Source organism: Streptomyces sp. NPDC004542, from assembly GCF_040610035.1.
Taxonomy (GTDB): domain Bacteria; phylum Actinomycetota; class Actinomycetes; order Streptomycetales; family Streptomycetaceae; genus Streptomyces.
In genome coordinates this window covers 1-51,949 of record NZ_JBEXLP010000051.1, presented here as the reverse complement: position 1 = coordinate 51,949, position 51,949 = coordinate 1, and the positions used below count along the sequence as shown (strand labels likewise).

General features: G+C 71.3%; 43 protein-coding genes. 14 read left to right on the top strand and 29 right to left on the bottom strand.

What is annotated here, in order from left to right:
- Nucleotides 1–119: 119 nt before the first annotated feature.
- The 5 genes from ABZX30_RS25130 to ABZX30_RS25110 form a co-directional block, all read right to left on the bottom strand.
- The gene (locus ABZX30_RS25130) at nucleotides 120–2,531 is read right to left on the bottom strand and encodes a hypothetical protein (RefSeq protein WP_355937183.1); all 2,412 of its coding nucleotides are present in this window, start codon (nucleotides 2,529–2,531) and stop codon (nucleotides 120–122) included.
- A 158-nt stretch (nucleotides 2,532–2,689) separates the two neighbouring features.
- Entirely contained in the window at nucleotides 2,690–3,106 is a 417-nt protein-coding gene (locus ABZX30_RS25125) for a DUF6113 family protein (RefSeq protein ID WP_355937181.1), read from the bottom strand.
- Entirely contained in the window at nucleotides 3,103–4,014 is a 912-nt protein-coding gene (gene mshB, locus ABZX30_RS25120; RefSeq protein WP_355937179.1) for an N-acetyl-1-D-myo-inositol-2-amino-2-deoxy-alpha-D-glucopyranoside deacetylase, read from the bottom strand. The genes ABZX30_RS25125 and mshB overlap by 4 nt, the downstream gene beginning before the upstream one ends.
- Nucleotides 4,015–4,067: 53 nt before the next feature.
- Nucleotides 4,068–4,730, bottom strand: coding sequence for a hypothetical protein (locus ABZX30_RS25115; RefSeq protein ID WP_355937177.1), 663 nt, complete (start codon nucleotides 4,728–4,730; stop codon nucleotides 4,068–4,070).
- Between the two features lie 223 nt (nucleotides 4,731–4,953).
- Nucleotides 4,954–5,496, bottom strand: a complete 543-nt coding sequence (locus ABZX30_RS25110; RefSeq protein ID WP_355937186.1) for an ATP-binding protein — start codon at nucleotides 5,494–5,496, stop codon at nucleotides 4,954–4,956.
- Between the two features lie 190 nt (nucleotides 5,497–5,686).
- On the opposite strand from ABZX30_RS25110, the gene ABZX30_RS25105 reads away from it, so the two are divergent.
- Nucleotides 5,687–5,986, top strand: a complete 300-nt coding sequence (locus tag ABZX30_RS25105; RefSeq protein WP_355937176.1) for an NIPSNAP family protein — start codon at nucleotides 5,687–5,689, stop codon at nucleotides 5,984–5,986.
- A gap of 8 nt (nucleotides 5,987–5,994) precedes the next feature.
- Here ABZX30_RS25105 and ABZX30_RS25100 read toward each other — a convergent pair whose 3' ends face one another.
- A complete protein-coding gene (locus ABZX30_RS25100) occupies nucleotides 5,995–9,537 on the bottom strand; it encodes an AAA family ATPase (protein WP_355937174.1) in 3,543 nt (1,180 codons plus the stop codon).
- Nucleotides 9,538–9,912: 375 nt separating this feature from the next.
- On the opposite strand from ABZX30_RS25100, the gene ABZX30_RS25095 reads away from it, so the two are divergent.
- Both ABZX30_RS25095 and ABZX30_RS25090 read left to right on the top strand, forming a co-directional pair.
- Nucleotides 9,913–10,791, top strand: coding sequence for a helix-turn-helix transcriptional regulator (locus tag ABZX30_RS25095; RefSeq protein WP_355937172.1), 879 nt, complete (start codon nucleotides 9,913–9,915; stop codon nucleotides 10,789–10,791).
- Nucleotides 10,788–10,997, top strand: coding sequence for a DUF397 domain-containing protein (locus tag ABZX30_RS25090; RefSeq protein ID WP_355937170.1), 210 nt, complete (start codon nucleotides 10,788–10,790; stop codon nucleotides 10,995–10,997). The genes ABZX30_RS25095 and ABZX30_RS25090 overlap by 4 nt, the downstream gene beginning before the upstream one ends.
- Nucleotides 10,998–11,069: 72 nt before the next feature.
- Here ABZX30_RS25090 and ABZX30_RS25085 read toward each other — a convergent pair whose 3' ends face one another.
- On the bottom strand, nucleotides 11,070–11,249 hold the full coding sequence (locus ABZX30_RS25085; protein WP_355937168.1) for a hypothetical protein: 180 nt from the start codon (nucleotides 11,247–11,249) through the stop codon (nucleotides 11,070–11,072).
- Between the two features lie 154 nt (nucleotides 11,250–11,403).
- The gene (locus ABZX30_RS25080; protein WP_046733847.1) at nucleotides 11,404–11,598 is read right to left on the bottom strand and encodes a hypothetical protein; all 195 of its coding nucleotides are present in this window, start codon (nucleotides 11,596–11,598) and stop codon (nucleotides 11,404–11,406) included.
- A gap of 203 nt (nucleotides 11,599–11,801) precedes the next feature.
- On the opposite strand from ABZX30_RS25080, the gene ABZX30_RS25075 reads away from it, so the two are divergent.
- Complete coding sequence (locus ABZX30_RS25075; RefSeq protein ID WP_355937166.1) at nucleotides 11,802–13,937, top strand: prolyl oligopeptidase family serine peptidase; 2,136 nt, start codon at nucleotides 11,802–11,804, stop codon at nucleotides 13,935–13,937.
- A gap of 150 nt (nucleotides 13,938–14,087) precedes the next feature.
- On the opposite strand, the gene ABZX30_RS25070 is transcribed toward ABZX30_RS25075, so the two are convergent.
- Genes ABZX30_RS25070 through ABZX30_RS25045 form a run of 6 tightly spaced genes read right to left on the bottom strand, consistent with a single transcriptional unit; the run spans nucleotide 14,088 to nucleotide 19,969 of the window.
- Nucleotides 14,088–15,152: a dipeptide ABC transporter ATP-binding protein gene (locus ABZX30_RS25070; RefSeq protein WP_355937164.1), complete on the bottom strand. Its 1,065-nt coding sequence runs from the start codon at nucleotides 15,150–15,152 to the stop codon at nucleotides 14,088–14,090.
- The gene (locus ABZX30_RS25065) at nucleotides 15,133–16,119 is read right to left on the bottom strand and encodes an ABC transporter ATP-binding protein (RefSeq protein ID WP_355937163.1); all 987 of its coding nucleotides are present in this window, start codon (nucleotides 16,117–16,119) and stop codon (nucleotides 15,133–15,135) included. The genes ABZX30_RS25070 and ABZX30_RS25065 overlap by 20 nt, the downstream gene beginning before the upstream one ends.
- Before the next feature lie 6 nt (nucleotides 16,120–16,125).
- On the bottom strand, nucleotides 16,126–16,431 hold the full coding sequence (locus tag ABZX30_RS25060; RefSeq protein WP_355937161.1) for a hypothetical protein: 306 nt from the start codon (nucleotides 16,429–16,431) through the stop codon (nucleotides 16,126–16,128).
- Nucleotides 16,432–16,437: 6 nt separating this feature from the next.
- A complete protein-coding gene (locus ABZX30_RS25055; protein WP_355937158.1) occupies nucleotides 16,438–17,418 on the bottom strand; it encodes an ABC transporter permease in 981 nt (326 codons plus the stop codon).
- Nucleotides 17,411–18,334 carry an ABC transporter permease gene (locus tag ABZX30_RS25050; protein WP_355937155.1) on the bottom strand — a complete coding sequence of 308 codons (924 nt, stop codon included), beginning with the start codon at nucleotides 18,332–18,334 and terminating at the stop codon, nucleotides 17,411–17,413. Before ABZX30_RS25050 ends, ABZX30_RS25055 begins: the two co-directional genes overlap by 8 nt.
- Before the next feature lie 6 nt (nucleotides 18,335–18,340).
- Complete coding sequence (locus tag ABZX30_RS25045; RefSeq protein WP_355937153.1) at nucleotides 18,341–19,969, bottom strand: ABC transporter substrate-binding protein; 1,629 nt, start codon at nucleotides 19,967–19,969, stop codon at nucleotides 18,341–18,343.
- A gap of 658 nt (nucleotides 19,970–20,627) precedes the next feature.
- Here ABZX30_RS25045 and ABZX30_RS25040 point away from each other — a divergent pair.
- The 5 genes from ABZX30_RS25040 to ABZX30_RS25020 are packed head-to-tail and all read left to right on the top strand — an operon-like array spanning nucleotide 20,628 to nucleotide 26,432.
- Nucleotides 20,628–22,505 (top strand): peptide ABC transporter substrate-binding protein, encoded by a 1,878-nt coding sequence (locus tag ABZX30_RS25040; RefSeq protein ID WP_355937150.1) that lies wholly within the window; start codon nucleotides 20,628–20,630, stop codon nucleotides 22,503–22,505.
- A gap of 3 nt (nucleotides 22,506–22,508) precedes the next feature.
- Nucleotides 22,509–23,510: an ABC transporter permease gene (locus ABZX30_RS25035; protein ID WP_355937148.1), complete on the top strand. Its 1,002-nt coding sequence runs from the start codon at nucleotides 22,509–22,511 to the stop codon at nucleotides 23,508–23,510.
- Nucleotides 23,507–24,430: an ABC transporter permease gene (locus tag ABZX30_RS25030; RefSeq protein ID WP_355937147.1), complete on the top strand. Its 924-nt coding sequence runs from the start codon at nucleotides 23,507–23,509 to the stop codon at nucleotides 24,428–24,430. Before ABZX30_RS25035 ends, ABZX30_RS25030 begins: the two co-directional genes overlap by 4 nt.
- Entirely contained in the window at nucleotides 24,427–25,440 is a 1,014-nt protein-coding gene (locus ABZX30_RS25025; RefSeq protein ID WP_355937144.1) for an ABC transporter ATP-binding protein, read from the top strand. The genes ABZX30_RS25030 and ABZX30_RS25025 overlap by 4 nt, the downstream gene beginning before the upstream one ends.
- Nucleotides 25,437–26,432 carry an ABC transporter ATP-binding protein gene (locus tag ABZX30_RS25020; RefSeq protein ID WP_355937142.1) on the top strand — a complete coding sequence of 332 codons (996 nt, stop codon included), beginning with the start codon at nucleotides 25,437–25,439 and terminating at the stop codon, nucleotides 26,430–26,432. The genes ABZX30_RS25025 and ABZX30_RS25020 overlap by 4 nt, the downstream gene beginning before the upstream one ends.
- Nucleotides 26,433–26,697: 265 nt before the next feature.
- Here ABZX30_RS25020 and ABZX30_RS25015 read toward each other — a convergent pair whose 3' ends face one another.
- The 8 genes from ABZX30_RS25015 to ABZX30_RS24980 form a co-directional block, all read right to left on the bottom strand.
- Entirely contained in the window at nucleotides 26,698–27,102 is a 405-nt protein-coding gene (locus ABZX30_RS25015) for a VOC family protein (RefSeq protein WP_355937139.1), read from the bottom strand.
- Nucleotides 27,103–27,185: 83 nt separating this feature from the next.
- Nucleotides 27,186–28,331, bottom strand: coding sequence for a dipeptide ABC transporter ATP-binding protein (locus tag ABZX30_RS25010; protein ID WP_355937136.1), 1,146 nt, complete (start codon nucleotides 28,329–28,331; stop codon nucleotides 27,186–27,188).
- Nucleotides 28,324–29,370, bottom strand: a complete 1,047-nt coding sequence (locus tag ABZX30_RS25005) for an ABC transporter ATP-binding protein (RefSeq protein ID WP_355937133.1) — start codon at nucleotides 29,368–29,370, stop codon at nucleotides 28,324–28,326. The genes ABZX30_RS25010 and ABZX30_RS25005 overlap by 8 nt, the downstream gene beginning before the upstream one ends.
- Before the next feature lie 48 nt (nucleotides 29,371–29,418).
- The gene (locus ABZX30_RS25000; RefSeq protein ID WP_355937130.1) at nucleotides 29,419–30,342 is read right to left on the bottom strand and encodes an ABC transporter permease; all 924 of its coding nucleotides are present in this window, start codon (nucleotides 30,340–30,342) and stop codon (nucleotides 29,419–29,421) included.
- 33 nt (nucleotides 30,343–30,375) lie between these two features.
- Nucleotides 30,376–31,302 carry an ABC transporter permease gene (locus ABZX30_RS24995; protein WP_355937128.1) on the bottom strand — a complete coding sequence of 309 codons (927 nt, stop codon included), beginning with the start codon at nucleotides 31,300–31,302 and terminating at the stop codon, nucleotides 30,376–30,378.
- A gap of 188 nt (nucleotides 31,303–31,490) precedes the next feature.
- Nucleotides 31,491–33,149 (bottom strand): ABC transporter substrate-binding protein, encoded by a 1,659-nt coding sequence (locus ABZX30_RS24990; protein WP_355937126.1) that lies wholly within the window; start codon nucleotides 33,147–33,149, stop codon nucleotides 31,491–31,493.
- Between the two features lie 581 nt (nucleotides 33,150–33,730).
- Complete coding sequence (gene typA, locus ABZX30_RS24985; RefSeq protein ID WP_355937123.1) at nucleotides 33,731–35,638, bottom strand: translational GTPase TypA; 1,908 nt, start codon at nucleotides 35,636–35,638, stop codon at nucleotides 33,731–33,733.
- Nucleotides 35,639–35,859: 221 nt separating this feature from the next.
- Nucleotides 35,860–38,028, bottom strand: coding sequence for an ABC transporter family substrate-binding protein (locus ABZX30_RS24980; RefSeq protein ID WP_355937121.1), 2,169 nt, complete (start codon nucleotides 38,026–38,028; stop codon nucleotides 35,860–35,862).
- A 289-nt stretch (nucleotides 38,029–38,317) separates the two neighbouring features.
- On the opposite strand from ABZX30_RS24980, the gene ABZX30_RS24975 reads away from it, so the two are divergent.
- From ABZX30_RS24975 to ABZX30_RS24960, 4 genes are read left to right on the top strand one after another with little or no spacing between them, the layout of a single operon-like run.
- On the top strand, nucleotides 38,318–38,608 hold the full coding sequence (locus ABZX30_RS24975) for a hypothetical protein (RefSeq protein WP_355937119.1): 291 nt from the start codon (nucleotides 38,318–38,320) through the stop codon (nucleotides 38,606–38,608).
- A gap of 41 nt (nucleotides 38,609–38,649) precedes the next feature.
- Nucleotides 38,650–39,471 carry a hypothetical protein gene (locus ABZX30_RS24970; RefSeq protein ID WP_355937117.1) on the top strand — a complete coding sequence of 274 codons (822 nt, stop codon included), beginning with the start codon at nucleotides 38,650–38,652 and terminating at the stop codon, nucleotides 39,469–39,471.
- 17 nt (nucleotides 39,472–39,488) lie between these two features.
- Nucleotides 39,489–41,429 (top strand): fumarate reductase/succinate dehydrogenase flavoprotein subunit, encoded by a 1,941-nt coding sequence (locus ABZX30_RS24965; protein ID WP_355937114.1) that lies wholly within the window; start codon nucleotides 39,489–39,491, stop codon nucleotides 41,427–41,429.
- Nucleotides 41,426–42,196 (top strand): succinate dehydrogenase/fumarate reductase iron-sulfur subunit, encoded by a 771-nt coding sequence (locus tag ABZX30_RS24960; protein ID WP_355937112.1) that lies wholly within the window; start codon nucleotides 41,426–41,428, stop codon nucleotides 42,194–42,196. The genes ABZX30_RS24965 and ABZX30_RS24960 overlap by 4 nt, the downstream gene beginning before the upstream one ends.
- A gap of 43 nt (nucleotides 42,197–42,239) precedes the next feature.
- On the opposite strand, the gene ABZX30_RS24955 is transcribed toward ABZX30_RS24960, so the two are convergent.
- The gene (locus ABZX30_RS24955) at nucleotides 42,240–43,337 is read right to left on the bottom strand and encodes a hypothetical protein (RefSeq protein WP_355937109.1); all 1,098 of its coding nucleotides are present in this window, start codon (nucleotides 43,335–43,337) and stop codon (nucleotides 42,240–42,242) included.
- A gap of 95 nt (nucleotides 43,338–43,432) precedes the next feature.
- On the opposite strand from ABZX30_RS24955, the gene ABZX30_RS24950 reads away from it, so the two are divergent.
- Nucleotides 43,433–44,998 (top strand): hypothetical protein, encoded by a 1,566-nt coding sequence (locus ABZX30_RS24950; RefSeq protein ID WP_355937107.1) that lies wholly within the window; start codon nucleotides 43,433–43,435, stop codon nucleotides 44,996–44,998.
- 362 nt (nucleotides 44,999–45,360) lie between these two features.
- Here ABZX30_RS24950 and ABZX30_RS24945 read toward each other — a convergent pair whose 3' ends face one another.
- From ABZX30_RS24945 to ABZX30_RS24920, 6 genes are all read right to left on the bottom strand, one after another.
- A complete protein-coding gene (locus ABZX30_RS24945) occupies nucleotides 45,361–47,946 on the bottom strand; it encodes a SpoIIE family protein phosphatase (protein ID WP_355937105.1) in 2,586 nt (861 codons plus the stop codon).
- A 263-nt stretch (nucleotides 47,947–48,209) separates the two neighbouring features.
- On the bottom strand, nucleotides 48,210–48,638 hold the full coding sequence (locus tag ABZX30_RS24940) for an ATP-binding protein (RefSeq protein WP_355937102.1): 429 nt from the start codon (nucleotides 48,636–48,638) through the stop codon (nucleotides 48,210–48,212).
- Nucleotides 48,639–48,734: 96 nt separating this feature from the next.
- Nucleotides 48,735–49,130 carry a (deoxy)nucleoside triphosphate pyrophosphohydrolase gene (locus ABZX30_RS24935; RefSeq protein ID WP_355937100.1) on the bottom strand — a complete coding sequence of 132 codons (396 nt, stop codon included), beginning with the start codon at nucleotides 49,128–49,130 and terminating at the stop codon, nucleotides 48,735–48,737.
- Nucleotides 49,131–49,160: 30 nt separating this feature from the next.
- A complete protein-coding gene (locus ABZX30_RS24930) occupies nucleotides 49,161–49,358 on the bottom strand; it encodes an SPOR domain-containing protein (RefSeq protein ID WP_355937098.1) in 198 nt (65 codons plus the stop codon).
- Between the two features lie 331 nt (nucleotides 49,359–49,689).
- Nucleotides 49,690–50,442, bottom strand: coding sequence for a GntR family transcriptional regulator (locus tag ABZX30_RS24925; RefSeq protein WP_355937095.1), 753 nt, complete (start codon nucleotides 50,440–50,442; stop codon nucleotides 49,690–49,692).
- Between the two features lie 147 nt (nucleotides 50,443–50,589).
- Entirely contained in the window at nucleotides 50,590–51,789 is a 1,200-nt protein-coding gene (locus tag ABZX30_RS24920; protein WP_355937093.1) for a DUF4190 domain-containing protein, read from the bottom strand.
- Between the last annotated feature and the right edge of the window lie 160 nt (nucleotides 51,790–51,949).

Here is a 51,949-nt window from a genome sequence, read left to right as displayed (position 1 = left end):
CCCGCGGCGGCCTCATCCCCCTTGACGCTGTCGTGGTGGTGGTGGTGGGGGGGGGCGTTCTTACTCCCGCCGGGGGCGCCCGCGGCGGAGCCCCCCCCCCCCCCTCTTCGTCGGCCCGCTCAGCTCGGGTTCGTGTTGATGACCGCGATCCGGTTGGTCCTGCTCATCAGGGCGGTGCGCAGGTTGAGGTACACGTCGTCGACCGTGACGGGGGTCTTCTTGCCGGTGCCCCGAGTGATCAGCACGTTGTCGAAGGCGTGGCCGTACAGCTCCTTCAGGGCGGCCCGGTCCGGGGCGTCCACCAACTGGCCGTTGACGGCCTTCACCCGGAGGAACTTCCACAGCGAGTTCTGCGGGCTGAACACGACCGAGTGCGCGGCGTCCGTCTGCACGGTCACGTTCGCCGACATGGCCGGCTCCGCGAACTTCTTCATCTCGCGGTCGACCTCGGCGTTGGAGACCGCCGGCTGCTTGGTGGTCGTCGGCACCGTCACCGCAGCCGCGGCGCCCGTCTCCACCTCGGCCCGGTAGGCCTCCTTGACCGCCTCGGTGGCCCGGCCCGCGTCGATGGCCTTGCCGGCCTTGCCGTAGACCGCGACGGCCTTGCCGGACACGAAGTTGATCGTGCCCTCCTTGACCGAGCCGGCGCCGGAGCCGCCGCCGACGTCCTGGAGGGCCGCCTGGAGCTTCTCGTCGTCGACCGGCATGACGGGCTCGACGACCCGCTTCTGGCCGAAGAGGGAGCCGATCACGGAGACGGGGTTGTAGTCGCTCTTCGCCGCCGCGCCGACCGTGGACGGGAAGTCGAACTGCAGCCCCGCCTTGTCCGGCGCGAGGGAGACCGTCCTGCCGTCCACCGACAGCTTCAGCGGCTTGTTCACCCGCTGGCCGAAGGCGTCGTCGAGTTTCCTGACCGCCTCGTCGCGGGTGCCGCCGCCGATGTCGACGCCGAGGACTGTGGTGCCCTTGGGCACGTCGGAGTGGTTCATCAGCAGCCCGGCGCCGTAGGCGACACCGGCGACCATGACCACACCGCCACCCAGCAGCGCCAGCTTGCTGCGGCCCTTTTTCTTCTTCTTGGACTTGGTCTCCGGCACGTTCTGCGTGACCGGTTCGGGCAGCTTGGGGGGCGTGTGCGGCAGCGGACCGTCGGCCGACGTGCCCGACCCGAAGGGGAACGCCGCGCCCGGCGTGACCACCGGCATGCCGCTGGTCACGGTGTGGGAGGAGACGTTGTCCGCCGCCGGGGAGCGGTAGCCGGGGGTGCCCGGCTCCGGGGCGGGCACCTGCGGGGTGAGGACCGCGGTGTCGTCGCTCAGGCCTCCGCCGGGACCGTGGCCCGGGACCGGGCCGGGGTGCGTACGGGGAGCGCCGGGACCACCGGGGCCGCTGGGGCCGCTGGGGCCGCCGTAATGGTCCGGGGCGTCGAACGCCATGGCGGGGTCTGCGTCCACGCCGCCCCGACCGCCCGGTGCGCCGCCGACGGACGGGGCCAGCATGCCGTGCCCGGTGACCGGACCGCCGGTGGGACCCGCGGGGCCCTGCGGTCCGCCGGTACCGCCGCGGGCGCCCGGTCCGTTGAAGTTGCTGGGCCCACCGGGACCGGCCGGACCGCCCTGGCCGTTCGGACCGCCCTGGCCGTTCGGACCGCTCTGGCCGTTCGGACCGCTCTGGCCGTTCGGACCACCGAGGCCGTTCGGACCGCTCTGACCGTTCTCCGCGAAGTAGGGCAGGTCGTCGCGGCGCGGCTCGCCGCTGCCACCGGGACGGGGACCGTTGCCCTTGCCGCCCGCGTGGCCGCCGCCCAGCGGCCCCGCGGCCAGCGCCTCGGTCACGTCGAAGGAGCCGGTACCGCCGCCGTGCCCGGGAGCCACGGGACCGCCGGTGGCGCCGGTGAGCCCCGCGCCGTTCGTCCCGCCGGGCCGGGACGCGCCCGGCACGCTCATCGAGCCGACCACGCCACCGGGCCGCCCCGTGCCCGGACGCGTACCGCCCGGAGCCCCGGAACCGCCCGGAGCCCCGGAACCGTTCGGACGCGCACCGCCCGCGGGACCCGCGCCCGGCGCCGGTGCGGCACCCGCGGCGGAACCGCCCGGCAGCCCGGCGCCGTTCGTGCCGCCGCCCTGACCGCCCTTGCCCGGGCCGGACTTGCGGGGCGCGAACCAGTCGCTGCGCTTCTCCCCGGCCGGGGCCGCGGGGTCGGCGGGCCGCTCCACGGTGCCCGTGGACATCGTGGTGGGGGCCGTGGGGTGCGGGTCCGTGCCCGCGTCGTCGGCCGCGCTGTCGGTGTCCGCCGCGACGGGCGTGCGCATCACGACCGGCGGGATGGGCCGCGATCCGGGGATGTTGATCCGGATGCGGGTCGTCAGCGTGGTCTCGGTCTTGCGTTCCTCCGGCTGCGCGGCCGAACGGCCCGCGTCCGCGCCGCCGTCGGAAACCATGGGGGTTCCGTACGGCGGCGTGCCCGAGGGGTATGCGGCTCCGCCGCGCCCGTTGGGCCCGGAGGACGGAGTGTCAGTTTCACGACTCAAGGCAGGTTCTCCCGGTTGGCTCCGCCGCCCGCGTTACGACCTCTCTCGGGCGACTCGGCGGCGCGCACCACCATACTGGCCACTTCTGGCGCTTATCCCATGACCGCTGGGGAAACCCACACCGGACTCGCACGCGCGCCGCACGGCGAAGTGGTACGTCACTTGCCAAGTCGGGCGGCAGCGCTCCCAGGTTGCCGTCCCGGCCCAAGGGTGGCGCAGATCACAGCGAGGGCCATGCCGCCGAGCAGGAACAGGTAGGAGCCGCCGCCCGCACCGAACAGGAAGTCCCCTTCGGGACGGCTGGCGGTGAGGAAGAGGACGGTGACGATCCAGCCGGCCACCGGCGCGACCGCCCCGGCGCGACCGCGCATCGCGTACGCCCCGCCGAGGAACAGCCCGGCCGCGCCCGCCAGCGCGAGCAGCAGCCCGCCCGGGAACCAGCCGGCCTGCACCAGGGCCCCGGCGACGGCGACCACCACGCCGAGCACGAACAGCCCCAGAAGAGCGGCGATCCGCCCGCCCGAGGGACGTTGCAGCGGCTGGGCGAGCAGCGAGCCCCGGTCCGCCCCGCTCATGACGCCTCCCCGAGCCCGCCCCCGAGCCCGTCCTCGAACCCGTCCCCGAGCCCGTCCCCGAGCCCGGCGAACAGGTCGGTCTCCCGAGCGGCCGGGCGCTCACCGCTCACCAACTCGTAGTACTCGGTGGTGAACAGGGGCTGCGCCAGTTCGTTGGAGAGCGCGAAGTAAGGCGCGTCCGGGGCGACCTCGATCTGGGTGACGTGGGCGCGCATCGCGGCGGCCTTGGCGGCGGCGTGGGCGCCGCCGTCGACGGCGGTGGTGATCCGCTCGTCGTCGACCACTCCCGGTACGTCCTCCACGGCGGCGGCCTTGGCGAAGGGCAGGCCGGGCAGGTCGTCGGCCAGCCGGGCGAAGGCGGCCTCGGCGACGGGGCGCGGCACCCGGTTCCAGTAGACCTTGGGGATCCGCCAGCCCGCTCGGGCAGCCAGCTCCACGGCCCTCATGGCGACGCGGTGGGCCTGGATGTGGTCGGGGTGTCCATACCCCCCGTTCTCGTCGTAGGTGACGAGGACCTGGGGGCGGACCTCGAGAATCACCTCGACGAGGTGTCCGGCGGCCTCGTCGACGTCGGCCTGCCAGAAGCAGGCGGGGTCACCGTTGTCCGCGATGCCCATCATGCCGGAGTCCGCGTAGCGTCCCGCGCCGCCGAGCAGCCGGAAGTCCGCGACGCCCAGCTCGCCCATCGCGGCGGCCAGCTCGCGCAGCCGGTACTCGCCCAGGGCGGCACCGGTCAGGTGCCGCAGCCCGGGCGGTATGACCTCACCGCGCTCCCCGAGGGTGCAGGTGACCAGCGTCACCCGGGCACCCCGGGCCGCGTACGCGGCCATGGTCGCGCCGTTGTTGATCGACTCGTCGTCCGGGTGCGCGTGCACCAGCAGCAGACGCCGCGCGGGCAGTTCCGTCATAGCCCCAGCCTACGAGGCCCCGGCCCGCCGCCCGGCCACCTCCTCGCCGCTTGTCACCCTTCGCTGTCGAGCACGTGAGCGATGGTGAGGGCGATCCGCTCGATCCAGTCGATCGCGTCGGTCACCTCGGCCTCGTCGATGGGCCGGCGCTGCCTGAGATCGCCGTCGATCAGGTCGGCGTCGTGCGCGATCTTGTTGCGCCGCTTGGTGATCTCCAGGTAGCGGCTGCGGAGCTTCTTCTCGTTGAGTGAGGTGCGCCCCTGGAAGAATTCCTTGTTGACGCAGCCCGCCGCCTCGTACCAGACCTTTTTCTCGGTCACGAGCTTGAGCACTTCGGAGATCTTTCCAGGATGCTGGAGCGCCTGCCCCGAAAGTTTCTCCCGCAGGTGCGCGACCACGGCGTCGGGCAAGGCCACGTCGCCGCGCCGCACGGCCTCGACCGTGTGTAACGGCAGCTCGTACACCCGGAGCTGGTACGGCATATCAGGGCTGTCCTTGGCTGCCAGTTCGGCGACCCGGCGCAGGACCTCCTCGTGGAACCAGTGGTCGATGGCCGCGACCGCCTGGACCCAGGCCGCTCGGTAGAAGTCGTCGATGTCGATCGTGGGCGAGCGGAAGGGCGTGAGCATCGCGCCCGCTTTGACCATGCGCCGGGCGTAGGACAGGTTCGTCATGAACGCCTCGAACTGCCGCGTTCGTGGTCTGGAAATGGCCATGCGCTCCCCCGAGAAAACTACCCGTGACGATCTCTACGAGAACGATTCCCGAGACGCAGGGGGGCCAGTCAAGCCACCCGGTGACACCTTGGATCAAGGTGACCGAAAGCGGCCCGTCCCTATCCGGAAGACGCCCTTCGGCATCAGGACAAGGGCCTGCCCTCGGCGCCCTCGTCAGTAACCCCGATGCGGGCGCGTGCACCCCCGGACGAGCCGGAGGTGTTCACCCGCTCGGGTGAGCGCGGTCCGCGGGCGGAACGAATGGGGCTCGGTGGGGTCCTTTCGCCTCGTGGCCCTGGGAAAGACCGCCCCCTCGCACCGGGCACGTGCGGTCGGGTTGCGGTGCCAGGTCGAGCTCCGCCCAGACCGTCTTGCGCGGACGCCGTCCCCGGGCTACGCCCCAACGGTCGGCGAGCGCCCCGACGAGGACGAGACCCCGGCCCGATTCGGCGTCTGCGACGGGGTCCTGCGGCTGTGGCAGGCGGTCCCCGTTGGTGTCGGTGACCTCGATGCGCAGGGTGCTCCCGATGACGTACAGGATGAGCTGGAAGTCACGGCCGGGGACTCGGCCGTGTGTGACCGCGTTGGCCGCGAGTTCGGCGACGAGCTGGCGTGCCGGGTCCAACGGCAAGTCCCAGGAGCGAAGTTGCTCGGTGGCGAGCAGGCGGCCGAGGCGGGCCCCACGTGGCGTTGACGAGAGGCGCACGTCGAAGTTGCGGACGGGGTGGTCGAGCTGGGCTTCGGAGGCGACGGTTTCGTTGATCACGTCACTCAGAGTGGCCACGTGCATCTACCGTGAAAAGCAACTACGCCCTTGCGTACAGTGGCTGTCGGGGGATTGTCCGGTGCTGTCCGGGCTGTCGGGCCCGGTCGCCAGGGTAGGCGCCGACCCGAACCGCACCCGGAAGGCCGGCGGACAGGAGGGCTCCGGGGGCGGCATGGGCATGATGTACGGCATGCCGAAGACGACACAGTTGCGCACGTACACCGTCCGGGACGGCCTTCTCGACGAGTGGGTAGAGCGGTGGCGGGAGGAAATCGTTCCGCTGCGACTGGAGCTGGGGTTCACGATCGGCGGAGCCTGGGTGGACCGGGAGCGCAACCAGTTCGTCTGGCTGATCTCGTACGAGGGTCCTGAGACCTTCGCCGAGCGTAACGCGCTGTACTGGTCGTCGCCCGAGCGGAAGGCCATGGGCCTGAACCCGGACGACTACCTCGTCCACACCGACGACCGTACGGTCGAAGGTGTCTACTGACCGCACGGTCACGCGGGGTCGAGCGGCAGCAGGTGCTGCCGCCGTTCCTCCTGGGTGAGAGTGCGGAAGACCCGTCCTCGGGCGGTCGCCTCCAGCCGGTCGTAGTCCGGCTCCGCCCGCCAGACGCGCGCCGTCCCGTCGGCCGATGCCGTGAGCAGTCGCGTGCCGTCCGGGGACCAGGCCACGGAGGTCACCTTGTCCTGGTGCACCCCGACGACGGCGATCTCCTCAAGAGTGGTGGCGGACCATACCCGTACGGTGCGGTCGTCGGCGCCCGTGGCGATGTGCCGCCCGTCGGGCGCCCAGGCGACGGCGCGGAGCCGCCCCTCGTGCCCCTTCAGCACCTCGATGCGCCGGCCGGTGACGGCGTCCCACACGGCGGCCGTCCAGTCGCCGGAGGCGGTCGCGATCCTCGTCTCGTCAGGGGACCAGGCCGCGTCCTCCACATAGTTGTCGTGGCCGCGCAGCACCGTGAACTGCTGTCCCTCCCCGATGTCCCACAGTCGGCACGTGCGGTCGTCGGAGCAGCTGGCGAGCAGCCGTCCACTCGGTGACCAGGCCACGCGCCCCACCCAGTCCTGGTGTTCGGTCAGTTTCAGCAGCTCGGTGCCGTCCGACGCGGACAGGACGCGCACCGCGCCGTCGTGGCCACCGGTGGCGATCCGGCCGCCGTCCGGCGACCAGGCGCACCCCTCGACGACCGCGCCGTGCCGTTCGAACAGGGTGCCGCCACGCCCGTCGGTGATCCGGAACAGGCCGTCGTTGGTGCTGATCGCGAGCCGCTCCCCCTGCGGGGCCCAGGCGACGGTCCAGACCCGGTCCTCCAGCTCCGCGACCGCACCGGCCGGTACGCCGGTGACCGCGTCCCACACCCGTACGGTCCCGTCGTCCGAGGCCGTGGCGAATAGGCCGCCGTCGCCGGACCACGCGGCATGGTTCACCGGAGCGCTGTGTCCGTCGGCCAGTACGGCTTCCGCGCCACGCGGGCGCAGGTCCCACACCATGGCGGTGCCGTCCGTGGAACTGGTGGCGAGCATGGTCCCGCAGGGTGACCAGGCGACGCCCCACACGGTGTCGGCGTGGCCGCGCAGCACGGCCAGGACCTTGGCGTCCTCGCTGTCGACGATGCGCACGGTGCGGTCGGAGGAAGCGCTGGCGAGCATCCGCCCGTCCGGCGACCAGGCCAGGTTCCACACGTAGTCGGTGTGTCCTCGCAGCAGCAGACGCAGGTCGCCGGTGTCGGCGTCCCAGATGCGGGCGGTGTGGTCCCCGGAGCCGGTGGCGATGTGCCGCCCGTCCGGTGACCAGGCGATGCCCTCCACGAAGTCCGAGTGTCCGACGAGTGTGGTGGCCGCCCTCCCTGCCGTCAGGTCCCACACGATCGCGGTCTGGTCGTGTGCGGCGGAGGCGAGACGGTTGCCGTCCGGCGACCAGGCAACCCCCCACACGTCCTCCGCGTGCCCGTGCAACTCGTGCACGAGCCGCCCGGTGTCCGCCTCCCAGACCCGTACGGTCCGGTCCTTGGAACTGGCCGCGACATGCCGGCCGTCCGGCGACCAGGCCACCTGCCTGTTGAGGTCCCCGGCGCCGGTGAGCAGCCGGACCGGCTCCCCCGAGGTGGCGTCCCAGATCCGTACGACACGGTCCCGTCCGGCGGTTGCCACCCTCGCCGAGTCCGGTGACCAGGCGACGGACTCGACCATGACACCGTCGCAGGGCAGCACCAGCAGGGCGCGTCCGGACGCCGCGTCGTGAACACGGGCCGTGCCGTCCCGGGACGCCGTGGCCAGCATGCGGCCGTCGGGTGACCACGCGATGTGCCGGACGGTGTCGGTGTGTCCGTCGAGCCGGGCGCGGAGGTGACTCGCCGCCAGCGCCGCCATCAGCCCGCGCCTGGCCGAGGGGGTGGGCGTGCACTCGCCGAGCGCGGCCAGCGAGAGCAGCAGGGAGCGCTCCGGTTCGCCCTCCGCGCTCAGGAGGACCTGCCGGCCGATGCTGTCGGAGACCCGGCTCAGGAAGCTCAGGTCGCGGCGCTGCGAGGCCTCGACGAGAGCGCGGGCGGGAGCGGACGCCTGCCCGGATTCCTCCAGCGCTTCGAGCCAGCGCCGGGCCGCCGTGAGGCGTTCCCCGGTGAGCAGGTAGTCGTCGCCGCGTCCGGCCCGCTCCCAGTCGGCCGCCCAGCGGTCCAGTTCGGCACGCTCGCGGAGTCGTTCGGCCCACGCCTCGACCTCCTGCCGCAGCGGGGCCCACTGGCGGAACAGGGCCTCGTGCGTCACCTGCGCGTAGGGCTCACCGCTCGTTGCGGAGCCATCGCCCGCGACATCGGTGCGCAGCAGCCGCGCCTCGATGAAGGCGTCGACCACATGACGTTCCGGTTCGTCGAGTTCGGCCAGCGGTACATGTCGGCGGGCCACGTCCTGGCCCTCGACGGTGACGAACCTGAGCAGGACCCGGAGGACGGAGTCGATGCCCACGCCCGCGCCGAGCCCGGCCACGGTGTTGTCCGCCTGGCGTGCCAGCGCGCCGGGCACTCCCCCGAGCCGCCGGTAGAGCTCCTCGGTGACGGTCCCACCGGGGCCGGAGGCGAAGTACAGCTCCTGGAGGAGGTAGGCGAGCAGCGGCAGGGCGTCGTCCGTCCCGGTCTCGCCCACGATGGTCTCGACGACTCCGGGCGCGAAGCTCAGACCGACGAGAGCGCCGGGCCGCTCCACGACATCGGCGAGCTGCGCCCTGCCCAAGGTACCGATGGCGACGGGGTGCTGGAGGAGTTCCGCGTGTCCGGTGCCGAGCAGCCGGCCGAGCAGGTCCACCCGGAGGGTGACCAGCACGCGGACCGCCGGATCCTGTTCCACGCAGACGCGCAGCGCTTCGAGGAACTGGGCGCGGTCACGCTCCCCCGCCAGGGTGACGACCTCCTCGAACTGGTCGACCACGAGGAGTATCCGCCGGAACCGGCCACCCCGCAGCCGCGACAGCTCGGCTCGCAGCGCGTCCGGCCCCTGGCGCAGCCTGCGCAGTACGACACTCGCCGTCTCCTGCCCGCCGACGGCTGCCGCCAGCGCACCCGCGAGGGCGCCCAAGGGGTTGGGGCCGGGGGCGAAGGCCGGTACGACGGTCCAGCGGCGTTCTCGAAGCCGGGGCATCACTCCAGCCCTGACCAGCGAGGACTTTCCGCTTCCTGACGCCCCGACCAGCAGCAGGAAGCGCTCCGCGGGGCGGGTAGCGGTGGCGTGCAGCCTGCGGGTCAGTTCGGCGGCCTGTGCCTCCCGGCCGAAGTACACGGGCGCCTCGTCCTCGCCGAACGCGTCGAGGCCCGGGTACGGGACCCGGTCACGCGGCCACTCGACCCGGGGCGGCGCGGGATTCTCCAGCCGGTAGACGACGACCTGCCCGACCACCAGGGCCACGATCAGCACGCCGATGGCCGGAACGGAGAACCGCCGAATCGCCTCCAACACCCAGGGAGCCTTGTCGGTGTTGGTCGCGTAGTTGGTGGCGATCCCCAGTAAGCAGGCGACCAGCGCCAGCACGATCTGGAGCGCGACCTGCATACGGTTCCTCATCGGACCCCACTCACGACCGCGTCGCCGGCTTCCGGCACCGCTCGACCCCCGTTCCACCAGCCCTGGAAGACCGGCATCGCCTTATTCGCCGAGCCCATCTTCTGAGCACTGACAGGAGCGTTCAACGGTACGTACGGGTTTCAGCCAGGCAAGGCGGAGCGGGGGGACGGGAACCGCGGCGCCTTCAGCGGGGCCGGTTTCGGGGATCACGTCACGGGGAGCGGCGTAGCCCGCTTACCGTGAAAGTGACGACGCGACTACGAATGGTGACTGTCCGGGTTTTGTCCAGCGCTGTCCGGGCCGGTCGGAGTGCTGCGCGCGGGTGGCGCGTCGTTGCCAGGTCGTACGACGGAGGAGTATGCGATGCAACAGGTGGACGGTCACACGGCACAACTCAAGAACGAGGCGGAAGAGCCGGGTTGGGAGGTGGATCCGGATGACGACTGGGGCGTGGCGGTCGTGGCCACCGTGGGACGGCAACTCAGGCTGCGGCGAGAGGCGGCGGGGATGCGGGCCGCCGAGTTCGGAGCGCGGGTCGGCTACGGGGAGGACCTCGTCTACAAGATCGAGGGCGGCAAGCGGATCCCGCGGCCCGAGTATCTGGACAAGGCGGACGAGGTGTTGGGGGCGGGTGGGTTGCTCTCTGCGATGAAGGAGGATGTGGCAAAGGTCCGGTATCCGAAGACCGTGCGTGAGATCGCCAAGCTGGAGGCGAAGGCGGTCGAGCTTGGGGTGTATGTCGGGCTCAGCCTGCACGGCTTGTTGCAGACACCGGAGCATGCGCGGGCACTCTTCGAGGCCTGGCAGCCCGCGTACTCGCCAGACGAAGCGGAGCGACGAGTGGCCGCCCGCATGGCTCGAAAGGCGATCTTTGAACGATCACCTGCACCAGCGCTCAGCTTCGTCCAAGAAGAGGCGACACTGCGTCGGCCAGTCGGCGGCACAATGGTGTGGCGCCAACAGCTCGAACATCTGTTGGGGGTGGGGCAGTTGCGCAATGTCACACTGCAAGTGATGCCGACGGACTCCGAGGCGCACCCAGGGCTGGGCGGAAAGATCGAAGTGCTGAAGTTCCCGGATGGCACGGCGGTGGGCCGGTCTGATGGTGCGTACAGCGGCCGACCGATCTCAGATCCGAAACAGCTGCGGATCCTCGAACTTCGGTATGGCACCATCCGGGCTCAGGCCCTCACGCCACGGGAATCACTGACCTTCATCGAGCAACTGCTGGGAGAGACATGATCCGCGAGTCTGCCACCGGACCCACCACAGAACTGGAGTGGTTCAAGAGCAGCTACAGCGACGGCCCTGACGGAGACTCCTGCGTCGAGATCGCCAGCACTCCCGGCACTGTCCACGTCCGCGACTCCAAGCACACCGCCGGCCCGTGCCTCCAGCTCTCACCGAAGACCTGGGCCGACTTCGTTCCGTACGCGTCCGGGGGCTGACGGTCTACTCGACCTCGGCCTCCGGCACGTCCACCTCGCCGCCCAGGGAGCGGGCGATGGCCGTGAACTCGTTCAGGGCGGACTGTCGGCCAGGACCTCACCGAACTGTCCTGCGCTCACGTAGGCGGCGTTCGGGTTGCTCAGAACGGTCAGCTCGGCCTGCGACCCGTAGATCGCGAGGAGCGGCTGATACCCGTACAGGCGACCGAAGTTGGGCGATGCCTTGGCCAGCTCCCTGAGCCGTCTGTCCACGTCCTGACCGTCCACGCGCCGCCCCCCTGAGCCTCAACGATCCTGGGATCGTCAAGCTTACGAAGCCGGGCGGCGGGAAGCACCAGAACGCGACAACCGGAGGGCCGGGCCAGGGCTCAGGCCCTCCCGACCATCCGGTCCCGGTGCCGCCCCGTCAGAACTTGATGCTGCCGATCATGCTGGCGACGTTGGTCGTCAGGTCGCTGATCGTGGGGGCGACGGTCGAGGAGGCGAGGTAGAAGCCGAGGAGCATGCAGACCACCGCGTGCCCGCCCTTCAGGCCTGATTTCTTGATGAGCAGGAAGACGATGATCGCCAGCAGCACCACCGCCGAAATCGAGAGTGCCACGGCGGCTCACCTCCAAAGATCCCAGGGACGCGGGGGGGGACGGACTATGGGGGTTGTCGACCGGTCCGGCAGACCGATCAGCAGATCCTTACACGGGCCAGCAGGTTCATACCCACATAGCGGTAGTGATCATATCTACCGGTGCTTGCGCATCGCTGGGCGCACAGCCGCACAAGGGGGCGCATGGCCAATATGGTCAGGGCATGACGACCGAGCCTGACTCCTTCCCCCGACGGCACGCCCGCACCCAGCGTTTCACCCTCGGCGCGCCGCGTTCGTTCACCGTGGCGCCCGACGGTTCGCGTGTCGCGTTCCTGCGCTCGCACTCCGGTACGGACCGGGCGAACGCCCTGTGGGTCATCGATCCCGCGGACGGCCAGGAGCGCGTGGCGGCGGACCCGCGCGCCCTGCTGCACGGCGCCGCGGAACAGCTCTCGCCCGAGGAGCGGGCACGCCGCGAGCGCAGCCGTGAGGGCGGGGCCGGCATCGTCGGCTATGCCACCGACACGGCCGTCGAGTTGGCGTCCTTCACCTTGTCAGGGCGGCTCTTCACGGCGGAGCTGCGGGCCGGGACCGCGCGTGAACTGGCCGTTCCCGGGCCGGTGATCGATCCGCGGCCGGCCCCCGACGGACGGCACGTGGCCTACGTCGCCCAGGGCGCCCTGCGGGTGGTGGGCGCCGAGGGCGAGGGCGACCGGGCGCTGGCGGAGCCGGAGGCGGAGGGTGTCACCTACGGGCTGGCCGAGTTCATCGCGGCCGAGGAGATGGCCCGTTCACGGGGCTTCTGGTGGTCCCCGCGGTCGGACCGGCTGCTCGTGGCGCGGGCGGACGACACGCCGGTGGGGCGGTGGTGGATCGCCGATCCGGCCCACCCGGAGCGTGAGCCCGGCCGGGTCGCGTACCCGGCGGCGGGGACCGGGAACGCGGACGTACGGCTGTTCGTGATCGACCTCGGCGGCACGCGCACGGAGGTCGTGTGGGACCGGGCGCGCTACCCGTACCTGGCACGTGTGCACTGGTCAGAGGCGGGGGCGCCGCTGCTCCTGGTGCAGGCGCGGGACCAGCGCAGCCAGTTGTTCCTGGCCGTGGACCCGGGGTCCGGGGCGACGCGGATGGTCCACGCCGACGAAGATCGAACATGGCTTGAACTTTTCCCCGGAGTGCCGTGCTGGAGCCCCTCCGGACAGCTCGTCCGGATCGCGGACGAGGGCGGGGCCCGGGTCCTGACGGTGGGCGAACGGCCCCTGACCGGACCGCAGTTGCACATCCGCGCGGTGCTGGACGTGACCGCCGACGACGTGCTGGTCTCGGCCTCGGCCGGCGAGGAGGCCGAGGCGCCGGAGATCGGCGAGGTGCACGTCTACCGGGTCAGCGAGCTGGGCGTGGAGCGCGTGTCGCACGAGCCGGGCGTGCACTCGGCGGTGCGTGCCGGGGGCGTGACCGTGCTGGTCTCCGCCACGCTCGACCACCCGGGCGCCCGGGTGCGGGTGCTGCGGGACGGGAAGGAGGCGGCGACCGTCGCGTCGTACGCCGAAGATCCCGGTCTGTCCCCGCGCGTGACCCTCACCCAGGGGGGCGCACGCCGAATTCCGTGCGCCGTGCTTATGCCTACGGACTACCCCGGGGACACTACCGGGGACGCCCGCCTTCCGGTACTGCTCGACCCTTACGGCGGCCCGCACGGCCAGCGCGTGGTGGCCGCGCACAACGCCCACCTCACCTCGCAGTGGTTCGCCGACCAGGGCTTCGCGGTGGTCGTGGCCGACGGCCGGGGCACCCCCGGCCGCTCCCCCGCCTGGGAGAAGGCGGTCCACCGCGACTTCACCGTCTCCCTCGACGACCAGATCGAGGCGCTCGAGGATCTGGCGCGGGAATACCCCCTGGACCTGAGCCGGGTGGCGATCCGCGGCTGGTCGTACGGCGGCTACCTGGCCGCCCTCGCCGTGCTGCGCCGCCCGGACGTCTTCCACGCGGGCATCGCGGGCGCGCCGGTGACCGACTGGCGGCTGTACGACACCCACTACACCGAGCGGTACCTGGGCGACCCGGCCGCGGACCCGGCGGCGTACGCGAGGAGCGGTCTCGTCACCGACGAGGGACTGTCCGCCCCCGCCGGCCCGCACCGGCCGCTGATGATCGTGCACGGGCTGGCCGACGACAACGTGGTGGTCGCGCACGCCCTGCGGCTGTCCTCGGCCCTGCTCGCCGCCGGCCGTCCGCACGAGGTGCTCCCGCTGTCGGGCGTCACGCACATGACCCCGCAGGAGCAGGTAGCGGAGAACCTGCTGCTGCTCCAGGTGGACTTCCTCAGGCGTTCGCTGGCCCTGCCGCGCACATGACCGCGCACAACCGAACGCACAACCGAACAAACCACCGCGAACCGCGTTAACACGCAGGCAACTTCACGGAAGCGATACCGATATACGGACGCGCGAGGCTGAACAGCGTACGGCCGTGCGGGTGCCGTAAACGGGCCGGGGTGCACCATGTCACCCCGGCCCGTTGCCGTCGTGCTCCTCCACCGGCACCACCTGCCTCTCCTCAGCGAAGTGGCACGCCGAGTCGTGCGCGGCCGGGCCGGTCTCCAGGCGGAGGCCGGGCGGGACGGCGAGGGGCGGCACCTCCAGCGCGCAGCGCTCCCGGGCCTTCCAGCAGCGGGTGCGGAAGCGGCAGCCGGAAGGGATGTTCGTGGGGGACGGCACGTCACCCGTCAGGATGATCCGTTCGCGGTGTTCGCGGGCGCCGGGGTCGGGGACGGGCACGGCGGAGAGCAGGGCCTGGGTGTAGGGGTGCGTCGGGTGGTCGTAGATCTCCGTCTCGGTGCCGGTCTCCACGATCCGGCCGAGGTACATCACCCCGACCCGGTCCGAGAGGTGCCGCACGATCGACAGGTCGTGCGCGATGAAGACGTAGGAGAGGTCGAACTCCGTCTGGAGCCGGTCCAGGAGGTTGATCACCTGGGCCTGGACCGAGACGTCCAGGGCCGACACCGGTTCGTCGGCGACGATCACCTCCGGACGGAGGGCCAGCCCCCGCGCGATGCCGATCCGCTGGCGCTGGCCGCCGGAGAACTGGTGCGGGTAGCGGTTGGCGTAGTCGGGGTCGAGGCCGACCACGTCGAGGAGTTCGCGCACCCTCCGGCGCCGGTCGCCCTTCGGGGCCGCCTCGGGGTGGATCTCGTACGGCTCCCCGATGATGTCGCCCACCGTCATACGGGGGTTGAGGGAGGTGTAGGGGTCCTGGAAGACCATCTGGATGTTGCGCCGTACGGCCTTCAGGGCCCGGCCGGACAGCCGGGTGATCTCCTCGCCCTTGAACCGGATCGAACCCGCCGTCGGCCGTTCGAGGCTGCACAGCATCCTGGCCACCGTGGACTTGCCGCAGCCGGACTCGCCGACGAGGCCCAGCGTCTCGCCCCGGCCGAGCGTGAAGTCGACGCCGTCGACGGCCTTCACCGCGTCGATCCGCTTCTTGAACAGGATGCCCCGGGTCAGCGGGTAGTGCTTGACGAGCCCGCCGACCTCCAGGACCGGCTCAGTCGTCGAGGCTGCCATGCAGGCACTCCCTCCAGAAGTGGCAGGCGCTCGCCCGGCCCGTGTCGAACGCGTACAGCGGCGGCTCGTCGGTCCGGCACACGTCGCGGGCCATCGGACAGCGCGGGTGGAAGGCGCAGCCGGGCGGGATGTGCGTGAGGTTCGGCGGCAGGCCCTTGATGGCGTGGAGCTCGCGGCCCTTGAGGTCCAGGCGCGGGACGGACGCCAGCAGTCCGCGGGTGTAGGGGTGAGCACCGTTCTTGTAGATGTCGTGGACGGGCGCCGACTCCACGATGCGCCCCGCGTACATCACGGCGATCCGGTCCGCCACGTCGGCGACGACCCCGAGGTCGTGGGTGATCAGGATCAGCCCCATGCGGTACTCGCGCCGCAACTCCGCGAGCAGGTCCATCACCTGGGCCTGGACCGTGACGTCGAGGGCGGTGGTGGGCTCGTCGGCGATGATGAGCGCCGGTTCGAGGGCCAGCGCCATGGCGATCATGATGCGCTGGCGCATGCCGCCGGAGAACTGGTGCGGGTAGTCGCGCACCCGCTGGGCGGCGGCCGGGATGCGCACCCGGTCCATCAGCTCGACGGCCCTGGCCCGCGCGTCCTTCTTCGACATGCCCCGGTGGACCACGAACATCTCGCCGAGCTGGTCGCCGACGGAGAGCACCGGGTTCAGCGCGGACAGCGCGTCCTGGAAGATCATGGCCATCCCGGTGCCGCGGACCTTCCTGCGCTCCTCCTCCTTCAGCTTCAGCAGGTCCTGGCCGCGGAAGAGGATCTCCCCGCCGGTGATCCGCCCCGGCGGCATGTCGAGGATCCCCATGACCGCCTGGGCGGTGACGGACTTCCCCGAGCCCGACTCCCCGAGCACCGCGAGCGTCTCCCCGGCGTCCACGCCGCAGCTCACCCCGTTCACGGCCCGGGCGACCCCGTCCCGCGTCCGGAACTCCACGTAGAGGCTCCGCACGTCAAGCAGCACGGCAGCTCACCTCGCCCTCCGCCGGCCAAGGACGGCACCGCCCACCGCGTCGCCCTGCGGGGCGAAGGCCGGTACGGCACGGCGGTGGCCGGGGGACGCCGACGTCCGGCAGGGGCGCGGCAGGCGCGTCACGCGCCCGTCCGGCGCCGCCGACGCCACCACCACCGGCATCACCGGCTCCGGCTCCGTCTCCGTTTCCGTCTCCGTCTCCGGCACCACCACGCCCACCCGGCGGCCGACGCCGTCGGCCGCCGGGGCGGCCCCGTCCCCGCTCCGGGACTCCCCGTGCGGGGCCCGTGCTTCCAGCGGCACCGCCGCTCACCTCAGTTTCGGGTCGAGGGCGTCGCGTACCGCGTCGCCGAGCATGATGAAGGCCAGGACGGTGATCGCGAGGGCTCCGGAGGGCCACAGCAGGGCGTGCGGGGCGTTGCGGATGTAGGGGGAGGCGGCCGAGATGTCGATGCCCCAGGAGACGCTGGGCGGCTTCAGGCCGACGCCGAGGTAGGAGAGGGTGGCCTCGAGCGCGATGTAGGTGCCGAGCGCGATGGTGGCCACGACGATCACCGGGGCGACCGCGTTGGGCGCGATGTGCCGGAGCAGGATGCGCGGGCCGGAGGCGCCGAGGGCGCGGGCGGCCTGGACGTAGTCGTTCTGCCGGGCGGTGATGACGGAGCCGCGGGCGATGCGGGAGATCTGCGGCCAGCCGAGCAGCACCATGAACCCGATGACCGGCCAGACGGTGTTGCTCGTCACCACGGACAGCAGGACGAGGCCGCCGAGCACGACCGGGATCGCGAAGAAGACGTCGGTGAGGCGGGACAGGACCGAGTCCCAGGCCCCGCCGAAGTACCCCGCGAGTCCGCCGAGGACGGAGCCGAGGAGCGCCACCCCCAGCGTGGCGCAGACGCCGACCGTGACGGACGTGCGCGCACCGTAGACGGTCCGGGTGTAGACGTTGCAGCCCTGGCCGTCGTACCCGAAGGGGGCGCCCGGCTGGGAGCCCTCCTGGGATTTGGCGAGGTCGCACTGCAGGGGGCTGCCGGAGGCGATCAGCGAGGGCCACAGGGAGATGACGACGAGGAAGGCGATGACGAGCCCGGAGACGAGGAAGACGGGGTCGCGGCGCAGGTCCCGCCAGGCGTCGGACCACAGTGACCGCGGTCTGCCCTGCGGTCCCGTGCCCCGCGGCCCGCCCGGCGTCCGCTCCAGCGTCGTCGCCTCGCTCGCCGCCAGGTCCATCGCGCCGCCCATACCGGTGCCGGCGACGGCGCCCTCGGGTGCGAACGGCTGCTCAGGCATAGCGGATCCTCGGGTCGAGTACGGCGTACAGCAGGTCGACGAGCAGGTTGGCGGCGAGGAAGACCAGCACGAGGACGGTCACGAAGCCGACGACCGTCTGGGTGTTCTGGCGCAGGATGCCCTGGTAGAGCTGGTAGCCGACGCCGTGGATGTTGAAGATCCGCTCGGTGACGATGGCGCCGCCCATCAGCGCGCCGATGTCGGTGCCGATGAAGGTGACCACGGGGACGAGCGAGTTGCGCAGCAGGTGCCGGGTGATCACGCGGTGCCTGGGCAGGCCCTTGGCGATCGCCGTGCGGACGTAGTCCGACCGCTTGTTCTCGGCGATGGAGGTCCGGGTCAGCCGGGTGACGTAGGCGAGCGAGACGGAGGCCAGGACCAGCCCGGGTACGAGCAGCTCGCCGAAGGTGGCTTCCGGCGGCACCGACGGTCTGATCCAGGCCCACTCCACGCCGAGCAGGAGCTGGAGCAGCAGCCCGGTGACGAAGACGGGCACGGAGACGACCACCAGGGTGGCCAGCAGCACCCCGGTGTCGACGGGCCGTCCGCGGCGCAGCCCGGTGACCACGCCCAGGGTGATGCCGACGACGCTCTCGATGACGATCGCCACGACGGTCAGCCGGGCGGTGACGGGGAACGCGGTCGACATCAGCTCGGTGACCGGCTGGCCGGTGAACGCCGTCCCGAAGTCGCCGGTGAAGACGTTCCCCATGTAGGTCAGGTACTGCTGCCAGAGCGGCTTGTCGAGCCCGAACTCCTGCTTCAGCTGGGCGGCGGTCGCCGGGTCGCACTGCCGCTCGCCGCAGAGTCCGGCGATGGGGTCGCCCATCACGTTGACCATCAGGAAGATGAGCAGCGTGGCCCCGAAGAACACCGGGACCATCTGGAGCAGACGCCTGACGACGTAGCGCCCCATGGCGGATCAGCCGACCCTGATCTCGTTGTACACCGGGACGCTGAACGGGTTGAGCGCCACGTCGGACAGCCGATCGGAGTAGCCGGCGCTGCCGTTCTGGTACCAGAGGGGGATGGCGGCCATGTGGTCCCGTACGACCCCCTCGGCCTGCCGGAAGGTGTTCACCGCCCTGGCGGTGTCGGTCTCGGCGTTGGCCCGGTCGACGAGTTGGTCGAAGCTCTTGTCGGACCACTGGCCGTCGTTGGAGGAGGCTCCGGTGTAGTAGAGCGGTTGCAGGAAGTTCTGGATGAGCGGGTAGTCCATCTGCCAGCCGGCGCGGAACGGGCCGGACATCTTGTGCCGGGTGATCCGGTCGCGGAAGTCGGCGAAGGTGCCGACCGGGTTGCCGACGCAGGCCTTGTCGTCGCGGAGCGCGTTGTTGATGGAGTTGCACACGGCGTCCACCCACATCCGGTGCGAGCCGGTGTCGGCGTTGTAGGTGATCGTGACCTGTCCGCCCGGGAGCCCGCCGCCCTCCCGCACCAGTTTCCTGGCCCCGGCCGGGTCGTAGTCGCAGGCGGCCCCGCACAGCCCGTGCTGGAAGCCGCCCGCCGCGCCGAGCACCGGCGAGGTCCAGTCGGTGGCCGGGATGCGGGTCTTCAGGAAGATCGTGTCGGTGATCTGTCTGCGGTTGATCGCCATGGACAGGCCTGTGCGGACCTTCTCCGAGCCGCTCTTGTCCCAGTTTTTGTCGTAGTAGGGGAAGGCGAGGGTCTGGATGATGCCGGCCGGGGCGGTGACGTAGCGGTCGCCCAGGTCGTTCCTGACGTTCTTGAGCTGCGCGGCGGGAACGTCGTCGACCAGGTCGAGGTTGCCGGCCAGCAGGTCGGTGTAGGCGGTGTCGTTGTCGGTGTAGACCCGGAGGGTCACGCCCCCGTTCTGGGCCTTGTCGGCTCCGGGGTAGCCGTCCCACTTCCTCAGGGCCATCTGGAAGCCCCTGGTGTACGACTCGACGGCGTACGGCCCGTTGCCCACCGGCTTCTTCAGCCAGGCCGCGTGGTCGGTGAAGAACGCCCGGGGCAGCGGGGCGAAGGCCGGGTAGCCCAGGGTGTCGGGGAAGCTGGAGAACTTCTGGCGGAGCCTGACGGTGAAGGTCCGGTCGTCGACGACCTTCAGGCCCGAGAGCGTGCCGGCGCTCGGTGAGCCGCTGTCCGGGTGGACCTTGTCGTAGCCCTCGATGTAGCCGTAGAAGTACGCGTTCCGCTGGTGGTTCCTGAGGCTCGCGCCGTAGTTCCAGGCGTCGACGAAGGACCTGGCGGTGACCTTCTCCCCGTTGGAGAAGGTCCAGCCGTCCTTGAGGGTGACGGTGAAGTTCCGGGAGTCCGGGGTGTCGATCCTCGCGGCGAGCATGTCCTGGGCCGCGCCGGTCCTCGGGTCGTACTTCTTCAGCCCCCGGAAGATCATGTCGAGGACCTTGCCGCCCTGCACCTCGTTGGTGTTCGCCGGCTCCAGCGGGTTCTGCGGATCGCCCCAGGAGGAGGTGAGGACGGTGCCGCCGTCCTGGCCGCCGGCGCTCCCGCCGCCCGCGCAGGCCGTCGCGGCGAGCGCCACCGCCAGCGCGCAGGCGGCCCGTCGGGCGTACGTGGTCCCACGCATGCAGTGCCTCCTCGAGAACGCGCGTGCCTGCGCTGTGGCGCCAGCTTCTGCCTCCATTACTTATGGGTCAATATCACCGCAAATGATATATACCGCACACCTGGTGGTCCGTACGCGAGCGAGTGCACCCGAACGGATGGCGCCCCGCCGACCGTCGCAGCGGTTCAGGACGTCGGAACCCCCGGGCCGGGGACGGTGGTTCCGCCCGGTCGGGCACCCGACTCGCGCCACCGGCACGCCTCCCGCCCGGGCGGCGGCCGCCACGGCCGGACCGGGGCCCGAGGGGCCGGATCCGGCCGCCGCGACGCCCGCACCGGTCCGCCGCTCGGCCTCCCCGCGACGACCCGTCGTGCCCGGCCGGCCGCGTCGGACCACGATCACGCCTGCCGCGGTCACGAGATCGTCACGGTGGCCGGATCCGCTCGCCGGCCGCCGCCAGCGCTCCACCAGACCCCCTTCACCGGTCTGGACCAATGTCTGTGCCGATAGCCCGTCAACTCGCCGTTTCCGCAGGCCACACCGGCTGCAGGCGCCGTTGACGCACCCAGACCGCCGCTGATAGACACAGTCCTCACGCAACTGGTGTCACCAGGCAGTTCCCGGCTCCTGACGTCCGACAAGCCGTTTCCGCGCGAATGACGACGCGAGGTCACGATCGATGAGCACACCAGACCGGCCCGCCAGAACACGTCCGCCCTCGAAGAGCTCGCGTCCGCGTGTCCCCCGGCTCCTGGCCGCCGGCGGCGCCCTCGCCCTGGCCGCCACGGCGACCTTCACGACTGCGGTGAACCCCGCCCCGCAGCGGGCACAGGCCGCCGCCCAGGACGGCAAGGTCCTCACGATCGCCGTGGCGCAGAGCGTGGACTCGCTGAGCCCCTTCCTGGCCGTGCGTCTGCTCAGTACGAGCGTCCTGAGGCTGACGTACGAGTACCTCACCGCCTACGACCCCGGTGACGCCCACGCGGTGCCGGGCCTGGCGACGAAGTGGTCGTCGTCGGCCGACAAGCTCACCTGGACCTACACGATCCGTTCCGACGCGACGTGGTCGGACGGGCAGCGGGTCACCGCCGAGGACGCGGCCTGGACGTTCCGCACGATGATGACCGACGAGGGCGCCGCCACCGCGAACGGCAGCTTCGTCACCAACTTCCGCGAGGTGACGGCTGCGAGCCCCACCCGGCTGGTCGTCGAGCTGAAGAAGCCGCAGGCCACGATGACCGCCCTGGACGTGCCCATCGTGCCCAAGCACATCTGGGAGAAGGCCGGGGACCTCTCGAAGTTCAACAACGACAAGAGCTTCCCCGTCGTCGGCGACGGACCCTTCGTCCTCACCGACTACAAGCCCGACCGCTACGTCCGGCTGAAGGCCAACAAGAGCTACTGGCGCGGAGCCCCGAAGTTCGACGAACTGCTGGTCAAGTACTACAAGGACCAGGACGCGGCGGTGGCCGCCCTGCGCAAGGGCGAGGTCTCCTTCGTCGCGGGCTCCCCGTCCCTGACGCCGGCTCAGGCGGCCTCCCTCAAGGGCGAGAAGAACATCCACGTCAACGACGCACCCGGCCGCCGCTTCTACGCACTCGCCGTCAACCCGGGCGCACGGACGAGGAACGGCCGGAAGTTCGGCGACGGCGACCCGTCCCTGCTGGACGAACGGGTACGGCACGCCCTGTTCACGGCCGTCGACCGCGAGACGATCGTCGACAAGGTGTTCCAGGGCCACGCCGTCGAGGGCCAGGGCTACATCCCGCCGCGCTTCCCGGCGTACTTCTGGAAACCCTCGGCAGGCCGGCAACTCGCCTACGACCCGGCGAAGGCGGCCCGGCTGCTCGACGAGGCGGGCTACCGGAAGAACGCCGACGGCAGACGGACCGGCAAGGACGGCAAGCCGCTGAACTACCGCCTGCTCTGCCACGCCACCGACCCCAACGACAAGGCGGTCGGCCAGTACCTCAAGGAGTGGTGGGGCGCACTCGGCATCGGCGTGACGCTCGACTGCCTGGACAACGTCACCGACCCGTGGCTGGCCGGCACGTACGACCTCGCCTTCGACGGCTGGTCCGTCAACCCCGACCCGGACTACGTCCTGTCCATCCACACCTGTGCCGCCCTGCCCTCGACCCCGAAGGACACCGGCCAGACGGACAACTTCATCTGCGACAAGACCTACGACGAGCTGTACGCCCGGCAGGCCGCCGAGTACGACCCCGCCAGGAGGGCGGACCTCGTCAAGCGGATGGAGTCGCGGCTGTACGACCTCGGCTACATGAACGTCATGGCGTACCCGAACGCGGTCGAGGCCTATCGCACCGACCAGATCCAGTCGATCACCACGATGCCCGAGAAGGCCGGCAACATCTACGGCCAGGACGGCTACTGGAGCTGGTGGTCCGCGGTGCCGACCGCCTCCGGCGGGTCCTCGGACGGCGGCGGGTCGACGGGCGTGGTCATCGGCGCCGTCGTGGCAGTGGTGGTCGTCGGCGGCGCCGCGGTGTTCCTCGCGGTGCGGCGCCGCGCCACCGCAGAGGACCGCGAGTAGCCGATGGACCGGAGGACCGGAACGAGCGCCACCGGGTATCTGCGCTACGGGGCCGGCAAGGTGGGCGGCGCGGTCGTCTCCCTGCTCGCCGTCCTCGTGACCGGGTTCTTCCTGTTCCGGCTCATCCCGGGCGACCCGGTCAAGACCATGACGGGCGGCCGCCCGGTCTCGGCCCGGCAACTGGCCGTCTACCGCAGGGAGTTCGGGCTCGGCCTGCCGCTGTGGCAGCAGTTCACACACTACTGCGGCAGTGCGCTCAGCGGTGATCTCGGCACGTCGTACCAGTTCCGGGAACCCGTCGTCGACAAGATCACCGAGGCACTGCCGAACACCCTGCTGCTCACCGGCTCCGCGTTCGTCCTGTACACCGCGCTCGGCGCCTGGCTCGGCACCCGCTCGGCCTGGCGCCACGGCCGGCTCGGCGACCGGATGAACACCGGCCTGGCGCTGACCCTGTACTCCGTCCCGTCGTTCTGGCTGGGCCTGGTCCTCATCATCGTGTTCGCGGTGGGCGTCGGCCCGGTCCCCGGCCTCTTCCCGACCGGCGGCATGGAGACGGGCGGCAAGGAGGGCTTCGCGTACGCCGTCGACGTCGCCCACCACCTCGTGCTGCCGGTGGTCACCCTGGTCGCGGTCGAGTACGGGCAGACCCTCATGGTCACCCGCTCGGCCCTGCTGGCCGAGATGGGCAGCGACTATCTGACGACCGCGCGCGCCAAGGGGCTCCGCGACGACCTGGTCCGGCGCCGGCACGCCGTGCCGAACGCGCTGCTGCCGACCGTGACGCTGGTCTTCGTCAACCTCGGCCGGACCGTCGCCGGGGTGATCCTGGTGGAGACCGTCTTCTCCTGGCCCGGCCTCGGCGGCCTCTTCTACCAGGCCCTCAGCGTGCCCGATCTGCCCCTGGTCCAGGGCCTGTTCCTGGTCTTCGCCGCGGCGGTGATCCTCATGAACACCCTCGCCGACATGCTCTATCCGCTGCTCGACCCCAGGGTGGTCCGATGACGGCCGACGCCACCGACCCGGCCTCGCAGGCCGGCCCGCGCGCCCTCGCCCGGCAGCGCCGCCGCCGCTCGGCCGCCCGGTTCTGGGCCGGGTTCCGCACCCGGCGCGCCGGGCTGCTGGGCCTGGCCGCGCTGGTCCTGTTCGCCCTCGTCGCGCTCACCGCACCGCTGACGGTCGGCCCGGACGTGACCAGCGTCACCGGGGCGCCGGGCCGGCCCATGGAGGGCCCCAGCGGCGCGTTCCCGCTGGGCACGGACCGGTTCGGCCGCGACCTGCTCGGTCTGCTGGTGTGGGGGTCACGGGTGTCGCTGCTGGTCGGACTGCTCGCCGCCGTCCTGTCGGTGGCGATCGGCACCGTGGTCGGGATCACGGCCGGGCACTTCCGCGGTGCCTGCGCCACCGTGCTGATGCGGATCACGGACTGGTTCCTGGTGATGCCGACGCTGGTGCTCGCCATCGCGCTCGCCACCGTGCTGTCCCGCTCCCTCGGCACGATCGTCCTGGCGATCGGCGTGACCTCGTGGCCCACCACGGCCCGGCTGGTGCGCGCGCAGACACTGGCGGTGGAGTCACGGCCGTACATCGAGCGCGCGCACGCGCTCGGCGGCGGCCACTGGCACGTCATGTCCCGGCACGTGCTGCCGAACGTGATGCCGCTGGTCCTCGCCCAGACCACCCTGATGATCTCCTCCTCCGTCCTCGCCGAGGCGACGCTGGCCTTCCTCGGCCTCGGCGATCCGACCGTGGTGTCCTGGGGCGGGCTGCTCCAGGACGCGCGCGACGCGGGCGCCGTCAGCTCGGGCGACTGGTGGTACCTGGTGCCGCCGGGCATCGCGATCGCGGGGGTCGCCCTGGCCTTCACCCTGTGCGGGCGCGCGGTGGAAACCGTCCTCGATCCACGTCTGGGGGCGGCGCGTTGACTCTGCTGGAGGTGCGGAACCTCGAAGTGACGTATCCGGGCGGAGCGGCCGCGGTGCGCGGCGTGGACCTGTCGCTCGCCGCCGGCCACACGCTCGGCATCGCCGGCGAGTCCGGCTGCGGCAAGTCCACGCTGGCGCTCGCCCTGCTCAGGCTGCTGCCCGCCGGGACCCGGGTGACCGGGGAGATCCTGCTGGACGGCGAGGACGTCCTCGCGATGCGGTGGGGCCGGGTCCGGGCGGTCCGCTGGGCGCGAGCCTCGATCGTCTTCCAGGGGGCGATGCACTCGCTCAACCCGGTGCACCGCGTCGGCGACCAGATCGCCGAGCCCATCGTGCTGCACCAGGGGGCGACCGCGGCCGCGGCCCGGCGCAGGACGGGCGAGCTCCTGCGGAGCGTGGGGCTTCCGGTGGCACGGGCGGCGGCGTATCCGCACGAGCTGTCCGGCGGCCAGCGGCAGCGCGTCATGATCGCGATGGCGCTGGCCTGCGATCCGCGGCTGGTCATCGCCGACGAGCCGACCACCGCGCTGGACGTGATGATCCAGGCGCAGATCCTGCGGCTGATCCGGCGGCTCGTCGCCGAGCAGGACCTGGCGCTGATGATGGTCAGCCATGACCTGGCGGTGCTCGCCGACACCTGCGACCGGCTGGCGGTGATGTACGCGGGCCGGGTGGTGGAGGAGGGACCGGCCCGGCGGATCTACGAGGACGCCCGGCACCCGTACGGCAAGGCGCTGTCGGCGGCGTTCCCGCGCATCGGCGAGCCCGCCTCCCGGTTCGCCCCGCGCGGGCTGGCCGGTGACCCGCCCGACCCGTCGGCCGTGCCGTCCGGCTGCGCCTTCCATCCGCGCTGCCCGGTGGCCCTGGACGTCTGTGCCACGCAGGACCAGGCGCTGCGGGAGGCGGCACCGGGGCACCTGGCCGCCTGCGTGCACACGCGGACGCCGGTTGCCGACACGGTCGATACGGCCGAGGTGTCCGTGGCGGAGGAGACGGGAGAGACCTCATGACGACGACCGCTCCCCGGCCGCTGCTGAGCGCGCGGGGTCTGCACGTGACCTTCCCCGGACGCCACGGCACCGGGCCGGCCCGCGCCGTGGACGGAGTCGAACTGGACATCGGCGCCGGGGAGATCGTGGCGCTGGTCGGCGAGTCGGGCTGCGGCAAGTCGACGCTGGCGCGCTCGCTGCTCGGGCTCGTACCGCCCGCGCGAGGGAGCGTCAGCTTCCGCGGCGAGCCGCTGGCGTACTCCTCGCGGGCCCTGAAGGCGTACCGCAGGCGGGTGCAACTGGTGCTGCAGGACCCGAGCGGCTCGCTGAACCCGCGGCACACGGTGTACGACGCGGTGGCCGAGGGCCTGCGGATCCACGGCCGCGCCGGGGACGAACGGGCCGTCGTGGCACGGGCACTGTCCCGCTGCGGTCTGCGGCCGCCCGAGCGCTTCTTCCTGCGGTACCCGCACGAGCTGTCCGGGGGCCAGCGCCAGCGCGTGGTGATCGCCGGCGCCCTGGTGCTGGAGCCCGAACTGCTGGTCGCCGACGAGCCGGTGGCCTCGCTCGACGCCTCGGTACGCGGTGAGGTGCTCGCCCTGCTGCTGCGCCTGCGCGCCGAACTGGGCCTGTCCGCCCTGGTGGTGACGCACGACCTCGGGCTGGCGTGGAACATCGCCGACCGGGTCGCGGTGATGTACCTGGGGCGCATCGTGGAGACGGGCGGCGTCGAGCAGGTGCTGACGGCACCCCGGCACCCGTACACCCAGGCGCTGCTGTCGGTGCTTCCGGAGGCCCGGGTCGATCCGGTGATCCTGGCCGGCGAACCGCCGGACCCGTCCCGTATCCCCGCGGGCTGCCGTTTCCACGTCCGCTGCCAGGTCCTGGCGAGCGGCGCGGCGGGCCGGGCGGGCGTCGCCGAGGCGTGCCGGACCCAGGACCCGGAGGTGCTGGGCGGGGGCGGACAGGCGCAGGTGGCCTGCCACTGGGCCCGGACGCGGGCCACTGCGTGACCGCTTGGGCGGGCGTGCCGGCACCGGGGGCGTGAGGGCGGGCCGCCGGGCGACGGCTCACGCGAGCGTGCGGGCGGGGCGCGACGGCTTGCGCGGCGTCACCGCCTTACGCGGACGCCGCGCCGGGGGCGGCACAGCGGGAGCAGGCGTTACGGCGGGGCGCTGCGTGACGACTCGCGCGACCGTGACAGCCGACGGGGTCGTGACGGCGGGCGGGGGCATGACGGCGGGCGGGGGCGTGTTCGCGCCGCAGGCGTGACGGGGGCTACGGGACGGTGGGCGGGGGCTGGTCCGTGGCGACCAGTTCGGCCTCGAAGCCGTCCGTGTTCGCCAGGTAGGCCGCGTAGTGCTGCGGGCCGCCGGCATGGGGGTACCGCTCGGCGAAGAGCGGCGTCCAGCCCTGGTCGGGTGCCTCCCGCGCCAGCGCGTCGACATCCTGGCGGCTCCCGGCGTGGAACGCGAGGTGGTTGAGTCCCGGGCGCGTCCGGTCGTGGCGGTCACCGCTCAGCGCCGGCGACTGCTCGACGACGACGTACGCCTGCCCCTGGCGCCAGCTGCGGCCGTGCTGCCAGTCCTGGTACGGCCGGTAGCCGAGCCGGGCGAGGAGCCAGCCCCATTCGCGTTCCGCCCGCGCGAGGTCGGGAACCCACAGCTCGACGTGGTGGATCATGTCACCCCGGTCCTGGTCCGAAGGGGCGCCCCGGCGAGTGACAGCACTCGCCGGGGCGCCCCGCTCTCAACGGCCGAGAGGTGTCACCCCGCGTGGACGACGTCCTTCTCCTCGGCGAAGTGGCAGGCCGACTCGTGGGCCGCCGGGGTGTCCTTGCCCGCGAACACCTCCGGGATCGCCAGCACCGGGTCCTCCGTGGCGCACTTGTCCTGCGCCTTCCAGCAGCGGGTGCGGAAGCGGCAGCCCGAGGGCGGGTTGGCCGGGGACGGCACGTCGCCGACCAGGATGATCCGCTCGCGGTTCTCGCGGGCGGCCGGGTCCGGCACCGGGACCGCCGACAGCAGCGCCTGGGTGTAGGGGTGCGTCGGGTGGTCGTAGATCTGCTCGTCGCTGCCGATCTCGGCCACCTTGCCGAGGTACATCACGCCCACCCGGTCGGAGATGTGCCGGACGATCGACAGGTCGTGCGCGATGAAGATGTAGGAGAGGTTGAACTCGTCCTGCAGCCGCTCCATCAGGTTGATGACCTGCGCCTGGACCGACACGTCCAGCGCGGACACCGGCTCGTCGCAGATGATGATCTCCGGGTTGAGCGCGAGGCCGCGGGCGATGCCGATGCGCTGGCGCTGGCCGCCGGAGAACTGGTGCGGGTACCGGTTGATGTACTCGGGGTTGAGACCGACGACGTCCAGCAGTTCCTGCACCTTGCGGCGCCGGTCGCCCTTCGGGGCCACCTCGGGGTGGATGTCGTAGGGCTCACCGATGATGTCGCCCACCGTCATACGGGGGTTGAGGGAGGTGTACGGGTCCTGGAACACCATCTGGATGTTCCGGCGCACCGCCTTCAGCGCCCGGCCGGACAGCTTGGTGATGTCCTGGCCCTTGTAGAAGATCTCGCCGGAGGTCGCCCGCTCCAGGTTCATCAGGAGCTTGGCCACCGTCGACTTGCCGCAGCCGGACTCGCCCACGATGCCCAGGGTCTCGCCCTGGTGCAGGTCGAAGGAGACGCCGTCGACGGCGCGGACGGCGCCGATCTGACGCTTGAACAGGATGCCCTGGGTCAGCGGGAAGTGCTTGACCAGGTTGCGCACCTGAAGGATCGGTTCGCCCTGCGCGACGGGCGCCTCGACGGCGGCCACCGCCTCGTCCTCGGTCGCCGCGTCCACCACCTCGACCTCGGAGACGTGGGGCGTGACGTCGGCCCCGTCGTCCTTCCTGAGCTCAGCCACGGATCGTCTCCTTCCAGAAGTGGCACGCGGAGCCGCGGCCGACCAGTTCCGTACCGTCCTCCTCGGTCACCGGGACGAGCGCCGGGACGTCGGTACGGCAGATGTCCTGCGCCATGGCGCAGCGGGGATTGAAGGCGCAACCCGGCGGGATCTGCTGCAGGTTGGGCGGCAGGCCCTTGATCGCGTAGAGCTCGTGCCCCTTCTGGTCCAGGCGCGGGATCGAGTCCAGCAGGCCCCGGGTGTAGGGGTGGGCGGGCCGCTTGTACAGCTCGTGCACGGGCGCCTGCTCGACGATCCGGCCGGCGTACATGACGGCGATCTTGTCCGCCACGTCGGCGACCACACCCAGGTCGTGGGTGATGAGGATCAGGCCCATGTTGTACTCGCGCTGCAGTTCGGCGAGCAGGTCCATGACCTGGGCCTGGACCGTCACGTCGAGGGCCGTGGTGGGCTCGTCCGCGATGATCAGCTCGGGCTCCAGGGCCAGCGCCATGGCGATCATGATGCGCTGGCGCATACCGCCGGAGAACTGGTGCGGGTAGTCGCCGACGCGCTCCTTGGCGGCGGGGATGCGCACCCGGTCCATCAGCTCGATGGCCTTGGCCTTGGCGTCCTTCTTGGACATGCCCTGGTGCGCCCGGAACATCTCGCCGAGCTGGTAGCCCACCGACAGGACGGGGTTGAGCGAGGACAGGGCGTCCTGGAAGATCATGGCCATCTTGGCGCCGCGCAGCCTGCGCCGCTCACTCTCCGGCAGCGCCAGGATGTCCTGGCCCTGGAAGAAGATCTGGCCCTTGCTGATCCGTCCGGGAGGGCTGTCCAGGATGCCCATGATCGCCTGCGCGGTGACGGACTTGCCGGAGCCCGACTCACCGAGCACGGCCAGCGTCTCGCCGGCCTTGACGCTGTAGTTGACACCGTTGACCGCCTTGGTCACGGCGTCCCGGATCTTGAACTCCACGTGCAGGTCGCGGACCTCGAGCAGCGGCGCGGTCCCGTCCGACCCGGTGTTCGCGGGTGCCATCTCCAGGCTGGTCATGCCATCACCTTCGTGTTGCTTCTGAGGGGGTCGACTCACGGCGGTGCCTCACCGGAGCTTCGGGTCGAGCGCGTCGCGCAGACCGTTGCCGAACAGGATGAAGCCCAGCGCGGTGACGACGATGGCGATGCTCGGGTAGGTCCACATGTAGTCCTTGACGCCCATGAAGCCACGGCCGGCGGAGATCATGTTCCCCCACTCCGCGACCTGCGGCTCCACGCCGACACCCAGGTACGACAGCGACGCCTCGGCGACGATCGCGATGCCGACGTTGCTCATGCCGTACACCATCACCGCGGTGATGGAGTTGGGCAGGATGTGCTTGCGGATGATCCGGCCCTGGCTCGCGCCGAGCGCCTTCGCCGCGTGCACGTAGTCCATCTCGCGCACGGAGAGGATCTGGCTGCGCAGTAGTCGGGCGAAGGTGGCCCAGGTGAAGATGCCGAGGGAGAGGACGACCGGCAGCACACCGCGCCCCATCAGCAGGATGATGACGATGGAGCCGATGAGCAGCGGGAAGGCGAAGAAGATGTCCGCCGTGCGCATGATCACGGTGTCCACCCAGCCGCCGAAGTAGCCGGACAGCGCGCCGAAGAAGACGCCGATGACGACCGCGAGGAGGATCGAGGCGAGACCCACGATCACCGCGATGCGGCTGCCGTAGATGAGGCGGGACAGCTGGTCGCGGCCGAGCGCGTCGGTGCCGAGCAGATGCTTGCCGCCCGGCGACTGGAGTGTCGCGTTGAGGTCCTGCTTCAGCGGGTCGAAGGGCGCCAGCACGGGGGCCAGCAGGGCGACGAGAACCAGGAGGAGGATGATCGCCAGTCCGACGACGGCGAGTTTGTTGGCGAAGAAGCGGTGCCGGATGTCGGACCACTGGCTGACCCGGGCGACATTGGGTTCCGCGCCCTGCTTGGCCCCGGCGGGACCGGCCTGGACCGGCTCTCCCGTGCCCGTGACGAGTTCGGTCATGGTGTGACTCCTAGGGGGAAACGACCCTGCCGGTCAGGCGAGGCGGATACGCGGGTCGAGGGCGGCGTACAGCAGGTCGACGACGAGGTTCAGCACGACGAAGATCGCCACGCTGATCGTCACCACTCCCGTGATGATGGGGTTGTTGTTCTGCTGGATCGCCTGGACCAGGGCCAGACCGATGCCGTTCCAGTTGAAGATCGTCTCCGTGATGATCGCACCACCGAGCAGGGTGCCGAAGGAGATGCCGATGTAGGTGACCACGGGAATGACGGAGTTGCGCAGAATGTGCCGGAAGAGCACCGTCCGGCTGGGAAGTCCCTTGGCCACGGCGGTCTTGACGTAGTCGGCGCGCAGCACTTCCAGCATGCTGCTGCGGGCCAGCTGGGCGACCAGGGCCGCATCGATGATCGCCAGGGTGACGGCGGGCAGCACCATGGACTTGAAGCTGCCGTCGGCGATCAGGGGGAACCAGTTCAGCTTCACGACGAAGATGCTCTGGATGATCATGCCGAGCACGATCGACGGCACACCGATGGCCATGGTGGTGAGGAAGGTGGCCGACACGTCCCAGACCGAGTACCTCTTCATCGCCGCGAGAATGCCGACGGCCATGCCGATGACGATGTCGATCGCGATGGCGAACACCGCCAGCTTGGCCGTGTTCCCCAGCTTCGGTGCGAGGATCTCGGTGACCGGCCGGCCCTGCGTGTAGTCCGTACCGAGATCGCCGGTGACGAGCTTGCCCACGTAGTTGCCGTACTGCACCACCAGGGGCTTGTCCAGCCCGTACTGCTTGTGCAGCTGCGCGATCACCGCCGGGTCGCGCGCCTTGTCGCTGCCCGCGATCTGCCCGACCGGGTCACCGGGCAGAACGAACAGGCAGGCGAACAGGATCAACGTCGCGCCCAGCGTGACGACGACCAGCTGGCCCAGCCTGCGGACCACATACCTTCCCATGACATGCCTCTCTCGCCTTTTGCTGCCATCTCCCAGGCAGCTCCCAGCCCCATAGATGGGGGGTGTGGGGGTGGGGGCCGGGAGGGCGGATCGCACCCTCCCGACGGTCGTCGGGGGCCGTGGTGTCCGAGCACCCGGCTCGGACACCACGACCCCCATCACGGAACGCCGCTGTCAGCGGCACCCGACTACTTCAGGCTGATCTCCGGGAGGTTCGGGTCCTCGTGGAAGTCCATCTGGACGTTCCCGAACTTCTTGGTGTTGGCGAGACGGAACTGGGTGCGGTTCCACAGCGGGATCAGCGCCTGGTCGTCCAGCGCGACCTTCTCGGCCTGCTTGTAGAGCTCGTTGCGGGCGGCCTGGTCCTTGGTGGCGCGAGCCTTGGCGACCAGGTCGTCGAACTTCTTGCTGCTGTAACGGGCCCGGTTGTCACCGGTGACCTTGCCGGAGGAGTCCTTGTTGATGGACGCGGTGTCCAGCAGCGGGAACAGGAAGTTGTCCGGCGTCGGGTAGTCCGCGCCCCAGGCGTAACGGTACAGACCCGTGGCGTTCGGCTTGGCCTCGTCGGAGAGCAGCTCGGCGAACGGCTTGCCGTTCGTCTTGACCTTGACGCCCAGCACGTCTTCCAGCTGCTGCTGGACGGCCTGGATCCACTCCTCGTGGCCCGAACCGGTGTTGTAGCCCAGCTCGATGGTGGTGCCCGGCTTCAGGCCGGCTTCCTTGGCGAGCTGCTTGGCCTTGGCCTTGTCCTGCTTGACGCAGGTGCCGCACAGGTCCTTCTGGTACACGTCCTTGAAGGAGGGCGGCAGGATCGTCGTGGACTTCGTCATCATGCCCTGGAAGACGCCCTTGATGATGGCGTCCCGGTCGATCGCGTAGGAGATCGCCTGGCGGGCCTTGACGCTGTTCAGCGGCTTGTTGTCCGTGACGGGCATCAGGTAGTTCATGCCGCTGGCCTCGTACTGCAGCCACTCGTTCTGGGCGCTGTACTTGGCCTTGGCGGCGGGCAGCTGCGGGGTGGGCATACGCGCCCAGTCGTACTGACCCGACTCGAAGCCCTGGTACTCGAGGGTCACACCGTTGTTGGCGTTGAGGATGTCGATCTGGACCTTGTCCAGGTGCGCCTTGGTCAGCCCGTAGTCGTCGTTGCGGACCAGCGTGATCGACTTGTTGTGCTCCCACTTGCCCTGCATCTTGAACGGGCCGTTGCCGATGGGAGCCTCGTTGTACGCCTTGTTGTGGGCGTCGCCGGCGACCTTGGGAACCGGGCTGAAGACCACGTGCGTGGTCTTGACGTCGAACTCGAAGTCCGGCTCGGAGAGCTTCACCTGGAGGGTGTAGGGGTCCGGGGCGGAGAGGCCCGACATCGTCTTGGCCTTGCCCGACTGCACGTCGCCGAAGCCCTGGATGCCGGCCATGTGGTAGGCCACGTCGGAAGCGGCCGACTTCACCGCGACACGGTTCCAGCCGCGGATGAACGCCTCCGCGTTCACGTCCTCACCGTTGGTGAACTTGGTGCCCTTCTTGATGCTGAAGGTCCAGGTCTTGCCGTCGTCGCTGACCTTCTTCGAGGTGGCCAGCGCCGGGACGACCTTACCGTCGGCGGTCGGGTCGTACAGACCCGTGAAGAGGTTGTCCGTGACGAGGGTGCCCTCGGACTCCTGGGCGTTGTACGGGTCGATGGCCACCGGCTCGGTGATACCCATCCGCCAGGTGCCGCCGCTCTTGCCGGAGCCCTTGCCGCTGCCGCCGCTGCCCCCGTCGTCGTCGCTGCTCCCGCAGGCCGTCGCAGCCAGCGCTATGACGATCGCACCCGCAACCCACTTGGCGCTCTTGGCACCGCGCATGGGGCTCCTCCTCATGAGTCCAATGGTTCACCGCATCAGGGAGCACAAGACACATCACCGTTACCGGTGCCTGAAATGGTCAAGTGCCCCCGCGCTCGTGAGTCGGCGCCGCAGCCAGCGCGTGGCGCGTCGATCCGAGCTCTACGCGCCTAACTATCTGCCATCCGCCAGGGGACGAACCACACCTTCAAGGTCTCGGTTCGATCACACCTGGCGCGTACTTCTTCCAAAATCCGGACAAAGGGTTTGCTGAAAGATCCCTGCGAAACGGACTTGTTACACAACTATCGGGCAGCGCTGTCCGTATACCGGACGGAAAGGCTGGAAAACCTGTTGCGCGGATCGGCGGACCAAGCTGTGTCGACGCCATGACCCGGGACAGACCGGCGCGAGAGGCCGAATGCCGCAGAATCCGGTCACCTTACCAACGGGTACCGATCCGGCGGGACCCTGAGGGGATCCGGCTTCAAGTCATAGGGAAAACCCTCTACACGCGGCACGGCCGGGCTCCGAGGAAGCCCGGCCGTGTGTGATGGCTCTCAGCCCTGCGTCAACCGCCCCGCGCCACCGCGGGCGGCGCCTCAGCCGTGCTTGGCGCGGCTGGCGGCGCGGGCGCGCTCACGCGCGTCGAGGTTCACCTTGCGGATGCGGACCGCCTCCGGGGTCACCTCGACGCACTCGTCGTCGCGGCAGAACTCCAGGGACTGCTCCAGCGACAGCTTGCGCGGCGGCACGATCGACTCGGCCACGTCGGCCGTCGAGGACCGCATGTTGGTGAGCTTCTTCTCCTTGGTGATGTTGACGTCCATGTCGTCGGAGCGGGAGTTCTCCCCGACGATCATGCCCTCGTACACCTCGGTGCCCGGCTCCACGAACAGCACGCCGCGCTCCTGGAGGTTCGTCATGGCGAACGCCGTGACCGCGCCGGCCCGGTCGGCGACCAGCGAACCGTTGTTACGGGTCTGCAGGGTGCCGAACCAGGGCTCGAAGCCCTCGTGGATGGAGTGGCCGATGCCCGTGCCGCGGGTCTGGGTCAGGAACTCGGTCCGGAAGCCGATCAGACCGCGCGAGGGCACGACGAACTCCATGCGCACCCAGCCGGAGCCGTGGTTGGACATGTTGTCCATCCGGCCCTTGCGAACGCCCATGAGCTGCGTGACCGCGCCCATGTGCTCCTCGGGAACGTCGACCGTCATCCGCTCGACCGGCTCGTAGACCTTGCCGTCGACCTCCTTGGTGACGACCTGCGGCTTGCCCACGGTGAGCTCGTAGCCCTCCCGGCGCATGGTCTCGACCAGGATGGCGAGCGCGAGCTCACCACGGCCCTGGACCTCCCAGGCGTCCGGACGCTCGGTCTCCAGGACGCGGAGGGAGACGTTGCCGATCAGCTCGCGGTCCAGGCGGTCCTTCACCTGGCGGGCGGTGACCTTGCGGTCCTTGACGGCCGCCTTGTTGTCGGCGCCCTTGCCGGTGCCGCCGCGGCCGACCAGCGGGGAGGTGTTGGTGCCGATGGTCATGGAGATCGCGGGCTCGTCGACCGTGATCAGCGGCAGCGCGACCGGGTTCTCGGTGTCGGCGAGGGTCTCGCCGATCATGATGTCGGGGATACCGGCGACGGCGCAGATGTCACCGGGCCCGGCCTTCTCCGCCGGCTTGCGGGTGAGCGCCTCGGTCATCATCAGCTCGGAGATGCGGACGTTGCTGATGCTGCCGTCCCGCTTGATCCACGCGACGGTCTGGCCCTTGCGCAGCTCGCCCTGCTCGACGCGCAGCAGCGCGATACGGCCGAGGAAGTTGTCGGCGTCCAGGTTGGTGACGTGGGCCTGGAGCGGGGCGTCCTCGTCGTAGGTCGGGGCCGGGATGTGCTCCAGGATGGTGGAGAAGAACGGCTCCAGGCTGGTGGAGTCGCCCGGGACGGTGCCGTTCTCCGGCTTGGTCAGCGAGGCGATGCCGTCACGGCCGCAGGCGTAGACGATCGGGAACTCGATCTGCTCCTCGTCCGCGTCCAGGTCGAGGAAGAGGTCGTAGGTCTCGTTGACGACCTCGTCGATACGGGAGTCCGGCCGGTCCGTCTTGTTGATGCACAGGATCACGGGCAGGCGCTGCTGGAGGGCCTTGCGCAGCACGAACCGGGTCTGCGGCAGCGGGCCCTCGGAGGCGTCGACGAGCAGGACGACACCGTCGACCATCGACAGACCCCGCTCGACCTCGCCGCCGAAGTCGGCGTGGCCGGGGGTGTCGATGATGTTGATGGTGATCGGGTCCCCGCCGTCCTTGGGGTGGTACTTCACCGCCGTGTTCTTGGCGAGGATCGTGATGCCCTTCTCACGCTCCAGGTCGTTCGAGTCCATCATGCGGTCGTCGACCGAGTCGAGCTGGTGCGCGGCGAAGGCACCGGCCTGCTTCAGCATGCCGTCGACGATGGTGGTCTTGCCGTGGTCGACGTGGGCGACGATGGCGACATTGCGGATGTCGTGGCGCGTGGCCATAGTGCGGCGTACTCCCGGAGTGGTGAGAAAGACCCTGCTGTGTACGTCCGTGTGACGCGGGTCTGCCGGGCTGGACACGCCACGGCCTCACCCCATGGTACGGGGCCGCCGCCGCTGGGGCTTGCCGGGATACGCCGGGGCACTCCAGGACCGCTTCCAGGCACCCGGTTCCGGGGCCGGGGCGAGGGGGTCGCGCGGCCCCGCACCGCGGGGTGCCGCCGTCACGAGGACGGGGTCGGCGATCCCTTCGGGCCGGCGGCCTTCGCGCCCTTCTTCAGGAAGCCCATGTCCTCGTACACCGGGGTCTGGAAGCCGAAGGCACCGGTGTTCGCCAGGGTGGTGCGGGCGCCGACGAGCTGGGGGCGCTGGTAGAGGGGGATCGAGCCGGCGGCGGCCCAGATGCGGGCGTCCGCCGTGCGGATCAGGTCCCGGGACTCGTCCTCGTCCAGCGTGGTGGAGGCCTGGTCGAAGAGCTGGTCGATCTGGTCGGTGCCGACGCGGGTGTAGTTCTGCTCCACGTTCAGGGAGCCGTCGGCGGCCGGGACCGGCTTGGCGTAGATCGGGCGGGCGTCGGTGGCGGGGAAGGCGGAGGACGGCCAGGAGTACAGCGCGAGGTCGTACTGGCCCGCGGCGATGTGGTCCTTGAAGTAGCTCTCGTCCGGGACCTTGGTGATGTCGGTGCGGATGCCGACCTTCTGGAGCATGTTCGAGATCCGGTCGGCGACCGTGCGCAGGCTGTCGGAGCCGGGGCCGGAGGGGAGCACGAAGCGCAGGACGAGCGCCTTGCCGTCCTTGGCGAGCGATCCGGCCGCGGCGCTCCCGGGGGCGGCGGTGCCGCGGGGGGCGTACGCGCCCGGCGCACCGCCCTGCTTGCCGGTCTGCTGCATGCCGTCCTTCGCGAGGTGCTTGCCGCCCTCGTCGGTCCTCGTCTGCTCCTGGTGGTCCCTGGCGTCCTTGTCGTCCTTGTCGTTCTGGTTGTTCTTGTCGTTCTGGTTGTTCTTGTTGTCGTCGTCGTCCTCGCCGACGATGTACGCGCCGTCGTCGCCGCCCTCGGACTCGTCCCCCTTGTTCCGCTCGGGACCGGCCGCCTTCTCCGGCTTCTTCTGCTCCTTGACCGGCCCGCCGAGCACCCACCCGGCGTCCGCGAGCAGCGCCTGCGCCTCGGCGGTGTCCTGGCCGCCCAGGGCGCCGCTGCCGTCGGCGTAGGCGCTCTGCCCGGACAGGGCGAGGTGGCTGCCGACCGGGACGGCGGGCAGACCGAGGGGGGTGAGGACGGCCTTGGCGAGTTCCGTGCGGTCCAGGGCGCGGGCGACGGCGCGGCGGACCCGCTCGTCGGCGAGGGGGCCCTCGGAGCCGTTGAGGGCGAGCTGGGTGTAGGCGGGCTCGAGGGACTTGCGGAGCTGGAAGCCGCGCAGCTCCTGCTGCCGGTGCAGATAGGTGGCGAGGGACTCGCGCAGCTTCTTGGCGGCGGTGCGCCCGGCCCCCTGCAGGGGCGTGCCGGTGCCCTGCTGCCGGGTCGCGAGGGTGATGCGCTGGGCCTCGCCGGCGTCGACGTCGGCGAGGTCGACCGTGCCGTCGGCGAGCGCGGCGGCCCGCTTGCCGCGGGGCACGGCGTGCAGCACGATCTCGGACAGCTTGGCGGTACTGCCCCACCAGCGCGGGTTGCGGGCGAGGACGACGTCCTTCCGCGCGGTGTCGACCTTCTTGACCTTGAAGGGGCCGGCGGTGACGTTGAGCTTGCGGCGGGCGCCGTCGTTGAAGGCGTCGGGGGTGCCCATGACGTCCTTCGGGTACAGCGGGGAGAACAGCGACTGCCAGTCGGCGTAGGGGCGGCTGAAGGTGACCCTGACCTCCAGGTCGTTGGCGCCGCGTTCGATCTTGGCGATGCGGTCGTAGCCGGCGTTGTGGGCGGTCCAGTAGGCGGCGTCCTTGCCGGACAGGGCGCGCCACTGGGCGGCGAAGTCGGCGGCGCCGATCTCCCGGCCGTCGCTCCACACGGCCTGCTGGTTCAGCCGGTACAGGACGACCTGGCGGGGCTCGGTCTCGATGACCTTGGCGGACTCCAGGTAGTCGGCGTTGCGCACCGGGCGGCCGGCGGCGTCGAGGCGGAACATCGACGGCAGGACGGCCTGGGCCACCCGGGTGGTGGCGGCGTCGGCGTCGGCCTGGAAGGTGTTCAGCGTCTCCGGTACGTCGTCCACGGCCCAGTGGAGGGTGCCGCCGTCGGCGATCTGCGTCCGGGCGGTGGAGGCGATGTCCTGCCCGGCCAGCGGGGCGCTCGTCTCCTCGTGGGAGCCGCAGCCGCCGAGGAGGGGGATCGCGAGTGCGCCGGCGGTGAGGAAGGCGACCGAGCGCATGACCGCGCGCAGTCCGACGCCGTCGTGGGACATCTCTGCTTACCTCCGGGGAGCCGCGGGCGTTATGATCACTTTTGGCGGTATTTGGAGCTGATCAGATCTATCCACCCACTGAAGAGGAAAGGATCCGGCAACAGAGCGCGACACGGCGACAACGCACCGTAAACCCACCCGAGCGGCGCAACACACCGGACGATGCACCCGTACGCCCCCGGCCAATCGATGCACATCTCTTCACAGAGACAGGTGTGGCGCGCAACACTCGCAGGCGCATGAACGTTGCCGCCCAGGGCCCCAGGGCCCGTGGAAGTGAGGGCAAGTCATGTCCGTGCACGACGAATTGACGTCAGTTCAGCGCTGCCTCGACGACCTCCACCGGTCGCTGGGACACCTGGAGAAGCAACTCGGCAGCGGCGGTCTGGAGATGCGCCGGGTCCGGACGGACGCCGACCATCTGCGGGAGAGCGTGGCGCTGCTGCGGGACGCGGCGGCCGCTCCGGCCGCCACCCAGCGGCCCGACCTCGTCACCATCTCCGACACCCCCTACGACATCAGCCTGTGGACGGACTCGGACGACGAGGGTCTCGGCGCCCGCGACCGGCACGCCCCCTGACCGGCGGAGGCGAACCGAGCAGATGGAATCGGAGTCCCGTTGTGGCCACTGGCACGGAACCCAGACCTGACAGCGGCGGTGTACGCGGCCGTACGCGCGCCGCGATCACCGCCCCGCACCTGCGGACCGACCGCTGGTGGCTGGCCCCTGCCGCCACCGCGGCCGGTCTGCTGGCGTTCGTCGTCTACTCGACCTGGCGGGCCTTCGCCGACGCCGACTACTACGCGGCGCCGTACGTCTCGCCCTTCTACTCGCCCTGTCTGGCGGAGAACTGCCGGACCATGCGCGCGGGCCCGAACGCGGATCTGTTCGGGAGCTGGTGGGGCATCTCCCCCGCGATCATCATCCTGATCTTCCCGCTCGGCTTCCGGCTGACCTGCTACTACTACCGCAAGGCGTACTACCGCAGTTTCTGGGCGTCCCCGCCGGCCTGCGCGGTGGCCGAGCCGCACCGGCGCTACACCGGCGAGTCCCGCTTCCCGCTGATCCTGCAGAACGTCCACCGGTACTTCTTCTACGCCGCCCTGCTGGTCGCCGGGGTGCTCACCTACGACACCGTGCTGTCCTTCCGCGACCCGCACTACCGCTGGGGCCACATGGGCCTCGGCACCCTGGTGTTCCTGGTCAACATCGCGCTGATCTGGGCGTACACGATCTCCTGCCACTCCTGCCGGCACATCGTCGGCGGCAAGCTCACACACTTCTCCAGACACCCCGTGCGCTACCGGGCGTGGCAGTTCGTGGGGCGGCTGAACGCCCGCCACATGCAGCTGGCCTGGGCGTCCCTGGTGAGCGTGGCGCTCGCCGACTTCTACGTGTACCTGGTCGCGTCCGGCGTCTTCGACGATCCGCGCTTCTTCTAGCTGAGTGGGGCTTTGTGATGTCCGTGGTCGACCGTCAGGAGTGGGACGTCGTCGTGGTCGGCGCGGGCGGCGCCGGACTGCGGGCCGCAATCGAGGCCCGTGAGCGGGGTGCCCGCACGGCGGTGATCTGCAAGTCGCTGTTCGGCAAGGCGCACACGGTGATGGCCGAGGGCGGCATCGCGGCGGCGATGGCCAACGCCAACGAGCACGACAGCTGGCAGGTCCACTTCCGGGACACCCTGCGCGGCGGCAAGTTCCTCAACCAGTGGCGGATGGCCGAGCTGCACGCCCAGGAGGCCCCGGACCGGGTGTGGGAACTGGAGACCTGGGGCGCGCTGTTCGACCGGACCGCGGACGGCCGGATCTCCCAGCGCAACTTCGGCGGCCACGAGTACCCGCGCCTCGCGCACGTCGGCGACCGTACCGGCCTGGAGCTGATCCGTACGCTCCAGCAGAAGATCGTCGCGCTCCAGCAGGAGGACAAGAAGGAGACCGGGGACTACGAGTCCCGGCTGAAGGTGTTCCAGGAGTGCACGGTCACCCGGGTCCTGAAAGACGGTGAGAAGGTCTGCGGGGTCTTCGGCTACGAGCGGGAGACCGGCCGTTTCTTCGTCCTGGAAGCCCCCGCCGTGGTGATCGCGACGGGCGGCATCGGCAAGTCCTTCAAGGTGACGTCGAACTCGTGGGAGTACACCGGCGACGGACACGCCCTCGCGCTGCTCGCCGGGGCGCCGCTGCTGAACATGGAGTTCGTGCAGTTCCACCCGACGGGCATGGTCTGGCCGCCGTCGGTGAAGGGCATCCTGGTCACCGAGTCCGTGCGGGGCGACGGCGGGGTGCTCAGGAACTCCGAGGGCAAGCGGTTCATGTTCGACTACGTCCCGGACGTGTTCAAGGAGAAGTACGCCGAGTCGGAGGACGAGGGCGACCGCTGGTACGAGGACCCGGACCACAACCGGCGCCCCCCTGAGCTGCTCCCCCGGGACGAGGTCGCCCGGGCGATCAACTCCGAGGTGAAGGCGGGCCGCGGCTCGCCGCACGGCGGGGTCTTCCTGGACGTGTCGACGCGGATGCCGGCCGAGCTCATCAGGCGCCGGCTGCCGTCGATGTACCACCAGTTCAAGGAGCTGGCCGACGTCGACATCACGGCCGAGGCGATGGAGGTCGGGCCGACCTGCCACTATGTGATGGGCGGTGTCGCGGTCGACTCCGGCACGGCGGCGGCGCGCGGGGTACCGGGGCTGTTCGCGGCCGGGGAGGTCGCGGGCGGCATGCACGGCTCCAACCGGCTCGGCGGCAACTCGCTCTCCGACCTGCTGGTCTTCGGGCGCCGGGCGGGCTGGCACGCGGCCGAGTACGCGGCCGGTCTCGCGGCGGCCCGGCCGCCGGTGGACGACGCCCAGGTCGACACGGCGGCGGCGGAGGCGCTGCGGCCCTTCTCCGCCGAGGCGGAGGACGCGGAACCGGCCGCCGGGCCGCCGGAGAACCCGTACGCCCTCCACCAGGAACTCCAGCAGACCATGAACGACCTGGTCGGCATCATCCGCCGCGAGGGCGAGATGGAGCAGGCCCTGAAGAAGCTCGGGCAGCTGCGGGTACGGGCCCGCCGGGCCGGGGTCGAGGGGCACCGGCAGTTCAACCCCGGCTGGCACCTCGCCCTGGACCTCAGGAACATGCTGCTGGTCAGCGAGTGCGTGGCCCGGGCCGCGCTGGAGCGCACGGAGTCCCGCGGCGGGCACACCCGCGAGGACTACCCGGCGATGGACCGCTCCTGGCGCCGGATCAACCTGCTGTGCCGGCTCACCGATCCCACGGGCGAACTGGCGGCGACGGACCCGGTCCGCGGCCAGATCACGCTCTCCCGGGAGACCACCGATCCCATCCGTCCCGACCTGCTCGCCCTCTTCGCGAAGGAGGAGCTGGTCAAGTACCTCGCCGAAGAGGAGCTGTACGAGTGAGCAGCTACGAGGCCCGCTTCAAGGTGTGGCGGGGCGATGCGGGCGGCGGCGGCCTGGAGGACTTCGCGGTCGAGGTCAACGACGGCGAGGTGGTGCTCGACATCGTCCACCGTCTCCAGGCCACCCAGGCGCCGGACCTGGCGGTGCGCTGGAACTGCAAGGCGGGCAAGTGCGGTTCGTGCTCCGCGGAGATCAACGGGCGGCCCCGGCTGATGTGCATGACGCGCATGTCGGTGTTCGACCGCGCGGAGACGGTCACCGTGACCCCGCTGCGGACCTTCCCGGTGATCCGGGACCTCGTCACGGACGTCGGCTTCAACTACCACAAGGCCAGGGAGGTCCCGGCCTTCGTGCCGCCCGCCGGTCTGGCCGCCGGCGAGTACCGCATGATGCAGGAGGACGTGGACCGCTCGCAGGAGTTCCGCAAGTGCATCGAGTGCTTCCTGTGCCAGGACGTCTGCCATGTGGTGCGAGACCACGAGGAGAACAAGACGGCGTTCGCCGGCCCGCGCTTCCTGATGCGGGTGGCCGAACTGGACATGCACCCGCTGGACGCCGCGGCCGAGGCCGGCCTGGACCGCAAGCGCACGGCCCAGGACGAGCACGGGCTCGGCTACTGCAACATCACCAAGTGCTGCACGGAGGTCTGCCCGGAGGGCATCAGGATCACGGACAACGCGCTGATCCCGCTGAAGGAACGCGCCGTCGACCGCAAGTACGACCCGCTGGTGTGGCTGGGCTCGAAGATCAGGAGGCGGACTTCGTAGCACCCCTGGCGGTGGGGGCGCGTCCCGCGGGGGCACCGGCCGTTCAGCCGTTCACCCAGCCCTTCCGGTACGCGCTCCAGTTGTCCTCCGTCGCCGCGAAGTCCACGTACAGGGCGACCCCGAACCGGGCACGGTCCGCGTCGGTGCGGGACAGGCCCAGGCGGACGCCCCGGACGGCGGCCGGGACGGTCTCGGCGAAGCCCCAGTGGCCGAAGCGGGTCTCGTCGTAGAAGGGCAGGCCCATGAGGAGGTCGGTGGTGGGCGGGGTGACCTCCAGGGCCAGGGAGGTCTGCTGGGCGACGTAGCCGCCGTACAGGCTCTGCGCCGGCTGCATGGTGTCGTACGACATCACCGCGATCTGGTCGACACGGCGGGCCACCTGGCCGAAGTACGCCTGGGACCACCACTTGGGGTGGTTGGTGAGGGTGCCCCACAGGGAGTGGAAGGCGGGCAGCGGGTCGATCTGGTGGGCGGCGACGGAGAGCAGGGCGTGCCGCTCACGGGTGACGCGGCGCAGGTCGTCCAGGAGGCCGAGGTAGTCGCGGTTGCCGGAGTGGAGCGGCTCCAGGTCGAAGTGGGCGCCCTGGAAACCGGCGGCGAGGATCTCGCGGGTGGAACGCACGACGGCGGCGCGGGTCGCCGCGCGCTCCAGGCGCAGGCCGTCCGGTGACTCGCTGGCCAGTACGTCGCCCAGCCAGGCCTGGACGCGGACGCCGGGCAGTTCCCGGTGGACGGCGGCTATCAGCCAACCCGCCCTTGGGTAGTCCGATGGGGGGAGGGTGCCGTCGTGTTCCAGGGGGCCGGAATGGACGTACAGGTCACGGATGCCGGTGCCGCGCAGGCGGCGGGCGAGCGCCTTGACGTCCCGGTCGTCCTTCCGGCCGTCCACCCAGGCGTGGCCGAGCCAGAGGGCGTCCTTGCCGCGGGTGTACGTGCCGTCCGCGGGGTCGCCGGTGTAGTTGACGCGGAGGGCGGCCTCGGCGGTGAGGAGGGGAAGCAGGAACAGCAGGGCCAGGGTGAGGGCCGTGCGCTGGAGCAGGCGACGGCGGCGTGTTCCGGCCTCGGCGGCCGCGGGTCGCGTGCGCTGCTCCCGCTCCGGTTCCTGCTGCTCCGGTTCCTGCTGCTCCGGTTCCACGTCCATCCCCGTCCTCCCCGTCCCCGTGATCCTCGTCGCCCCCGTCCCCCGACCGCCCATCCCGGTCGCGCGGTCCGTTATGTGCCCATACGCTCCGAAATGTGACGTCAACCTTGATACGGGGCCGGCCGCGGCACGCCACGTCGCGCACAGCGGTGCGGGTGGCGCACGCCGTGCTGGGCGGTGCGGCCGGGGTCGTGTGGCTGGTGTTGCCGGGGATGACGAGCGTCGCCCGAGATCCGGTTCCCGTGGCCCGCGCCGGGCCGGCCGCGAGTGCCGCCGCGGCGGAGCGGGACGAGACGACCACCACCGATCTCGTGCTGCCGCTCGTCGCGGTGGGCGCGGCAGGGGCGCTGGCCGCATACGGGTACGTACGGCGCACCCGGCGGGCCCGGAGCCGTACGACCCCCGGGGTGGTGTCCGTCCGGCCGCCGTCCCTGACGCCGGCCGACCTCGAGCGGCAGGCGCGGACCGCGCTGGCCGTCGCGGACGACAGCGTCCGCACCAGCCGCGAGGAACTCGGCTTCGCCGAGGCCCTGTTCCCGGCGGAGACGGTGGAGCCGTTCACCCGGGCGCTGCGGGCGGCGGAGACGGAGCTGGCGGCGGCGTTCGCCATGTACCGGCGGTACGAGCAGGGCGTGCCGCAGGACGAGGTGACCCGGCGGCAGGCGCTGGTGGGGGTCGTGGGGCGGTGCGCGGAGGCCGGGCGACGGCTGGACGCCGAGGCACCCGCGTTCGACGGGCTGCGGGCGCTGGAGCGGGGGGTGGACGAGGCCCTGGAGGTCGCGGAGGGACGGTTCCGGGAGCTGGCGGGACGGACGGGCGGGGCGGCCGCGACACTGGACGGCCTGGGCCGGCGGTACACCGCGTCGGCCGTGGAGCCGGTCACGGGGTACGTCGAACAGGCCAAGGACCGGCTGGTGTTCGCCACCGGTCACCTCAACGCGTGCCGCCAGGCGGCGGATTCGGGTGCCCATGAGCGTGCCGCGCGCCATCTCCGTGCCGCCGAGGGTGCGATCGCCCAGGCCGGGGTCCTGGTCACCGGGGTGGAGCGGCTCGCGGCCGAGGAACGGGAGGCGGCTCTGCTGGTGCCGGCCGCGCTGACCGGCGCGGAGGCGGAGATCGCGGCGGCACGCCGGTCCGGGGGGAGCGATGTGCCGGCCGGCGAACTGCGGGTACGGATCAGCCGGGCCGACGGCGTGCTGGCCGCCGTCCGGGAGCAGCTGACCGGGGGTCCCTACGATCCCCTGGGCGCCCTTCGGCACATCGCCCGGGCCGTGGAGCCGCTGGGAGTCGGCCGGGCCGGGGTGGTGACGGCGGCGGCGCTGCTGGTCGCCCGCAGTGCCGTCGGTGTCGCGGAGGACTTCGTCGGCACGCACCGGGGAGCCGTGGGCGCCGAGCCCCGCACGCTGCTGGCCGAGGCCACCCGGCTCCTCGCCGGCGGCGCCCCCGGGTACGCGCGGGCCGACCGGCTCGCCCTCGACTCCCGCGAGCTGGCCGAACGGGACGTCCGGGCGCACGGGGCGCCCACGGCGTATCCCGGCCCGCCCTCCACCGGGCTCACCGGCGCGGTCCTCGGCGGCATCCTCCTCGCCGAGGAGCCCGACGGCGGCCCCCCGTCGAGCTTCGGGGGACCGGAAACCCGCGCCCGCCGGACCCTGCCGTGAGCTTGCCGCGGGGATGCCGAGCCGAGGGCGAACTCCAGCGGCCCCACCGGGGGGCCCACCGGGGGCCCCACCCCCGGACCCCCGGCCCTGCGCCCACCCACCACCCGTGCGGGCCGGCTGGGAGGCGCGGCCTTCCCTCAACCCGTCCGGAGTCCGCCGACGAGGCCGTTCAGCCCGAAGGAGGTCCGGGCGCAGGCCCCCGGCGGAGTGCGGGAACGGAGCCCCGGGCGGAGGCCCCGTCAGGCCAGAGGGGATCCTGGCCGAGTCCCGGCGGGAAAGGCTGGGACGCAGCCCCGCGGGGTGCAGGGCGCAGACCCTGGGGCGGCGGGGGTGGAGCGGGCCCGGGGAGGGCGGGCCTGCGGTCAGAACAGGCTCAGCAGGGCCTCCGCCGGATCTGTCAGGCCGGTCTCGCCGTCGGGGAGGGGGAGTTCGAACCAGACCGTCTTGCCTTGGGGGGTGCGGCGGGAGCCCCAGGCCGCGCTGAGGAGGCCGACGAGTTGCAGGCCGCGGCCGCCCTCGTCGGTGTCGCGGGCGCGGCGGCGGCGGGGCTGCACCAGGCCGGCGTCCCAGACCTCGCAGACCAGGGTGCGGTCCAGCAGCAGGCGCAGCCGTATCTCGCCCTCGCCGTACCGCAGGGCGTTCGTCACCAGCTCGCTGACCAGCAGCTCGGTGGTGTCGACCAGGGGCTCGAGGTCCCAGCTGAGCAGCTGGCCGCGGGCGTACTCGCGGGCGCGGCCGACGCTGCGCGGCTCGCGCGGCAGCGTCCAGTCGCCGACGGACTTGGCCGGCAGTCCCTGGACACGGGCCATCAGCAGCGCGATGTCGTCCTCGCCGTGATGCGTGTCGAGGGTGTTGAGGACGTGGTCACAGACGTCCTCCAGCGGCTGGGCGGGGTCGGTCAGCGCGCCCACGAAGGCCTGGAGGCCCTCGTCCAGGGGATGGTCGCGGGATTCGACCAGTCCGTCCGTGTAGAGCGCCAGGAGCGCGCCCTCGGGGAGTTCGACCTCCACCTCCTCGAAGGGTTCGCCGCCCACGCCCAGTGGCATGCCCGGCGGCACGTCCAGCATCAGCGCCGCCTCGCCGGGTTCGACCAGCACCGGCGGCAGGTGGCCCGCGTTGGCGAAGGTGCACCGCCTGGTCACCGAGTCGTAGACGGCGTACACGCAGGTCGCGAGGTAGACCTCGGAGAGGTCGGCGTCCCGGGGCTGGCGGGCGGTGCGGGTGGCCTGCTGGACGCCTCCGGGTGTGCCGAGGCCGCGGGCGATCTCGTCCAGCGCGGCCAGGACCTCGGCCGGTTCGAGGTCGAGCAGCGCGAGGGTGCGGACGGCCGTGCGGAGTTCGCCCATCGCGACCGCCGCGCGCAGCCCTCGGCCCATCACATCCCCGACCACCAACGCGGTGCGGTGCCCGGGCAGTTCTATGACGTCGAACCAGTCGCCGCCGACCTCCGTCGCCGCGTTGCCCGGCAGGTAGCGGCAGGCGATGTCCAGGCCGGAGGCCTCGGGGTCGCCGGGCGGGAGCAGGGACCGTTGCAGTATCAACGCCCGTTCGTGCTCACGGCGGTAGAGGCGGGCGTTGTCGATGCAGACCGCCGCGCGTGCCGCCAGCTCCACGGCCAGGTCCCGGTCGCGGTCGCCGAACGGCTCGCTGCCCTTCGTACGGGCGAACTGGGCGAGTCCGACGACCGTGTCGTGGGCGACCATCGGGACGGCCAGCGTGGACTGGACGAGCCCGCCCTCCTCGGCGGGTACGGACTGCGGGCGCGCGGTGCGCAGGGCGTCCGCGCAGGGTGAGTTGAACGGGTAGTGGTGGACCGCGCCGACCGCGACGGACGCCCCGCCGCCGACGAAGGGCGCGTCGGAGACGGCGCTGGCGAAGGCCACGCGGCGCAGTTCCGCGCTGCCGTCGGCGAGTCCGGGCGGGGTCTCGTCGCCGGCCAGCAGGCCCTGGTAGAGGTCGACCGTGGCGAGGTCGCAGAAGCCGGGCACGACGACGTCGAGGAGTTCGCGGGCGGTGGTCTCGAGGTCGAGGGAGTTGCCTATGCGGGCGCCCGCCTCGTTGAGGAGGGCGAGATTGCGCCGTGCGGAGGCGGCCTCGCGGGCGGCGGCGCGGCGTCCGGTGATGTCGGTGCCCAGCCAGGCGATGCCGATCGGCCGGCCGCTTCCGCTGTGCACGCGGTAGAGGTTGACGGACCAGTGCCGGCGCTCCTCCGAACCCGGTACGAAGCCGGTGACGTGCATGTCCGTGATGGAGTTGCCCGTCTGAAGGACCCGGCGCAGGGTGGCGGCGACCCGCTCGGCCTCGCCGCGCTGGAGGTAGTCGTGCACGCCCCGGCCCCGGTGGTCGTCGGGGGTGCCGCCGAAGGTGGCGGAGAACCGCTGGTTGGCGCGACGGACCCGCAGGTCCTTGTCGATCAGCAGGAACCCGAAGGGAGATTGGCCGAATATCGCCTGCGAGGCGGCGAGATCGGTCTCGATGCTGCGCAGGGTGCGGACGTCGACGACGATGCACAGGGCGGCCCTGTCACCCTCCGCGGTGCGGGTGGGCATGACGTAGACCTCGGCGAGGCCCTCCTTGCCGCACTCCCCGTCCGCGGCGTCGGGCACCCGGAAGGGGACCACACCGGTCCACTCCCGCCCGTCGAGGATCTCGGCCATCTTCCGCTGCCCGCGGTCGCGCAGGTCGGGGTCGACGAAGACGTCCACGGGGTCCATGCCGACGGCGCGCTCGGCCGGGATGCCGAAGAGCTGCTCGGCGCGCAGGCTCCACTGGTCGACGAGTCCCTTGGCATTGATGGAGAAGGACGCCACCTTGATGTAGTCGTACATCGAGCCGGGCGGGCTGCTCTGCCACATGGCGTTCCCGGGCCGCCGCTCGTCCGCGGTATCAGCCCTCGCGCCGTCCGACGGGTCCTCGGACTCCGTGGCCTTCGCTGGTATCTCGCTCACGCGAACCGTCCCCTCCAGCTCACCGCGTCCGGCACCGGTCACCGGGGGCGGCTGCCCGCAGTATCCAGCACTACGGCGCCGCACAACACGGTGTTCACGATCACAGCACGTTCCCGGTCGTTTTCGGTCCGGGCCGTGACAACACTTCCAGTCTTCTAACCAGGCGACACGTCATCGAACCCCGCACGGAGGCAACGTTCCGTGACAGACACCGGTCGCTGGACAGCGCCGCCGGACGTGTACAAGTGCGGCGCCCGCCGCGCTCACCCGGGAACGGCGAGCTCGAACCAGACGGTTTTGCCGGTCTCTCCGGGCCGGGTGCCCCAGCGGCGCGAGGAACCGGCGACCAGTTGGAGGCCGCGGCCGCTCTCCTCGTCGGGACGCGGGGCGCGCTCGTGCGGCGGGTCCGGGAGCGGGTCGGAGACCTCCACCAGCAGGGCGTCGCCCGGCTCGGCGGGGCGCACCAGGCGTACGCCGACGGGCCCGGTGGCGTGCCGCAGGGCGTTGGTCACCAGCTCACTGACCAGCAGGGCCGCGAGGTCGGCGAGGCTGTCGAGGCGCCAGTCGCGCAGTTGGTCGCGGACCGCCGCGCGGGCGGAGCGCACGGCGCCCGGTTCCGCGGGAAAGGTCCACTCGACGCAGTCGCCATCGGTGTCGATCACGCCGATCACTTCCCAGGCCAGCGAGCCCACCCATGTCCGGTTTCATGGGGTTAATGGGCACATACCCGGTATCCGGTGCCGCATATCGCCCTCAAGAGCGCGCGGTGGCACGAACGGCGTAAGGACTCAGCGCAGGCGTGCGGCCACTTCGCGCACCGCCGACACGTCCTGGTCGAGCCAGGGCACGTCCCAGAGCCCCTCCGGCGCGAGCCAGCGCAGTTCGTCGTGGTCCTGGAGGGGCTCGGGGGCGGGGGATCCGGTGCGCGGGCGGGCGGTCCACACCTGGAGGACGTACGGGGGTCTCAGGGGCCACTCCCCCGGTACGCGCTCGACGGCCTCGGCCTCGATGCCCAGTTCCTCGCGCAGCTCCCGGACCAGGGCGCCCTCGGGTGACTCGCCGGGTTCCACCTTGCCGCCGGGCAGCTCCCAGCGCCCCGCCAGCTCGGGCGGCGCGCTGCGCCGCGCGGCGAGCAGACGGCCGTCGTCGAGCAGGGCGGCTGCGACCACCACGATCCGTTCCATGCGCCGGAGCCTACGGCAGCCGGCCGCGGGTCAGGCGCGTGAGCCGGTGCCGTTCTGGCCGATGCGCTCGACCCAGTAGATCTGCTTGTGGCCGCGGTCGTCGAGGCTGTCGGCGATCTTCTGGGCCTCGGCACGGGTCGCGTACCGGCCCACGCGGTAGCGATTGCCGTTGTCGTCCTGCCGTATGACGAGCCACGGCAGCGAGACCGTGCCGTTGGCGTCGTTCATCGCACCCCACCTCTTCTTCCGGCCCTCGCCCGCTCGTCTCCCGTCCCCGGCTCCCGCCGTGCTTCGCCCGCTGAGGAAACCGCAGTCCGCATATGCCTGAGCGTACGCCCAACCTTCACGCAGCGAATACGGCTTTTCACCAAGAGGTACGCAACCGGCCAGAACGCGGGGGGCGCACGATGACGAGTGCGCCGTCCGTGCGTATCGGTGCGCCGGATTGACGGGGCGCCGGACACACCGGGCACCACCTGCGAGAACGGCCGAATCGCAACGGCCCTCGCGCGGGCGGGAGTCGACCGGCCCCGCGGAGCAACCACCCCGGGGGTGTGCGCTACTTCACTGGGAGGTGGTACGCGACCCGGTAGCGGTCCGCGGGGATCACGACGTCGGCGGTCTCGACGGGGCGGCCGGAGGCGTAGTACGTGCGCTGGACCACCAGCACCACATGGCCCGGGACACCGCCCAGGGTGAGCAACTCCTCGGCGAGGCCGGGGCGGGCGCCGACCTCCTCGGTGACGTTGTCCACGATGACGTCGATGGCACGCATGCGCTCGACGACGCCCATGCCGCCGAGGGGGCCCTCCTCGGGCAGCATGACGGGGGTGCGGCCGGTGACCGCGAGGGGCTCCCAGGAGGTGGAGAGCATCATCGGCTCGCCGGCGTCCCGGAAGACGTACTTGGTGCACATCACCCGGTCACCGGGGCGCAGGCCGAGCCGCTCGGCGATGGCGCCGCTCGCCTGGGTCTGCTCGCTGCGGGACTCCCAGGTGCCGCGCGCGGTGGCGTCGGCCTGCTCCTGGCGGAAGGGCGTGGCACCGGCGGGCGGACGGAAGCCGGAGCGGGCGATGAGTCGGGGCACGGGCCTCTCCCGCACATACGTCCCCGAGCCGGAGCGGCCCTCGACCAGCCCCTCGGCCATCAGCACCTTGCGCGCCTCCAGCGCGACCGTGTCCGAGACGCCGTACTCCTCGCGGATCCTGGCCTGGGAGGGCAGGCGGGTGTGGGGCGGCAGCGAACCGTCGACGATCTTCTTGCGGAGATCACCCGCGACACGCAGATACGCCGGCTGCTCACCGAAAGTCACAGGCCGCTCCCATCAGCTTGTACAGACAGCAACAGCCTGGCAACCGTGGGTTGTGCCACGCAAGCAAAGGCCAGGGAATCACTCGATGTGATTACATCCGCCCGGGGCAGGCTTTACGCAGGCACTTTCTCCCCACTATGGCCTCCGTCACACCTCCAGACCGGAGTCGTCCGTGGCCGGCGGGACGGTGGCCAGCCCCAGAGCCTTGCGCGCCGTCACCGTCCGGTCCGGGTCGATGAGCGAGAAACCCTTGTCGTAGTGCGCGTAGAAGCCGTCGGCGTCGGCGGCCCTCGCGGCCTTCGCCCATTCCACCCGCGCCGTGTCGATGTCGGCGGCCAGCACGGTGACCGCCTTCTCGGCGGCCGCGGGCCAGTCGTGCCCGCGCAGCATCCCGGCCTGCTCCTCCAGCGCGGCCGCCACGCGCCGCGCCCACGCCTTGTGACCGGGCAGGTCGTCCTCGACGTACTCCGCGTCCGGCGCGGTGTCCAGGGCGGCGTCGAGGACGTGCGCCGCCTTCAGATAGGCGACCTGGTCGGCGTCGAGGACGGTCTCGTCGTTGCGCAGCGAACCGGTCAGGCCGGCGCCCTCGTCGGTGTTGCCGAAGAGGCAGGCGACCTCGCGGTCGCCGAGCGCCCAGGTGTCCCGGGAGGGCGTGAGGTAGTAGATGTCGACGTCGTCCGGAACGGCCCAGCCGTCCATGGCGTAGCTGTACTGCAGCTCGTAACACCGCTGGTCCGCCCGGTCCGTGACGGAGCTGTCGCCGGGGTACGAACCGCCGCCGAGTGGGAAGGACGCGAAGACCTCGCCGTCGTGCTTCCCGTCGCAGGGCACCTCGTCGACCTCGTACGCCTCGCCCTCCAGCGAGCCGCCGGGCGCGTCGAAGCACTCGCCCCTCTCCAGCGAGATGCTCGCGCCGTCCCGCGCGCCCTCCTTGAAGCCCTTCCAGAACTCGGCGGCCCCGCCCGTCGCCAGCGCCACCGCCCACAGGGCGAGCCCGACCCCCGACAGCACGCAGCCGGCGACGGCCATGCCCTTCCCGCGCTCCCCGCGCTTCCTGATCTGCGCCAGCGCCACCAGTCCGAGCACCAGCCCCACGCCCGGCAGGAAGCAGAGGAGGCCGAGCACCAGGGCGGCGATGGCGAGCCCGTTCACCGCCGCCGGCCGGTTGTACGGGCTGTAGCCCTGCGCCCAGGGCTGGTAGGGCGGCCCTCCATAGGGCCCTTGGGGCTGCTGCCCGTAAGGGCCCTGCGGGTACGGCGGATACGACGCGTCCGGGTACGGCGACGAGGCCGGCGGCTGGTAGGAGCCGTCGGGCTGGTGGGGGCCGGGAGGCGGAGGTATGGACACAGGTACCGTGCTCCTGACGGCTGAACTGATGTACGACTGCGCGCATGGTAAGCGCGCGGCCGGTGAGGACGGAACGCAGGCCGCGCGCGGTCCGGGTGGTGAACCGGCCCACCACCCGGTGGGCCGGGGCCGCGGGCCCGGCCCGGGGCCCGCGGACCGC

What these genes read in the sequence shown, in the direction of transcription:
- ABZX30_RS25125 (WP_355937181.1), bottom strand. Translation starts at nt 3,106, where the DNA reads ATGAGCGGGGCGGACCGGGGCTCGCTGCTCGCCCAGCCGCTGCAACGT.
- mshB (WP_355937179.1), bottom strand. Translation starts at nt 4,014, where the DNA reads ATGACGGAACTGCCCGCGCGGCGTCTGCTGCTGGTGCACGCGCACCCG.
- ABZX30_RS25115 (WP_355937177.1), bottom strand. Translation starts at nt 4,730, where the DNA reads ATGGCCATTTCCAGACCACGAACGCGGCAGTTCGAGGCGTTCATGACG.
- ABZX30_RS25105 (WP_355937176.1), top strand. Translation starts at nt 5,687, where the DNA reads ATGCCGAAGACGACACAGTTGCGCACGTACACCGTCCGGGACGGCCTT.
- ABZX30_RS25100 (WP_355937174.1), bottom strand. Translation starts at nt 9,537, where the DNA reads ATGCAGGTCGCGCTCCAGATCGTGCTGGCGCTGGTCGCCTGCTTACTG.
- ABZX30_RS25095 (WP_355937172.1), top strand. Translation starts at nt 9,913, where the DNA reads ATGCAACAGGTGGACGGTCACACGGCACAACTCAAGAACGAGGCGGAA.
- ABZX30_RS25090 (WP_355937170.1), top strand. Translation starts at nt 10,788, where the DNA reads ATGATCCGCGAGTCTGCCACCGGACCCACCACAGAACTGGAGTGGTTC.
- ABZX30_RS25075 (WP_355937166.1), top strand. Translation starts at nt 11,802, where the DNA reads ATGACGACCGAGCCTGACTCCTTCCCCCGACGGCACGCCCGCACCCAG.
- ABZX30_RS25070 (WP_355937164.1), bottom strand. Translation starts at nt 15,152, where the DNA reads ATGGCAGCCTCGACGACTGAGCCGGTCCTGGAGGTCGGCGGGCTCGTC.
- ABZX30_RS25055 (WP_355937158.1), bottom strand. Translation starts at nt 17,418, where the DNA reads ATGCCTGAGCAGCCGTTCGCACCCGAGGGCGCCGTCGCCGGCACCGGT.
- ABZX30_RS25050 (WP_355937155.1), bottom strand. Translation starts at nt 18,334, where the DNA reads ATGGGGCGCTACGTCGTCAGGCGTCTGCTCCAGATGGTCCCGGTGTTC.
- ABZX30_RS25045 (WP_355937153.1), bottom strand. Translation starts at nt 19,969, where the DNA reads ATGCGTGGGACCACGTACGCCCGACGGGCCGCCTGCGCGCTGGCGGTG.
- ABZX30_RS25040 (WP_355937150.1), top strand. Translation starts at nt 20,628, where the DNA reads ATGAGCACACCAGACCGGCCCGCCAGAACACGTCCGCCCTCGAAGAGC.
- ABZX30_RS25035 (WP_355937148.1), top strand. Translation starts at nt 22,509, where the DNA reads ATGGACCGGAGGACCGGAACGAGCGCCACCGGGTATCTGCGCTACGGG.
- ABZX30_RS25030 (WP_355937147.1), top strand. Translation starts at nt 23,507, where the DNA reads ATGACGGCCGACGCCACCGACCCGGCCTCGCAGGCCGGCCCGCGCGCC.
- ABZX30_RS25020 (WP_355937142.1), top strand. Translation starts at nt 25,437, where the DNA reads ATGACGACGACCGCTCCCCGGCCGCTGCTGAGCGCGCGGGGTCTGCAC.
- ABZX30_RS25015 (WP_355937139.1), bottom strand. Translation starts at nt 27,102, where the DNA reads ATGATCCACCACGTCGAGCTGTGGGTTCCCGACCTCGCGCGGGCGGAA.
- ABZX30_RS25005 (WP_355937133.1), bottom strand. Translation starts at nt 29,370, where the DNA reads ATGACCAGCCTGGAGATGGCACCCGCGAACACCGGGTCGGACGGGACC.
- ABZX30_RS25000 (WP_355937130.1), bottom strand. Translation starts at nt 30,342, where the DNA reads ATGACCGAACTCGTCACGGGCACGGGAGAGCCGGTCCAGGCCGGTCCC.
- ABZX30_RS24995 (WP_355937128.1), bottom strand. Translation starts at nt 31,302, where the DNA reads ATGGGAAGGTATGTGGTCCGCAGGCTGGGCCAGCTGGTCGTCGTCACG.
- ABZX30_RS24990 (WP_355937126.1), bottom strand. Translation starts at nt 33,149, where the DNA reads ATGCGCGGTGCCAAGAGCGCCAAGTGGGTTGCGGGTGCGATCGTCATA.
- typA (WP_355937123.1), bottom strand. Translation starts at nt 35,638, where the DNA reads ATGGCCACGCGCCACGACATCCGCAATGTCGCCATCGTCGCCCACGTC.
- ABZX30_RS24980 (WP_355937121.1), bottom strand. Translation starts at nt 38,028, where the DNA reads ATGTCCCACGACGGCGTCGGACTGCGCGCGGTCATGCGCTCGGTCGCC.
- ABZX30_RS24975 (WP_355937119.1), top strand. Translation starts at nt 38,318, where the DNA reads ATGTCCGTGCACGACGAATTGACGTCAGTTCAGCGCTGCCTCGACGAC.
- ABZX30_RS24965 (WP_355937114.1), top strand. Translation starts at nt 39,489, where the DNA reads ATGTCCGTGGTCGACCGTCAGGAGTGGGACGTCGTCGTGGTCGGCGCG.
- ABZX30_RS24955 (WP_355937109.1), bottom strand. Translation starts at nt 43,337, where the DNA reads ATGGACGTGGAACCGGAGCAGCAGGAACCGGAGCAGCAGGAACCGGAG.
- ABZX30_RS24935 (WP_355937100.1), bottom strand. Translation starts at nt 49,130, where the DNA reads ATGGAACGGATCGTGGTGGTCGCAGCCGCCCTGCTCGACGACGGCCGT.
- ABZX30_RS24930 (WP_355937098.1), bottom strand. Translation starts at nt 49,358, where the DNA reads ATGAACGACGCCAACGGCACGGTCTCGCTGCCGTGGCTCGTCATACGG.